The 45,092-nt window shown below is 59.8% G+C and carries 45 protein-coding genes and 1 tRNA gene; 13 read left to right on the top strand and 33 right to left on the bottom strand.

The window, feature by feature from the left end; all coding sequences use genetic code 11:
- Positions 1-177: 4Fe-4S dicluster domain-containing protein (locus ACIQUB_RS30390; protein WP_402935115.1), on the top strand; the 177-nt coding region annotated here is incomplete at its 5' end.
- A gap of 10 nt (positions 178-187) precedes the next feature.
- Positions 188-721, top strand: a complete 534-nt coding sequence (locus ACIQUB_RS30385; protein ID WP_162737467.1) for a GNAT family N-acetyltransferase — start codon at positions 188-190, stop codon at positions 719-721.
- On the opposite strand, the gene ACIQUB_RS30380 is transcribed toward ACIQUB_RS30385, so the two are convergent.
- Positions 712-1,077, bottom strand: coding sequence for a type II toxin-antitoxin system VapC family toxin (locus ACIQUB_RS30380; protein ID WP_113237387.1), 366 nt, complete (start codon positions 1,075-1,077; stop codon positions 712-714). The two genes, ACIQUB_RS30385 and ACIQUB_RS30380, sit on opposite strands and share 10 nt — an antisense overlap.
- Positions 1,074-1,310 carry a type II toxin-antitoxin system VapB family antitoxin gene (locus tag ACIQUB_RS30375; RefSeq protein WP_113237386.1) on the bottom strand — a complete coding sequence of 79 codons (237 nt, stop codon included), beginning with the start codon at positions 1,308-1,310 and terminating at the stop codon, positions 1,074-1,076. Before ACIQUB_RS30375 ends, ACIQUB_RS30380 begins: the two co-directional genes overlap by 4 nt.
- 173 nt (positions 1,311-1,483) lie before the next feature.
- On the opposite strand from ACIQUB_RS30375, the gene ACIQUB_RS30370 reads away from it, so the two are divergent.
- Positions 1,484-2,104, top strand: a complete 621-nt coding sequence (locus ACIQUB_RS30370; RefSeq protein ID WP_113237385.1) for a L,D-transpeptidase — start codon at positions 1,484-1,486, stop codon at positions 2,102-2,104.
- A gap of 42 nt (positions 2,105-2,146) precedes the next feature.
- Here ACIQUB_RS30370 and mgtE read toward each other — a convergent pair whose 3' ends face one another.
- Together mgtE and ACIQUB_RS30360 are read right to left on the bottom strand one after the other, a co-directional pair.
- Positions 2,147-3,523: a magnesium transporter gene (gene mgtE, locus ACIQUB_RS30365; RefSeq protein ID WP_113199243.1), complete on the bottom strand. Its 1,377-nt coding sequence runs from the start codon at positions 3,521-3,523 to the stop codon at positions 2,147-2,149.
- 320 nt (positions 3,524-3,843) lie between these two features.
- Positions 3,844-4,857: a zinc-binding alcohol dehydrogenase family protein gene (locus ACIQUB_RS30360; RefSeq protein WP_113237384.1), complete on the bottom strand. Its 1,014-nt coding sequence runs from the start codon at positions 4,855-4,857 to the stop codon at positions 3,844-3,846.
- Between the two features lie 103 nt (positions 4,858-4,960).
- Between ACIQUB_RS30360 and ACIQUB_RS30355 the strand changes: the two genes are divergently transcribed.
- Positions 4,961-5,368 (top strand): helix-turn-helix domain-containing protein, encoded by a 408-nt coding sequence (locus ACIQUB_RS30355; RefSeq protein WP_113237383.1) that lies wholly within the window; start codon positions 4,961-4,963, stop codon positions 5,366-5,368.
- Here the strand turns inward: ACIQUB_RS30355 and ACIQUB_RS30350 are convergent.
- Entirely contained in the window at positions 5,339-6,556 is a 1,218-nt protein-coding gene (locus tag ACIQUB_RS30350; RefSeq protein ID WP_113237382.1) for an MFS transporter, read from the bottom strand. The genes ACIQUB_RS30355 and ACIQUB_RS30350 overlap by 30 nt on opposite strands.
- A gap of 298 nt (positions 6,557-6,854) precedes the next feature.
- Between ACIQUB_RS30350 and ACIQUB_RS30345 the strand changes: the two genes are divergently transcribed.
- A complete protein-coding gene (locus ACIQUB_RS30345) occupies positions 6,855-7,799 on the top strand; it encodes a diacylglycerol kinase family protein (protein ID WP_113237381.1) in 945 nt (314 codons plus the stop codon).
- Here the strand turns inward: ACIQUB_RS30345 and ACIQUB_RS30340 are convergent.
- Complete coding sequence (locus ACIQUB_RS30340; protein WP_113237423.1) at positions 7,796-9,148, bottom strand: glutamine synthetase family protein; 1,353 nt, start codon at positions 9,146-9,148, stop codon at positions 7,796-7,798. The genes ACIQUB_RS30345 and ACIQUB_RS30340 overlap by 4 nt on opposite strands.
- Before the next feature lie 83 nt (positions 9,149-9,231).
- On the opposite strand from ACIQUB_RS30340, the gene ACIQUB_RS30335 reads away from it, so the two are divergent.
- Positions 9,232-10,599, top strand: coding sequence for an aspartate aminotransferase family protein (locus ACIQUB_RS30335; RefSeq protein ID WP_113237380.1), 1,368 nt, complete (start codon positions 9,232-9,234; stop codon positions 10,597-10,599).
- Between the two features lie 7 nt (positions 10,600-10,606).
- Here ACIQUB_RS30335 and ACIQUB_RS30330 read toward each other — a convergent pair whose 3' ends face one another.
- Positions 10,607-12,103, bottom strand: coding sequence for a glycosyltransferase family 39 protein (locus ACIQUB_RS30330; protein ID WP_113237379.1), 1,497 nt, complete (start codon positions 12,101-12,103; stop codon positions 10,607-10,609).
- The gene (locus tag ACIQUB_RS30325; RefSeq protein WP_402935409.1) at positions 12,096-13,112 is read right to left on the bottom strand and encodes a glycosyltransferase family 2 protein; all 1,017 of its coding nucleotides are present in this window, start codon (positions 13,110-13,112) and stop codon (positions 12,096-12,098) included. The genes ACIQUB_RS30330 and ACIQUB_RS30325 overlap by 8 nt, the downstream gene beginning before the upstream one ends.
- Positions 13,113-13,181: 69 nt before the next feature.
- Between ACIQUB_RS30325 and ACIQUB_RS30320 the strand changes: the two genes are divergently transcribed.
- Entirely contained in the window at positions 13,182-14,144 is a 963-nt protein-coding gene (locus ACIQUB_RS30320; RefSeq protein WP_113237377.1) for a lysylphosphatidylglycerol synthase transmembrane domain-containing protein, read from the top strand.
- Positions 14,145-14,159: 15 nt separating this feature from the next.
- On the opposite strand, the gene amn is transcribed toward ACIQUB_RS30320, so the two are convergent.
- From amn to ACIQUB_RS30305, 3 genes are all read right to left on the bottom strand, one after another.
- A complete protein-coding gene (gene amn / locus ACIQUB_RS30315) occupies positions 14,160-15,662 on the bottom strand; it encodes an AMP nucleosidase (protein WP_113237376.1) in 1,503 nt (500 codons plus the stop codon).
- 118 nt (positions 15,663-15,780) lie between these two features.
- Entirely contained in the window at positions 15,781-15,990 is a 210-nt protein-coding gene (locus ACIQUB_RS30310; protein WP_247750131.1) for a hypothetical protein, read from the bottom strand.
- A 170-nt stretch (positions 15,991-16,160) separates the two neighbouring features.
- Positions 16,161-16,499 carry a DUF2147 domain-containing protein gene (locus ACIQUB_RS30305; RefSeq protein WP_047513524.1) on the bottom strand — a complete coding sequence of 113 codons (339 nt, stop codon included), beginning with the start codon at positions 16,497-16,499 and terminating at the stop codon, positions 16,161-16,163.
- 437 nt (positions 16,500-16,936) lie between these two features.
- On the opposite strand from ACIQUB_RS30305, the gene ACIQUB_RS30300 reads away from it, so the two are divergent.
- Entirely contained in the window at positions 16,937-17,203 is a 267-nt protein-coding gene (locus ACIQUB_RS30300) for a sel1 repeat family protein (protein WP_018898836.1), read from the top strand.
- Between the two features lie 134 nt (positions 17,204-17,337).
- Here ACIQUB_RS30300 and ACIQUB_RS30295 read toward each other — a convergent pair whose 3' ends face one another.
- The 3 genes from ACIQUB_RS30295 to ACIQUB_RS30285 all read right to left on the bottom strand — a co-directional run bounded on the left by ACIQUB_RS30295 (position 17,338) and on the right by ACIQUB_RS30285 (position 19,448).
- The gene (locus tag ACIQUB_RS30295) at positions 17,338-18,450 is read right to left on the bottom strand and encodes a pyridoxal phosphate-dependent aminotransferase (RefSeq protein ID WP_402935398.1); all 1,113 of its coding nucleotides are present in this window, start codon (positions 18,448-18,450) and stop codon (positions 17,338-17,340) included.
- Positions 18,451-18,541: 91 nt separating this feature from the next.
- Entirely contained in the window at positions 18,542-18,937 is a 396-nt protein-coding gene (locus tag ACIQUB_RS30290) for a hypothetical protein (protein ID WP_018898834.1), read from the bottom strand.
- A gap of 109 nt (positions 18,938-19,046) precedes the next feature.
- Positions 19,047-19,448 carry a DUF2177 family protein gene (locus tag ACIQUB_RS30285; protein ID WP_018898833.1) on the bottom strand — a complete coding sequence of 134 codons (402 nt, stop codon included), beginning with the start codon at positions 19,446-19,448 and terminating at the stop codon, positions 19,047-19,049.
- 181 nt (positions 19,449-19,629) lie between these two features.
- On the opposite strand from ACIQUB_RS30285, the gene ACIQUB_RS30280 reads away from it, so the two are divergent.
- A complete protein-coding gene (locus ACIQUB_RS30280; RefSeq protein WP_112980838.1) occupies positions 19,630-20,073 on the top strand; it encodes a host attachment family protein in 444 nt (147 codons plus the stop codon).
- A 59-nt stretch (positions 20,074-20,132) separates the two neighbouring features.
- On the opposite strand, the gene ACIQUB_RS30275 is transcribed toward ACIQUB_RS30280, so the two are convergent.
- Positions 20,133-20,465, bottom strand: a complete 333-nt coding sequence (locus tag ACIQUB_RS30275; protein WP_113237422.1) for a hypothetical protein — start codon at positions 20,463-20,465, stop codon at positions 20,133-20,135.
- 346 nt (positions 20,466-20,811) lie between these two features.
- Here ACIQUB_RS30275 and ACIQUB_RS30270 point away from each other — a divergent pair, with 346 nt between their 5' ends.
- Positions 20,812-21,243: a glyoxalase superfamily protein gene (locus ACIQUB_RS30270; protein ID WP_113237374.1), complete on the top strand. Its 432-nt coding sequence runs from the start codon at positions 20,812-20,814 to the stop codon at positions 21,241-21,243.
- Between the two features lie 66 nt (positions 21,244-21,309).
- Here the strand turns inward: ACIQUB_RS30270 and iolB are convergent, their stop codons facing one another.
- The 5 genes from iolB to ACIQUB_RS30245 all read right to left on the bottom strand — a co-directional run bounded on the left by iolB (position 21,310) and on the right by ACIQUB_RS30245 (position 28,249).
- Complete coding sequence (gene iolB, locus ACIQUB_RS30265) at positions 21,310-22,107, bottom strand: 5-deoxy-glucuronate isomerase (protein WP_111561063.1); 798 nt, start codon at positions 22,105-22,107, stop codon at positions 21,310-21,312.
- A 209-nt stretch (positions 22,108-22,316) separates the two neighbouring features.
- A complete protein-coding gene (iolE, locus tag ACIQUB_RS30260) occupies positions 22,317-23,234 on the bottom strand; it encodes a myo-inosose-2 dehydratase (RefSeq protein WP_047513507.1) in 918 nt (305 codons plus the stop codon).
- Positions 23,235-23,403: 169 nt separating this feature from the next.
- Positions 23,404-25,254, bottom strand: a complete 1,851-nt coding sequence (gene iolD, locus ACIQUB_RS30255; RefSeq protein WP_113237372.1) for a 3D-(3,5/4)-trihydroxycyclohexane-1,2-dione acylhydrolase (decyclizing) — start codon at positions 25,252-25,254, stop codon at positions 23,404-23,406.
- An 86-nt stretch (positions 25,255-25,340) separates the two neighbouring features.
- Positions 25,341-27,278, bottom strand: coding sequence for a 5-dehydro-2-deoxygluconokinase (gene iolC, locus ACIQUB_RS30250; RefSeq protein WP_113237371.1), 1,938 nt, complete (start codon positions 27,276-27,278; stop codon positions 25,341-25,343).
- A gap of 95 nt (positions 27,279-27,373) precedes the next feature.
- Positions 27,374-28,249: a MurR/RpiR family transcriptional regulator gene (locus ACIQUB_RS30245; protein WP_113237370.1), complete on the bottom strand. Its 876-nt coding sequence runs from the start codon at positions 28,247-28,249 to the stop codon at positions 27,374-27,376.
- A 199-nt stretch (positions 28,250-28,448) separates the two neighbouring features.
- Here ACIQUB_RS30245 and ACIQUB_RS30240 point away from each other — a divergent pair, with 199 nt between their 5' ends.
- From ACIQUB_RS30240 to ACIQUB_RS30230, 3 genes are all read left to right on the top strand, one after another.
- Entirely contained in the window at positions 28,449-29,564 is a 1,116-nt protein-coding gene (locus ACIQUB_RS30240) for a Gfo/Idh/MocA family protein (protein ID WP_113237369.1), read from the top strand.
- Between the two features lie 78 nt (positions 29,565-29,642).
- Positions 29,643-30,860, top strand: a complete 1,218-nt coding sequence (locus ACIQUB_RS30235) for an FAD-dependent oxidoreductase (protein WP_113237368.1) — start codon at positions 29,643-29,645, stop codon at positions 30,858-30,860.
- Positions 30,861-30,941: 81 nt separating this feature from the next.
- Positions 30,942-31,031: transfer RNA gene (locus ACIQUB_RS30230), tRNA-Ser, on the top strand.
- 801 nt (positions 31,032-31,832) lie between these two features.
- On the opposite strand, the gene ACIQUB_RS30225 is transcribed toward ACIQUB_RS30230, so the two are convergent.
- From ACIQUB_RS30225 to ACIQUB_RS30165, 13 genes are all read right to left on the bottom strand, one after another.
- Complete coding sequence (locus ACIQUB_RS30225) at positions 31,833-33,164, bottom strand: helicase RepA family protein (protein ID WP_402935390.1); 1,332 nt, start codon at positions 33,162-33,164, stop codon at positions 31,833-31,835.
- A 222-nt stretch (positions 33,165-33,386) separates the two neighbouring features.
- The gene (locus ACIQUB_RS30220; RefSeq protein ID WP_402935388.1) at positions 33,387-34,145 is read right to left on the bottom strand and encodes a hypothetical protein; all 759 of its coding nucleotides are present in this window, start codon (positions 34,143-34,145) and stop codon (positions 33,387-33,389) included.
- A complete protein-coding gene (locus ACIQUB_RS30215; RefSeq protein WP_402935385.1) occupies positions 34,145-34,318 on the bottom strand; it encodes a helix-turn-helix domain-containing protein in 174 nt (57 codons plus the stop codon). The genes ACIQUB_RS30220 and ACIQUB_RS30215 overlap by 1 nt, the downstream gene beginning before the upstream one ends.
- Before the next feature lie 175 nt (positions 34,319-34,493).
- Complete coding sequence (locus tag ACIQUB_RS30210) at positions 34,494-34,775, bottom strand: helix-turn-helix transcriptional regulator (RefSeq protein WP_402935382.1); 282 nt, start codon at positions 34,773-34,775, stop codon at positions 34,494-34,496.
- A gap of 348 nt (positions 34,776-35,123) precedes the next feature.
- Entirely contained in the window at positions 35,124-37,586 is a 2,463-nt protein-coding gene (locus ACIQUB_RS30205) for an SIR2 family protein (protein ID WP_402935379.1), read from the bottom strand.
- Positions 37,587-37,629: 43 nt separating this feature from the next.
- Positions 37,630-37,923, bottom strand: a complete 294-nt coding sequence (locus ACIQUB_RS30200) for a hypothetical protein (RefSeq protein ID WP_402935376.1) — start codon at positions 37,921-37,923, stop codon at positions 37,630-37,632.
- Between the two features lie 92 nt (positions 37,924-38,015).
- Positions 38,016-38,195: a hypothetical protein gene (locus tag ACIQUB_RS30195; RefSeq protein ID WP_402935374.1), complete on the bottom strand. Its 180-nt coding sequence runs from the start codon at positions 38,193-38,195 to the stop codon at positions 38,016-38,018.
- A gap of 48 nt (positions 38,196-38,243) precedes the next feature.
- A complete protein-coding gene (locus ACIQUB_RS30190; RefSeq protein WP_402935371.1) occupies positions 38,244-38,810 on the bottom strand; it encodes a hypothetical protein in 567 nt (188 codons plus the stop codon).
- 56 nt (positions 38,811-38,866) lie between these two features.
- Complete coding sequence (locus ACIQUB_RS30185) at positions 38,867-39,160, bottom strand: hypothetical protein (RefSeq protein ID WP_402935369.1); 294 nt, start codon at positions 39,158-39,160, stop codon at positions 38,867-38,869.
- Between the two features lie 38 nt (positions 39,161-39,198).
- Complete coding sequence (locus ACIQUB_RS30180) at positions 39,199-39,924, bottom strand: terminase small subunit (protein ID WP_402935366.1); 726 nt, start codon at positions 39,922-39,924, stop codon at positions 39,199-39,201.
- Positions 39,914-40,435: a helix-turn-helix domain-containing protein gene (locus ACIQUB_RS30175; RefSeq protein ID WP_402935363.1), complete on the bottom strand. Its 522-nt coding sequence runs from the start codon at positions 40,433-40,435 to the stop codon at positions 39,914-39,916. Before ACIQUB_RS30175 ends, ACIQUB_RS30180 begins: the two co-directional genes overlap by 11 nt.
- A 297-nt stretch (positions 40,436-40,732) precedes the next feature.
- Complete coding sequence (locus ACIQUB_RS30170) at positions 40,733-42,778, bottom strand: hypothetical protein (RefSeq protein ID WP_402935361.1); 2,046 nt, start codon at positions 42,776-42,778, stop codon at positions 40,733-40,735.
- 166 nt (positions 42,779-42,944) lie between these two features.
- Positions 42,945-44,243, bottom strand: a complete 1,299-nt coding sequence (locus tag ACIQUB_RS30165) for a tyrosine-type recombinase/integrase (RefSeq protein WP_402935358.1) — start codon at positions 44,241-44,243, stop codon at positions 42,945-42,947.
- Positions 44,244-45,092 lie beyond the last annotated feature (849 nt).

Genomic DNA, 45,092 nt, shown 5'->3' with positions numbered 1-45,092 from the left:
ACGCGCTACTGTCCTGCCGGTGTTTACGAGTGGGTCGAGAAGGACGGGCAGGAGACCTACGTCATCAACGCCCAGAACTGCGTCCACTGCAAGACTTGCGACATCAAGGATCCCAACCAGAACATCAACTGGGTGCCGCCGCAGGGCGGTGAGGGGCCGGTCTATCCGAACATGTAAGGCATAAGCCATGAGCGCTACCCTTGCGACCAGGCCGGCGCACATGGGAGAACTGCCGCGCCTGACCGAGATCGAACTCGACGCCTTCGCGACATTGGCGGAGGCGTTGGGCATCTCCGACGCCGCGCATGCCTTGCCGCACGCTATCCTGCAAAAGGCACTCGAAGCCGGCCTGCTGATCGTGGCTGCAGACGGCGACGATCACCCAGTCGGTTTCCTCGCGGCGGAAGAAATCCACGACACCCTCTATGTGACCGAACTCGATGTCAGCAGGGACTGGCAACGAAGGGGCGTCGGCCGACGCCTGATGTCCCAGGCTGTCGAAATGGCAAGGACACGCCGGCTTTCCGCGCTGACATTGACGACGGACCGCCACGTCCCGTTCAACGCACCTTTCTACCAATCCATTGGCTTCCAAACAGTAGACGGCGCGAACATGCCGCGATTTCTGCGGGCGAAGATCGATGACGAGATCAGCAACGGCATGGACCCGAAACGGCGCGTGGCCATGGTGCTGCCGCTTGGGCGACCGACTCAGGGCTGAAAGCCGACTCCTAGCGCGGTCGCGATTCGAGCAAGACGTTTGTCGCGGGTAAAGAGACGGGAGCCTGCGGACAGCATCACGGATGCCAGAAGATGCGCATCGACATAGCCAATTCCGCTTCCCATCAAGGCGTGCCGACTTATGAGCGCCAGCACTTCGTCGTTCTTGGCGACGCTGGCTTGCGGCAACTCGCCTAGCGCTTGGATCGTCGCGTCGTAACGCGGCATGAACCCAAGCGCGATTTCTCCGGTAACAAACGGATGGACAAGTACCTGATTACGCTTGAGCAGGAATTCGACCTGTTCGTCGTTTTTCCGCAGATGGTCGATCCAGATCGATGTGTCGAGCAGGATCACTCCGACAAATCCATGTCGACGTTCCCACCCCAGGTGCCGTCCTCATTCCAGCGACGGCGCGGGGGCGCTTTCAAATCTGGCGCGCTGCCACCGAGCATGATCAAGCGACGTGCTGCCTCCTGCTGGATCAGGCGCGTGAGAGCCTCTTTCAACAAAGCGGAGCGTTCGTTGATACCAGTCACCTCTTGTGCGCGCTCAATCAAATCGTCGTCCAGCGTCACTGTCGTTCGCATTTAAGCCTCCGCATCAAATCGTGCATCTAATGATGCGCCTTTCCGCAACAGATGTCGAGAAGCACCTCACAACCTCTTAACGAATGCGTTACCGCCGGCACACGCTTAGCAGTTCATTAACCATAATCTCCGTAACTTCGGTCTCATCAACCGAACGTTAAGGATCTGCTTCGATGTCGCTTTCCCGCCGTGGTTTCGTTCTGGGCGTCTCCGCGCTTCTCGCCGGCTGCGCTTCAAGCGGTCCTGATCATCGTGCCAACTACGCGGCCATTCCGGCCGAGAAGTTTCCGCTGCCGGCCATGCCGATCGACAAGATTGATCCGGAGCTTCGTCGCCAGCAGGTCAGCTACGCCTCGAGCTATAGCCCCGGCACCATCGTCGTCGATACGCCCGCCCGCCGCCTCTACTACATCCTCGGTGACAATCAGGCGATGCGCTATGGCGTTGGCGTCGGTCGGGAAGGGCTGGCCTTCGCGGGTGGCGCATATGTCGGGCGCAAGGCCGAATGGCCGAGCTGGACGCCGACCGAAAACATGCAGCGCCGCGAAGAGCGCTACCGCAAGCTCGCCGGCGGCATGCCGGGTGGCCCGAACAACCCGCTCGGCGCTCGCGCCATCTATCTCTACCGCGGCGGCAACGATACGCATTTCCGCATCCACGGCACCAACCAGCCGCAGTCGATCGGTCTTGCCATGTCGAGCGGCTGCATCCGCATGCTCAACCACGACGTCATCGATCTCTACGAACGCGTAGCACCCGGAGCGCAGGTCGTCGTCATCCAGGCAACGGCCTAAGTTACAATGAGAAACGGGGCCTGAGCGGCCCCGTTTTCCTATTTAAAGCAATGTGCCGCTGAGGATCAGCAGCGCCACCGAGAAGTAGATCACCAGCCCGGTCACGTCGACCAGCGTGGCGACGAAGGGTGCTGAGGCGCTCGCCGGATCGAGCCGCAGCTTCTGCAGCACGAAGGGCAGCATCGAGCCGGCCACCGAGCCGAACGTCACGATCCCGATCAACGCCGCGAAGATCGTGAAGCCGACGAGGATCCAGTGCTCGCCATAGTCATAGAGCCCGATATTCTGCCACAGGATGATGCGGGCAAAGCCGACGGCGCCGAGGATCGAGCCGAGCACGATCCCTGTTGGTAGTTCGCGCAGCAGAACCCGCCACCAGTCCGACAGCTTCAGCTCGCCCAACGCCAGCGCCCGGATGATGAGCGAGGTCGCCTGCGAACCAGAATTACCGCCGGAGCTCATGATCAACGGCACGAACAGCGTCAGCACGATCGCCTTTTCCAGCTCGCCCTCGAAATGCTGCATGGCGCTCGCCGTCAGCATCTCGCCAAGGAAGAGGGCGCAGAGCCAGCCCGCGCGCTTCTTCAGCATGCCGGCGAAGCTGATCGCCATGTAGGGCTTTCCAAGCGCCTCCATGCCGCCAAACTTCTGCGCGTCTTCCGTCTGGTCGGCGATCATCGTGTCGATCACGTCGTCGACGGTGACGATGCCCAGCATATGGCCGTTCTCGCCGATAACGGGCAGCGCCAGCAGATTATGCTTGCGGATCAGCCGCGCCACGTCCTCCTGCGTCATCAGCGGATCGGCCCGGACGATGCCGCCCTGCTGGGCGACGCTCAGCACCGAGGCCTGCGGCTCTCCGTTGATGAGGCGGCGCAGCGTGACGACGCTCGTCAGCGCCTGTGTCTCCACGTCGAGAACATAGATCGCATAGACGGTCTCGCGCGAACGCTCGACCTTGCGGACATGCTCCAATGTCTTCTCGACTGTCCATGTCGCCGGCACGCTGACGAATTCCGTCGTCATGATGCTGCCGGCCGTGCGCGGCGGATAGCCCATGAGGTGCTGCACGGCGAGACAGGTCGCGCGGTCGAGCTTGGAAAACAGGTGTGCCCGTGCCCCGTCATCCATTTCCTGAAACAGGTCGGCGACGCGGTCGTTGGCGGTGGCGTTCAAAAGCCGTGCGGCTTGCTCGACCGGCATTTCGGTCAGCATCGCGGCGGCATGGTGCAGCTCCGGACGTCCGAGTATGCGGACGGCCTTCTGCTGCGGCAGCGTGGCGAGGATGGCCGCTGCTTCTGGAATTTCGAGCGCGTTCAGACGCTCGACGCGTTCAGCCGTGGTGATGGCACCGAGGCTGTCGCTGGCAAAGAAACGGGCGGCATGGCCTGCCCGCAGAGGGAAGCGATTGATGTTCATATAGCTCGCCTTTCCGTCGATCCGCCGCAGCGTCCGACGGGCGAGCCCGATCGATATCGGTCAGCGCACGAAGGCCGCGTACGGCAAAGGCAATCGACTACTACTGTCGCTTGGCATCGTGAGATGGCTCCATTGATATCCGCTCGGAACGGGCGTTCCGTGCGTGATGCTGTAGGTGGTCCCAAACGCTGAAAAAGTCAAGCGGGGTAGGTGGTTGCGGCGAGAAAGCCGCGCAGGTCGCGCGGCTTTCTTCGTGGGCGTGATGAATGAGTCGCTTCTTTATGCCGAAATGCTCATCCAACAGGACAAGCGGGCAGCCATCAGAAGCCCGCGAGCACGAGCTTTCCCTTGGTCTTCCCGCTCTCGATCATCGCATGCGCCGTCTTCAGGTTGGCCGCATTGATCACGCCGAGCGTCTCGTTCAGCGTCGTGCGGATGGTGCCGGCATCGACCAGGCCGGCGATCTTGTTCAGGAGCTTGTGCTGTTCGATCATGTCTGCGGTGTTAAAGAGCGGGCGCGTGAACATCAGCTCCCAATGGATCGAGATGGCCTTGCGCTTGAAAGGCACGATGTCGAGCGTCTTCGGATCATCGATGAGCGCAAAGCGACCCTGCGGCGCGATGGCCTCGACGATATCCTGCAGGTGGTCGCTGGTGTTCGTCGTGGAAAACACGAAGGCCGGAGCGCCAATGCCAAGCTCAGCCACCTGCGCAGCGATCGGCTTCGAATGGTCGATCACATGATGGGCGCCGAGTTCCTTCACCCAGGCCTGCGTTTCCGGCCGCGAGGCGGTCGCGATCACGGTGAGGTCGGTCAAGGCACGGGCGATCTGGATGGCGATCGAGCCGACGCCACCGGCGCCGCCGATGATGAGGATGGCGTTGGCGGCACCCGGTACCGCATCCTGCACCTTCAGGCGGTCGAACAGCGCCTCATAGGCGGTGATCGAGGTCAGCGGCAGGGCAGCGGCGGCCGCGAAATCGAGGCTTGCGGGCTTGCGGCCGACGATGCGCTCATCGACCAGATGGAATTCAGCGTTGGAGCCGGGGCGGTTGATCGCGCCCGCATATGCCACCTCGTCACCGACCTTGAAAAGCGTCACATCAGGACCGACCGCCTTGACGATACCGGCCGCGTCCCAGCCGAGCACCTTGAACTCGCCCTCTGCTGGCGCCACGCCGGCGCGGATCTTGGTGTCGACGGGATTGACCGAGACGGCTTTGATCTCGACCAGGAGATCATGGCCGGTAGCCTCGGGCATCGGCAGGTCGACATCGATCAGCGACGTCTCGGCGGAAATGGGCTGCGGGGCGGTATAGGCGACGGCGCGCATGAAAAACTCCTGTGTTTGTTGCACGGGTGCTAGATGCGTCTTACGTTGGGAGTGCGCAAGAATGCACAAATTCTGTACGTAGTACCCGAAAGGATACCGTCAAATGTCGTTGCCGAGAGACAAGCTGACCGAGAATTTCCCCGGATGCCCGGTCGAGGCGACGTTGAGTTTTCTGGATGGCAAGTGGAAGGGCGTGATCCTCTTTCACCTGATGGAAGGCACGCTGCGCTTCAACGAGCTGCGCCGCAAGCTTCCATCGGTCACGCAGCGGATGCTGACCAAGCAGCTTCGGGAACTGGAGGAATGCGGTCTGGTGTCGCGCACGGTATTTCCCGTCGTGCCGCCGCGCGTGGATTACGCGCTGACACCGCTCGGCAGGACATTGAAGCCTGTCATCGCGGCCTTGGCCGCTTGGGGCGAGGAAAACATATCCTGCCGCCCCAGCGGCCGCCACCTCAGGGATGTGGCGGCCTGTGAAGGGTCAGCCGCGGCTGCGGCGATCGAGGCGTAGCGAAGCCGCGAAGACGACGATGCCGAGCGCAGACAGGATCGCGCCGACATAACCCGTCGAAGCCGAGCCATAGCCCCAGGCGATGACGAGGCCGCCGAGCCACGCGCCGAGCGCGTTGGCGATGTTGAAGGCGGAGTGGTTGGAGGCGGCCGCCAGCGTCTGCGCGTCTGCGGCGACATCCATCAGGCGGGTCTGCAGCGCCGGACCGGCGGCAAAGCCGCAACCGATCAGGAAGACGCAGAGGCCGAGCATGAAGGGGCTGGAGGCGGTCAGCGAAAACAGCGTCAGCACGATGATGTTGAAGACCAGCGAGCCTCCGATCGTGCCCATGATCGACTTGTCGGCGAGCCAGGAGCCGACGACATTCCCCGCGTTCATGCCGACACCGAACAGCACCATCATCACGGCGACCATGCCGGGCTGCAGCATGGCGACGCCGGTGGTCGTGTCGGCGATATAGCTGAACATCGCGAACATGCCGCCGTAGCCGACGGCCGCGATGGCGAGCGTCAGCAGCACCTGCGGCCGCTTGAAGGCGCCGAGTTCGCGCATGAAGCTCGCACCCTCGGACACTTCATCACGCGGCACGTAGTACCAGATCAGCGCCATGGTCACGAGGCCGATCACGCCGACGGCGGTGAACGCGACGCGCCAGTCGAGCGACTGGCCGAAGAAGGTGGCGAGCGGGGTGCCGAGCAACGTGGCGATCGTCAGGCCCAGCATGACGCGGCCAACGGCGCGGGCGCGCTTGTGCACCGGCACCATCGATGCGGCGACGATCGCGGCCACGCCGAAATAGGCGCCGTGCGGCAGGCCGGTGATAAAGCGCAGCACGGTGAAGCTCTCGAACGAGGGAGCCATGGCGCTCAGGATATTGCCGACGGCGAAGATCCCCATCAGCAGCAGAAGAAGCGAGCGGCGGGCCATCTTGGCGGCTAGCACGGCAATCACGGGAGCGCCGATGACGACGCCCAGCGCATAGGCGCTGATGACATAACCTGCCTGCGGGATGGTAACGGAAAACGTGCCGGCGACATTGGGAAGCAGGCCCATGATCGCGAACTCGCCGGTGCCGATCCCGAAGCCGCCACATGCAAGCGCCAGCTGCACGAGCGCTACCGCCATGGGCGAGGGCGCCTCGGAGACGGGGATGTCGGCGATGGAATCGTTTACGGCGACCTGGCTCAAGCGCGAGCTCCTTCGGCATGCAATGGCTTGGAACAGTCGCGCAATGAATGTCACTGCCGGACGGACAAGCGGAAAATGAGGGAGATGGAGCGCCTGCTCCAACACGGTATTAATTTACGATTTGTCGGGAGGCGTCATGTGCGTTTTATGCAGCGCAGCATCCCGCCAGGCGCATACGTGAGCGGCGTAACGGTTCCACCCGCGCGCTGCGGTGTCATTTGGCAGGCCATCTGCTTGAATTTGCACGCTGAGCAACCATGTCTAACCAGCGCATGAGCGGATGGACAACAGGAACTCGATGAAGCTTATAGGTTTTTTCAACCGCGATGGCGGCACCTTTCGCACGACCGACATGGAGGCGTACGAGAAGCATGCGGAACGGGTGTTCCGCGAAGCCGGCCATGATTTCGAGGCGGTGGTCTTTCCCGGCAAGGAGATTGTTCCGGCGATGGAACGTGCCGCACGCCGTGACGATATCGAAGGAATCGTCGCCGGCGGTGGCGACGGCACCATTTCGGCCGCATCCTCCATCGCTTGGAAGAACGGAGTAGCGCTGGGCGTCATCCCGGCCGGAACGATGAACCTGTTTGCGCGATCGTTGCGCATTCCGCTCGATATCTGGCAGGCGCTGGATGTTCTGGCATCGGGCGAGGTCGATCATGTCGATATCGCCAGCGCCAACGACCGCCCTTTCATTCACCAGTTCTCGGCCGGGCTGCATGCACGCATGGTCCGCTATCGCAATTCCTACAGCTATCGGTCCCGGCTCGGAAAAATGCGCGCCAGCACCCGCGCGGCCTTCGGTGTTGTGCTCAACCCGCCAGAATTCGAGGTCGAGTTCGAGGCGATCGGCATCAAGGAGCGCCGCAAGGTGTCGGCCGTGTCGGTATCGAACAACCCCTTCGGCGAAAACGCGCTGCTTTACGCCGATACGCTGACATCGGGCGAGCTCGGCTTCTACACCGCCAAGCCCTTGAAGCCATGGGGCGTAGCGCGGCTCGCCATCGATCTCCTGCGCGGCAAGGTGAGGGAGAACGCCGACGTGATGATCATGCACCCGGCCGAAGTGCATCTGCACTTCCCGAAGGTGCACTCCAAGGCCAATTGCGTCATGGACGGCGAACTCCTGCCGCTCGCCCGCGACGTGGCGCTGAAGCTGCACCCCGGCGAACTCAAGGTTCTTGTCCGGCAGGGGCTCGCCGCTCAGGTCGATGAGGCCGAACGCCGGGAGCCGACGTCCTAAAGCCGCGGCAGATAGGTGCGGCAGTCGAAGTCGGACACGGTCCGGAGATGCGTGATTGCCTCCTTCCGCTTCGTGTCGCCATAAAGCTTCTGGTAGGCCTCGCCGAAGACATCCGCGATGAACGGCGACGCCCTGAAGGTCTCGACTGCCGTCAGGAAGTCATGCGTCAGCTTGGTCGTATTCTCTGGCATATGCGACGGCGTTGTCTCCTCGCCGGGATCAAGCTCGTTGTCGAGCCCAAGCAGCATGCCGCCCAGGATGGCCGCGAGCAGCAGATAGGGGTTGGCGTCGGCACCGGCAACGCGGTGTTCGATGCGGGCGGCCGGGCCGTTCTTGTCGGGGATGCGGATCGCCGTGCCGCGATGCCCGTAGCCCCAGGTGAGATCGACCGGTGCGAAGGAACCCGGCTGGAAGCGGCGGTAGGAATTGGCGAACGGCGCGAACACCAGCTGCGCATCGCGCATGCTTTGCAGCATCCCGGCGCAGATCGATTTCAGCTTCGTCGCCTCGCCACCCTTGGCATCGAGGATGTTGCGGCCCTCGCTGTCGATGATGCTGGCATGCACATGCAGGCCGGAGCCGGCGTGATCCGAATAGGGCTTGGCCATGCAGGTGGACTTCAGCCCGTGCTTGCGCGCTGCCTGTTCCACGATCCGCTTCAGGTAAATGCAGTCGTCAGCGGCAGCCAGCGCGTCGGCGCGGTGCAGCAGATTGATCTCGAACTGGCCAGGGCCGAATTCCGCCGTCGTCGCATCCGCTGGCAGCCCCTGCGCCTTCGCATAAGCGCGCACTGTCTGGAGATAGTCGTCGAGCGCATCGACTGCATTCATGTCGTAGAGCTGGAAGCCGTTCGGATCGCCCTTGTAGGTCAGGCTTGCCGGCGGCATCGGCCGGCCGCTCTCGCGCCAGTTGGGCGCCACCACGTAGAACTCGAGCTCCGTGGCGACAACTGGCGTCAGCCCTCGCTCGGCATAGCGGTCGAGTACCGATTGCAGGATGGCGCGCGGGTCCATGAAGCTCGGCGTGCCGTCGAACTCATGCATGGTGGCGAGCACCTGTACGGAGCCCTCGGGCGCCCAAGGCATCGGCGTCAGGCTGCGCTTGTCGGGAATGCACTGGCCATCGGGATCGCCGACGGAGAGCGACAGCCCAGTGATATCATCATTGTCGTCGCCCCAGATATCCAGCGACTGCGTGGAGGAGGGAAGGCGGACCTCGCCGGCCCACACCTTCTTCTGCGCGTCCAGCGGGATCTGCTTGCCGCGCAGGTCGCCATTCATGCCAACCAGCAGGATTTCGATGCGCGGATCGCCATCCGCAGCTTTGCCGTGCATGTTGTCGCTCGCCATGATCTTGAAAATCCCCTCGGACAAGGCCAAGGTCGTAACTCATTGGGAAGAGGCTTTCAATATCCGAGGGTGTTTAGCAAATCATGTCTGATACTTACGCGCGCTCCAATCTCGCCGCCATCGATGCCGCTCATCATCTGCATCCGTTCTCCGATATGAAGAAGCTGAATGCGGACGGCACCCGCATCATCCAGCGCGGCGAGGGCGTGCACGTCTGGGACAATCACGGCCGCAAATATCTCGATGGTTTTGCCGGCCTCTGGTGCGTCAATGTCGGCTATGGCCGCAACGAGATCACCGAGGCGGTGGCGCGGCAGATGAACGAGCTGCCCTACTACAACACCTTCTTCGGCACCACGACGACGCCGACGACATTGCTTGCCGAAAAGGTCACGGCCCATGCCGGCCCGCGTTTCAACCACGTCTTTTTCACCGGTTCCGGTTCCGAGGCCAACGACACATGGTTTCGGATGGCCCGTGTCTACTGGAGCGCCGTAGGCCAGCCGTCTAAGAAGATCGTCATCTCCCGCAAGAATGGCTATCACGGCTCGACCGTCGCCGGCGCCAGCCTCGGCGGCATGAAATACATGCACGAGCAGGGCCACCTGCCGATCGAGGGCATCGTCCATATCGGCCAGCCCTATTGGTATGGCGAGGGCGGCGATCTCTCTCCGGCCGAATTCGGCCTCAAGGTTGCGCGTGAACTCGAAACGAAGATCGATGAGCTCGGCGAGGATAACGTCGCCGCCTTCGTGGCCGAGCCGGTGCAGGGTGCGGGCGGCGTGATCATCCCGCCGGAAACCTACTGGCCCGAGATCGCCCGCATCTGCAAGGCGCGCAACATCCTGCTCGTTGCCGACGAGGTGATCTGCGGCTTCGGCCGTCTCGGCGAATGGTTCGGTCACCAATATTTCGGCGTCGAGCCGGATTTGGCACCGATCGCCAAGGGCCTCTCGTCAGGTTATCTGCCGATCGGCGGCGTGCTGGTCAGCGACCGCGTCGCCGATGTCCTGATCAACGAGGTCGGCGATTTCAACCACGGCTTCACTTACTCCGGCCACCCCGTCTGCGCCGCCGCCGCTTTGGAGAACCTCAGGATCATCGAGGATGAAAAGCTGGTGGAGCGCGTCCGCGACGATATCGGCCCGTACTTTGCCAAGGTCTGGGGCGCGCTCGGCGATCACGACCTCGTCGGTCAGGTCCAGAGCGTCGGCCTGATGGCCGCGCTGCAGCTTGCCGCCGACAAGACAACCCGCACCCGCTACGAAAAGCCCGATGCCGTCGGCACGCTTGTCCGCAATCACGCGCTCGCCCACGGCCTCATCCTGCGCGCCACCGGCGACCGCATGCTGGCATCGCCGCCGCTCGTCATCAGCCACGAGGAAGTCGACGAGATGGGACGTATAACCAAGCTTGCGCTGGATGCGGCGTGGAAAGAGCTGAAGGCTTGAGGCCGGCTTACTTCGGATAGATCCAGACGTAGCTGAACCCGACCTGATCCTCCGGCCGCCCCCGGTGATAGGGGACGGAGGTGCTCTTCACGTCTACCGCGCTATATTGTTCGCCGAGGTTCTGGGTGATCCATTCAGCCAGCAGCGGCGGCAGTGCCTCTCCGCTATCCTTGGTGATCCACACAAGCAGGATCGGCCGCTCGGCCGTCCACTCGTAGCCGATCTTCATATTGTCGAAGAACCGCGACATCAGTGGCACATCCGGCCATTGCAAGTGAAGATTGCCAGCCGGCAGCCAGCTGTCGGTCACGATGAGACCCGGCGTCTTGCTCTCCTCAGCAGCAATGTGTTTGGCAAAGCCGCTATAGGGCACGTTGTAGGCCTCGTACCGACCAAACAAGGTGGGCAGGTTCGGCCTGGCGAGCAACGCCGCCGGGATGACGATCATCAGAACCAGCGGCACGACGATGAAGCGGCGGAAGTGACTGTCCGCGCGATGGCCGGCGGCCTGCATCTTCAGGCAGAAATAGATCGGCATGAGGAACAGGAACGGCAACAGCCATCGGTCGCGCAGCGAGGTCATGCCGATCGTGACGACCAGAACCAGCACCAGAAGCGCGATCGTAACGAACAGTGCTCCGAAGAACCGCGTCCATTCGGAGGATGCGCGAAGGCTATTCCAGAAGGAGCGGCCGAAGACGATCGCGTAGACGATGACCGTCGGCGCCATGATGACCAAGACAAGCCGCAGAAACTTGAATGGCCCCTGCACCAACTTCGCGAACGCCGTGTCTGGTGCTTCCTGCTTCATGATCCCGAGTGTGCGCCCGGAGGCGATGTCGAGATTGTGCAGCAGCCAGAGCCCGTGCGGTAGAAAGATCAGCACAGCAAGCACGATCGACAGCAGGAAACGCCGATCCATGATCCGCGCGCGTCCTTGCGGGTGCAGCCATACGGCGGGCATTGCGGCCACTGCGACGAGCGTGAAATTGTATTTCGACAGCATCCCCAATCCAAGCGCCAGCCCCATGAAGGCATAGGAGCCGAGCGACGGCGCCTTCAGCGTCTTGATCACGCCATAGAGAAACAGGTTGATCGTCAGAAGCTGGATGACGGTATGCGTAAGGTCGCGCTGCGCTTCCCAGAAGAGCTGCGGAATGGTCAGCAGCGAAAGCGTCGCGATGACAGCGTAAAGCTTGTCCTCGAGCACCTCGCGGGCAAGCTTGTAGTAGGTCAGGTAGACGAGAAAGAGCACCAGGTTCTTGGTCGCGGAGACAGTTGCCAGCGACAGGCCGAAGAACCAGACGACGATCGACTGCAGCCAGTTATAGAGCGGCGGCTGCGAATCATAGCCGAGCGTCAGCCACTGCGAGACGAACGCCTGTTGCGACTCGTCAAATCTCAGGCCGTGCGGCTGCAGGAGACGAACAATAAACTGGATGCAGAAATACCCGGCGATCAGCCAGACGACGGCATCCGGCTTACGCGCCAGGAGCTTATGCATTCTCGTTTCCGTCGAAGATGCGCTGCACGATGTAGTTCGGCGAGACGTCGTCGCGGTAATAGGTCCGCGCGATCATTTCGGCGAGGATGCCCGTGGTGATCAGCTGCACCGACGACAAGAGAAGCACGATGCCGACCATCAGCATCGGTCGGGTGCCGATATCATTGCCCATGATGAACTTGTCGAAGAACAGATAGATCAGGATCAGCGCCGACAAGCCGCCGATGCCGAGACCGAGCGAGCCGAAGAAATGACCCGGGCGTGCCTTGTAGCGCATGAAGAACATCACCGAGAGCAGGTCGAGAATCACGCGGAACGTGCGCGAGATTCCATATTTCGACTGGCCGTGCGCGCGGGCATGGTGGGTGACCACCATCTCGCCGATGCGCGAGCTCGGAACGACGCCCGCGACCCAGGCCGGAATGAAGCGGTGCATCTCACCCATCAGCTTCACCTGCTTGATGACCGAGGTGCGGTAGATCTTCAGGCTGCAGCCATAGTCGTGCAGCTTGACGCCGGTGATGCGGCCGATCAGGTAATTCGCGCACCACGAAGGGATCTTGCGCAGAAAAAGCCCGTCCTGGCGGTTCTTGCGCCAGCCGACCAGCAGGTCGAGTTCGCGCCGCTCGAGTTCGGCGACCATCTGCGGGATGTCGTTCGGATCGTTCTGAAGGTCGCCATCCATGGTGGCGATCAGGCGGCCGATGGCCGTGTCGATGCCCGCCTGCATGGCGGCGGTCTGGCCGAAATTGCGCTGCAGCGCCACGATGCGAAGCGAGAGGCCGTCGCGGCCGATATGCTTGCGGGCATTGACGAGCGTGGCGTCGGTGCTGCCATCATCGACCAGGATGAGCTCCCAGCGGTCGGGGTAGCGCGTCATCGCCGAGCAGATGCGATCGACCAGCGGGCCAACGCTTTCTTCTTCGTTGAAGACGGGGACGACCAGCGATAGTTCGACGGGAGCAGCGGCGCCGATCGCGCCTGAAAGTGTTTCTGCCGTTGTCTGCAACACGTATTTCTCCTAAAACGCCGCCCAGTGGTGCCGCTCTTCTGTCGGCCGAAGGCAGGAAGCTAGTACATGAAGTCTCCGGTGGTTGCCAGCCGACAATCCTGGTTCGCACGCAATCGAATGCTGCTGCTCACGGTTTTCATCATCGCGGCCTATGCCGGCTTTATCGAGTGGTTCTGGGGCTGGTCTACCATTCTGCAGCAATGGGCCGAGGTCGGCGTGCTGACGATCGTTGCTGCGCTAGCGCTTTTGACCAGCACCTATTTCCTGCGCACCTGGCGCATCTACGATTACTTCCCGCGCGAAACCAGCGGCCGCTTCCCGGCGCTCTTTCGTGTCACGCAAGTTCATAATCTCTTGAACATCATGCTGCCGTTTCGAACCGGCGAAACCAGCTTCCCATTGCTGATGCGCACCGAATTCGGCATCCCGCTGGCGCGGGGAACGGCGGCGCTGCTCGTCATGCGTCTTCTCGACCTTCATGCGCTGTTCGCGGCCGCAGGGATCGGCTTCGCAATCGCCTCGTCGCACAAACTGGTGGCGTGGCTTTTGTGGGCCGCCTTCCTGCTATTGCCGGTAGCGGCATTCGCGGCGCGCAAGCCGCTCGTGCGGCTGGCAGCGAGGCTCCTGCCGGCGAAACTGCAACACTTCATCGCCGAGATCGAAAATGGCCTGCCCGCAAACGCCTCGGCTTTCGCACGCGCTTGGGCGATGACGGTCATCAACTGGTTGGTGAAGGTGCTGGTGCTTGCCTGGGCGCTGCGGCTGATGGGCGTAGTGCCGGCCGCTGCAAGCTTCGGCGGCGCGCTTGGCGGTGAGCTGTCGTCCGTACTGCCGATGCACGCCCCTGGCGGTGTCGGCACCTATCCGGCGGGCATCACGGCAGGGGCCGTTGCCTTCGGCGCATCGAGCGACGCCACGGATATTGCGGCACTCGCTCGCGCGAGCATCAATGCCCATCTGCTGATCATCGTTTCCGCACTCACAGGAACGGCAATCTCCTTGCCGTTCGGTCGTCGTCGTATCTCGTGAGGCAGGCGAGGCGGCCTATTGGAAGGCCGTCTCGAAGAAGCTTCTGAGCTTGCGTGAATGCAGCGTTTCCGGCGGCATGGCCGCAAGCTTCTGCACGGCGCGGATGCCGATCTGCAGATGCTGGTTGACCTGCGTGCGATAGAAGGCCGTCGCCATCCCCGGCAGCTTGAGTTCGCCATGCAGCGGCTTGTCGGATACGCAAAGCAGCGTTCCGTAAGGCACCCTGAAGCGGAAGCCGTTGGCGGCGATGGTCGCCGATTCCATGTCGAGTGCGATGGCGCGGGCTTGGCTCAGCCGCTTCACCGGTCCGCGCTGGTCGCGCAGTTCCCAGTTGCGGTTGTCGATCGTGCCGACGGTGCCCGTGCGCATGATGCGCTTGAGCTCGAAGCCCTCGTAGCCGGTGATCTCGGCCACGGCCGCCTCCAGCGCCACCTGCACTTCGGCAAGCGCCGGGATCGGCACCCAGACCGGCAGGTCGTCGTCGAGAACGTGGTCTTCGCGCATATAGGCATGCGCCAGCACGTAATCGCCCAATCGCTGGCTGTTGCGCAGGCCGGCGCAATGGCCGAGCATCAGCCAGGCATGCGGGCGCAGCACCGCCACATGGTCGGTGATCGTCTTGGCGTTGGACGGGCCGACGCCGATATTGATCATGGTGATCCCGGCATGGCCCTTCTTCTTCAGGTGGTAGGCGGGCATCTGCGGCAGGCGCGACAGCGTCGCATCCGTCTCCGGCGTGCTGGAGCCGGCATGGGTGACGATGTTGCCGGGCTCGACGAAGCAGGTATAGCCATCGCCGCCGTCTGCCATCAGCTTGCGCGCCCAGGCGCAGAACTCGTCGATGTAGAACTGGTAGTTCGTGAACAGCACGAAATTCTGGAAGTGCTGCGCGCCGGTCGCCGTATAGTGCGACAGGCGGGCAAGAGAATAGTCGATGCGCTGCGCCGTGAAAGGCGCAAGCGGCGAGGGCTCGCCCGGCGGCGGGATATATTCGCCGTTGGCGATCTCGTCATCGGTGGTGTTGAGGTCAGGTGTGTCGAAGAGATCGCGCATCGGCACGTCGACGAAGGCCGACGCGGACGCCTCCACATGCGCCCCTTCGCCAAAGGCGAAATGCAGTGGGATCGGCGTGGTCGATTCGGACACGACGACGGGCACATTGTGATTGCGCGTCAAGTGCCCGAGCTGTTCCTTCAGATAGTGCCGGAAGAGCGAGGGACGGGTGATCGTCGTCGTGTAGATGCCCGGTGCCGTGACATGGCCATAGGAGAGACGCGTGTCGATATGGCCGAAGCTTGTCGTCTCGATGCTCACCTGCGGATAAAACGCCCGGTAGCGCGAGGTGATCGGCGCGCCCTGCGCCAGTTCCTTGAAGTGCTCGATCAGGAAGGTCGTGTTGCGCTCGTAAAGCTCTGTCAGCGCTTCGACGGCCTTGATGGGATCGTCGAAACTTTGCGGCTTGAAGAGGCTCGGAGACGAGACGTCGAGGGCGGCAGAAGGAGAGATTCGGTTGCTCATGAGGCATTATAGTACGTCGTTCTTAACAAGCAAACGACGCGTGCATGACCAGCATGACAAGACCTGAATGATCAGGATGACCGGCAGCCGGGGTCGGCGGTTGCCGGTCGCGGTGGTGTCAGTTGACGCTGGTGCAGATCGGGTTGGTTCTGTCGACGCAGGTATAGTTCGCGCCGAAATGCGACTGCGCGCCGCCGCCGGCATTGCGGTTGACGGCCGCCGAGAACGAGACGGCGAAGATCGCCGCGAACAGCGTGATGATGGTGAAGCGTCTTGCCATGATAAGCACTTCCGTATCCTTGCCCATGTGCCATGTTCCGAATGTCATGTGTGCGCCGGGTGCTGCTTGCGACGCAGTGCACTTTAGAATGACACCGTTTTGCCATGGTCAGGCTGAACCGATGCTGAGATCGGAATTCATCCGCCGTTCATGAAACAAGCATGGGCGGGAAGGACGGAGGAGATGCGCCCGATGGGCCGGGCACATCGGATATCGTCTTACAGGCGTGTCCAGGTCTGCGACTTGCAGAGCACGGCCAGCACGCAGCCCTTCATCTTCAGCGAGTTGCCGGAAACCGTGCCCGAGCCGCTATAGGTCTTGTCGTTGCTGGGATCGGTGATCTCGCCATTATAGGTGCCGTCCTTGCCCGTCAGCGTGCCGATCTTGCGCCCCGCATATTTGCCCGTCTTCAGCGTAATGCAGTAGCTGCCGCCGCAGGATGCGATCACGGCGGTATCGCCCGCCACCGTCTTCCAATTGCCTGCGATCGGCTCCTCGGCATGCGCAAGCGTTGCGGAGAGCGCCAATGCGCTCGCCAGAATGAGACTGCGGATCATCTTATTCCTCCCTGATGTCCTGAGGTTGCGGACGATAGCTTACGCGAACGTAAAGGTAAATATTCGCGGGTTCCGGCATGGTCGAAGGGGCCTGTTCGCGAAGACGAATTTCCGTGTGTTTTCATTTCGCTGCTGATTTCGTGGTGAATGAAGGGTTGATTTTCAAATCTGAATTTTTCCTTAAACAAATGCCGGAACCCTTAATGAGCAGGCGATCCGATGTTTAACAAAAACCCAATTTTACCAAGCGTTTGCACTTTGTTTGTCTCAAATTAATCATGCATTTTAGGCGTTTTTTGAAGGGCTTGCTGCATATTGGACCCATCAAACGAGCGGGGCAAACCCGCCGAACCGAAGAGACCGAACGCCGCGTTAGACGGCAAGGCTCCGAGGTAAAACAGGGTAAGTCGATAACAGGCTAAACAGGGATAAAACCGATGGCACGCTTTGAAATGCACAATGCTGAAACGGCCACCATGGGTGGCGAAAACAACGCCGATGTCTTCTGCGAAATGGGTCTGATGTACGCGACAGGTCGCGGATGCTCCGTTGACCTCGTTGCGGCCCACAAATGGCTGAACATCGCCGCCATCAAGGGCCACGATCGCGCCGCCGAGCTGCGCGCCGATCTTGCGGCCACGATGGACAAGATGCAGCTTGTCGAGGCGCTGCGCGCGGCTCGCGAATGGATGACGGTGCACTAAGCGACTGTCAGTGCCGACAATTCAATAAAAACAATAACCTCGAAGAGGGGATGGCGAGGCGCCATGCGGAGCCTGCGCCGACATATCGAACCGCGACCGGCAGGAACAAGGCCGGCGCGGTTCTTGTCGTTTGATCAGCCGATCGACTTCAGAACCTGAGGCAGTGCTGCCTCGAACAGATCCATATCGGCGGCCGGGCCGACGCTGACGCGAATGCAGCGGTTAAGCGGCGCCACCCCAGGCATACGGATGAACACGCCATGCTGCATAAGCCCGTCGACGATCGCCCGCGCATAGGTGCCGTCGCGGCCTGCGTCGACGGCGACGAAGTTGGTGGCCGAAGGCAGCGCCCGCAGGCCATTGGCATCGGCGATACCGGCAATCCGCTCGCGCGCGGCGTGGATCTTGGCAATCACCTCCGAGAGATAGGCCTGATCCTTGAGCGCGGCGATTGCGCCGGCGACAGCCATCCGGTTCATGCCGAAGTGGTTGCGGATCTTGTCGAAGGCGAGCGCAGTGCCCGGTGTCGAGATCGCATAGCCTACGCGCGCGCCGGCAAGGCCGTAGGCTTTGGAGAAGGTGCGCGTCCTGATCACGTTTGGCAAATCGATCAGCGATGCGATCGACGGCAGGGCGCTGGCCGGACCCGTTTCGCTATAGGCCTCGTCGAGGATCAGCAGCGTGGTCTCGGGGATAGCGCGGGCAAAGGCCACCACGCGGTCGGCATCCCACCAGCTACCCATCGGATTATCAGGATTGGCGAAGTAGACCAGCGGCGGATTTTCGCGCTTCACCGCATCCAGCAATCCGTCGAGATCTTCGCGATCGCTCACATAGGGAACGGTGACCAGCCGGCCGCCGAAGCCCGCCACATGAAAGTTGAACGTCGGATAGCCGCCGAGCGACGTGACGACGGGTGCGCCGGGTTCGATCACCATGCGCACGATCTGCCCGAGCAACTCGTCGATACCGCCGCCGATGGCGATATTGGCAGCGCTCGTGCCGAGATGGGCTGCAAGTGCTTCCTTCAGGTCGTGGTTCTCGGGGTCGCTGTATTTCCAGATATCAGCGCCCGCCTCGCGCATTGCCGTCAGCACTGATGGGGCGGGGCCGAAGCCGTTTTCGTTGGCGCCGATGCGCGCCTTGACGGCGAGGCCGCGTTGACGCTCGATGGCCTCAGGGCCGACAAAGGGAACGGTGGAGGGCAGGGCGCTGACAAGCGGTGTGAAGCGCGAGAAGGCAGACATTGAAGGGCATTTCCCAAGGCTATGAAAATCGCGCCAACAATAGGCGCTGATGGTGCCATGGCAAGGACGATTATTCCCCTGGGAAGCCTATTTACATGCTGATCGTGCGGCTTGCGCTGATCGCTTCCATATTGCCGATCATGAAGTCGGCACGCACGACGCGGCGCAATACCTCGGGTTCGATCGTGTTGATGAAGCGCACATGCAGGCGCTCATTGCGCCGTGATACCTCGGCGCAGCCAATGCGGTAGGCGAGCCCGAGAATGTTGAGATAGTAGTGCTTGGGAAGACCGGTCGCCGAAGCGACAAGAAGCGTGGCGCCGCCGCGGGAGATATCGATGATCTCGGCGCTGCGCATCGAGACACCCGTCAGACAGGGCCGCACGGCGACGATGCGGGCCGGACGCCGCACGTTGAACTGCTCCCACCGGGTCTCGTAAATCTCCGATTTCACCGTCGTGAGGTGCGTGTTGTTGAGCATCGACATCGCAGGCACACTCCTAAAATCAGGAAAATCCTAGTCTTTCCAATGGAGCGTCACATGAATGCTTTGCGCAATCATCAATGAAGTCACTACAATTTTAGTGAATGAGAATTTAACTGAAGGCTCGGACGGCAAAAAATCCACCGGCGGCCGTCATGGCAGTGATAAAGCCGCCCCAGGCGAGATCGACGATGCTCATCAGCGGCGGCCAGTTCTTCAGCGTGGCGAGGTTCGTCACGTCGTAGGTCCCGTAGGCGGCAAGCCCCAGGATCAGGCCGTAAATGACGGCGGTCCACAGGGACCCCGACGCGATCGCCGGAAGCACGGCAAGCACCACAACGGCGACGGCGAAGAAAAGATAGAAGATCGCGGCGATGCCGAAATTCGGTGACGGCAGCATCAGATCGCCGAGTTGATCGCGATAGAATGTCCGGGCGACGAGGCCGAGCCATATGGCATCCAACACGAGCAGGGTACCAAATGAACCGGCATAGGCGACGAGAGCTGTTTTCATGATCCTGTCCTGACGTTTGCCTCTCTGTACGTGCTCTACACGGATTGGATTGCCTATCGCGCGAATTCCACAAATCGTTGAACTCTTTACGACCCCGGGCGTTTGCTTCTTGTTCACGAGCACAGATTTGTGCTCCCGAGTGCGAATTTCGCGCTCAAGATACAAGATCAAGGAGACTGATATGGCTGACATCAGAGTGCCGCGAAATTCCTGGGTTGTGGTATGCGACGGAGGCAAGGCTCTGATTATGCAGAATGACGGCGACGTTAGCGGCGTCGATCTCAAGGTCAGGGAAACCCTGGCGCAACCGAACGAACCCGATCGCGAAATCGGCACCGACAAGCCTGGCCGGGCCCATAGCGCGGATGGTCGGGGCAGCGCAGTCGAGGAACTCGATTGGCATGATCAGGCCGAGGCCGAATTCCTCAAGCAGATCGCGTTCAAGCTGGATGACCTGATCATCGAGCAGGATGCGACCAACATCGTGCTGGTGGCGCCGCCCCGCGCGCTCGGAACGCTTCGTTCCAACCTCAGCGTCGAGGCGCAGGCGATCATCTCGGCCGAAATTCCCAAGGATTACACGAACCTGCCGATCGACCAGATCGAACGGCGACTGGCGGCCTGACGATATCAGGCGAAGCCGGAGCGGGCGCGAGCCCGCTCTTTTTCCATGGGTGACTGGTCCTAGTTTTCGAAGCTCAGGCGCAGTACGTGGTGCAGGAATTCCGGATTGATCAGCATGTTGAAGCTGATCGTCGCAAGGTCGCCCTCGCGCTTCACCAGCGTCGCACCGATCTCGTCCTGGATGCCGAGAATTTCGAGGAAGAAATGGTTTGGCATTTCGATCGACGCATTCACTTCGAGCGTCGCGCCGGCGAGCGTGATGCTGCGGATCAGGCAACGGAGTTGGGCAGCGGTGCTGAGGTGATGGCCGACGAAAATGATCTTGCCGGGGCGATCGAGCGCGAATTCCCGGTAAGCCTGCTCCGGTTCGGGATGTGCAGTATCGAGGTGCATCTGAAAGGCCATGGTCGCCTCCGCTGGTTGTCTGGTTTCAATCTAGGGCAAGTGTGCTGAATAGTTCTGAAAAAGATCTTTAAAACTAGATGCTTATGTAGATTGCGGCGCTCAAAAGTCCCATTTTTAGGCAATATTCGTCAGTTCTGCCGGAAATTTGCGCAGGTTGACAGATGCGCGTCCCTGCCTCATACCGAAAACCGGTTCGAGACGCCTGCCGCTCGCGGATGAAAATCCATGGTGAAGATCTCCTGCAATGAACGGTCACAGCCCTTGTGCATGCTGACTGGTGGCAATGCGAGCTCCCAACTGCTTCGAACAGCATGCCTTTTTGAAAGGCTGAACCATGAACTATCCTTCGATCGACGATCTGAAGGCCCAGGCAAAGCGATTACGTGGCGCTATGGAATCCAGCGGCACACCGATCTCGCATAGCGCGGCTCTCGAGCTGATCGCCAGCCAGCACGGCGTTCGCGACTGGAACACGCTGTCGGCGCTGGCAAGCAGACCCAACACGCCGCCGCTTGCCGCACTCACCGTCGGCGGGCGGGTCAGCGGCCGCTACCTCAATCAGCCGTTCACTGGCAGGATCCTGGCGCTTGGCGAACAATCCGGCGGCCTGCACAAGCTGACGCTTCACTTCGACGAACCCGTCGATGTCGTCACCTTCGAGAGCTTCTCGGCCTTCCGCCAGAGGGTCAACGCGCAGGTCGACGAAAACGGCGTTTCCCCGCGCAAGACCTCGAACGGCCTGCCGCAGCTCGTGCTCGACATCTGAGGCCCCGTGGCTGAAACGAAAAAGCCGCGCTGTCGAGGCGCGGCTTTTATCGTCATGCTTCCGGTTTCAGGCCTTGAGCAGCCATTCATGCTCCGGCGCGTTGTAGAACTTCCAGACGCGCTTCGGGCCGGCCATCACGTTGAGATAGTAGAGATCGTAGCCGTGTGTGGCAGCGCAGGGGTGATATCCCTTAGGCACCAGCGTCACGTCGCCATCTTCGAGCACCATCGCCTCGTCGAGCGACCGATCGTCTGTATAGACGCGCTGGAACCCGAAACCCTGCGGCGGGTTCAGGCGGTGATAATAGGTCTCCTCGAGGAAGCTCTCGTTCGGCAGGTTGTCCTGGTCGTGCTTGTGCGGCGGGTAGGAAGAGGTATGCCCGCCCGGCGTGATCACCTCGACGACGAGCAGCGAATAGGCCGACGCGTCATCCTCGGGCATGATGTTGTTGACGTAGCGCACATTGGTACCCTTGCCGCGCGTCAGCGCCGGATGCGTGCCCGGCGGGATCGCCTTCGCCTCATAGGCGCCGCCGCCCGGCGCCGAGCAGACCGCCAGCTCCAGATCGGTCTCGGCCGTCACCGACCATGCCGATTCCATCGGGATATAAAGCGCATGCGGTGCCCCATCGAACGGGCTCATCCGTTCGCCGAGCGTGCCGAAATCCCGCGTGCCGGCGCTGGCCTTGCCCTTGCCGCTCACCCAAACGAGGCACACTTCGCGCTCGCCGGTTTCGCCGGACACGGTCTCGCCAGCTTTCAGCCGATGCATGTCGAAGCCGACATAGGTCCAGCCGGCGCTCTCGGGCGTCACATGGGTGACGCGGCCGTGTGTGCCTGTTGGTTTGACTTTGAGGTTTGGCATTTGTTTCTCCTCGTGAACATTCGTGGATGTGGCGCCCCCCTCTGTCCTGCCGGACATCTCCCCCACAAGGGGGGAGATCGACATGCGGTGAGGTTTACGCCAAACAATGAAGGTAGAGCGAGCGGCTGCGCCCAGCCAATCTCCCCACCTGTGGGGGAGATGCCCGGCAGGGCAGAGGGGGGTATCTCACCCACCTTTCTCGCGTACGACTACCCCTTCGGAAACCCTTCCGTCTCCACCGTATACCCAGCAGCCGTCATCACCCGCATCAGTTCGGCGTGACCGATCTCCGCCATTTTCTGCGGCGGCGCCTTGCGCGGGTCCTGCTCGGCCTCGACGACGAACCAGCCCTCATAGCCGTAATCGGCAAACCGCTTCACGATCGCCCCGAAATCGAGCGACCCGTCGCCCGGCACCGTGAAGGCGCCGAGCGCCACCGCGTCAAGGAAGGACTGCCTGCTGCGATCGAGACCGTCGACCACCGACTTGCGGATGTCCTTGACGTGGACATGGTTGATGCGGGCGTGGTGGTTGTCGATCGCGCGCAGCACGTCGCCGCCGGCAAAGGCGAGGTGGCCGGCATCGAGCAGCAGCGGAATGCCGGCGCCCGAGTTGCGCATGAAGGCGTCGAGTTCCGGCTCGGTCTCGACCACCGCCGCCATGTGGTGGTGGTAGGAAAGCGGCATGCCCTGTTCCGCGCACCATTCGCCGAACTGCGTGACCTTGCGGGCATAGGCCTTCATCTCGTCATCGGAGAGCTTCGGCTTGGTGGCGAGCGGCTTGGAGCGGTCGCCCTGGATCGAGCGGCCGACCTCGCCGTAGACGATGCAGGGCGCGTCGACCGCTTTGAAGAGCTCGATCATCGGCTGGATGCGATCCTTGTTGGCCGCGAGCTCCTCATCGACCAGCGTGCCGGAGAACCATCCCCCGCACAGCGTCACGTCGGCAGCCTTCAGGATCGGCAGCATCTCGCGAGGATTATTGGGGAACCGGCGTCCCTGTTCCATCCCGGTAAAGCCGGCGCCGCGCGACTGGCGCAGGCATTCCTCGAGCGATACGTCGTCGCTGAGCTCAGGAAGATCGTCGTTCCACCACGCGATGGGCGACATGCCAAGTTTGGCTTTCATTGTTGTTTCTCCTCAAATGTTTGTGCCCGGAGCCCCCTCATCCCCGGTGCAACAAGTTGCACCTGACCTGCCACAAGTGGCAGGTTGCTCGCTCCGATCTTCCCTTCTCCCCAGCGGGGAGAAGGTGCCCGAAGGGCGGATGAGGGGCCACTTGCTCTAACGCTTCAACTCACCCAATCCGCTGCGCTTCGCGCGCCTTCACGTAATTGGCGCGCGCCTTGTTGACCTCCTCGCGCGAACTGACCTCCGGCACAGCCACATCCCACCAGTGCCCACCGGCCTCCGTCGTGATCAGCGGATCCGTGTCGATCACGAACACCGAAGTCCGGTTGTTCTTCTTCGAATGGATAATCGCCTGTTCAAGCTCCGCGATCGAAGACACCTTGACCGCAATCGCCCCCATGCTTTCGGCATGTGCACGGAAGTCGATGTCAGGCATGACCTCGTAATAGGAGTCCTTCAGCAGATTGTTGAAGTTGGCGCCGCCGGTTTCCATCTGCAGACGGTTGATGCAGCCGTAGCCCCGGTTGTCGAGGACGACGATGTTGAGCTTCAGGCCCAGCATCACCGAGGTCGCGAGCTCCGAATTCAGCATCATGTAGGACCCGTCGCCGACCATGACGACGACATCCTTGTCGGGATGCGCCATCTTGGCGCCGAGGCCGCCGGCGATCTCGTAGCCCATGCAGGAGAAGCCGTATTCCATATGGTAGCTGCCCGGCGCCGTGGCCGGCCACAGCTTGTGGAGTTCGCCAGGCAGGCCGCCGGCCGCGCAAAGCGCGATCGCGTTCTCTCCGCCGATGGTGCGGGTGACCGCGCCGATCACCTGGGCGTCGGAGGGCAGCGCAGCGTTTGTGGTTGCCATCGCCTTGGCGGCGGCTTCCATCCAGATCTTCTTTTCCTTCTCGGCCTTCGCCGCCAGCGCTACCGGAGCCTTCCAGCCTGAGAGACCGGCGGAGATCGCCTTCAACCCTTCGCGCGCATCCGCCACCAGGGGAAGCCCGTCATGCTTGACGGCGTCATAGGCGGCGATGTTGAGGCCGAGGAAGGAGAGCTTCTCATTCTTGAAAAGCGCCCACGAACCGGTGGTGAAATCCTGGCAGCGCGTGCCGACGGCAATCAGCAGATCGGCTTCCTCGGCGATCGCGTTGGCTGCCGATGTGCCGGTGACCCCGACCGAGCCGAGCGCCAGCGGATGCCGCTCGTCGATCGCCGACTTGCCTGCCTGCGTAACGACGACGGGAATGCCATGCGCATCCGCGAATTCCGTGAGTTCCTTCGTCGCCTGCGAATAGAGCACGCCGCCGCCGGCGATGATGACGGGCTTTTCGGATTTCTTGATCAGCGCGATGGCGTTCGCCAGTTCGTCCGCATCCGGGCGAGGGCGCCGCGTGGTCCAGATGCGCTCCTCGAAGAAGCTCTCCGGATAGTCGAAGGCTTCCGCCTGAACATCCTGGCAAAGCGACAGCGTCACCGGGCCGCAATCATAAGGATCGGTCAGCACCTGCATGGCGCGCTTCAGCGCCGAAATGATCTGTTCCGGCCGGGTAATGCGGTCGAAATAGCGCGAGACGGGACGGAAGGCGTCGTTGGCCGAAACCGTGCCGTCGCCAAAATCCTCGATCTGCTGCAGCACCGGATCCGGCGCGCGGTTGGCGAAAACGTCGCCGGGCAGGAAGAGCACGGGGATGCGGTTGACATGCGCCACGCCCGCCGCCGTTACCATGTTGAGCGCGCCGGGGCCGATCGATGTCGTGCAGGCCATGAAGCGCTGGCGGAAGCTCGCCTTGGCATAGGCGATTGCGGCATGCGCCATGCCCTGCTCGTTATGCGCGCGATAGGTCGTCAGCTCGCCGCGCACCTGATAGAGCGCTTCACCGATACCCGCGACGTTGCCATGGCCGAAGATCGCCCAGACGCCGCCAAAGATCGGCACCGTCTTGCCGTCGATGATTGTCATCTGCTTCTTCAGAAAGTGGGTGACGGCCTGCGCCATCGTCAATCGTACAGTCTTGCCCATAAGGCTCCTCCCGCAATTCTCGTATCCGTTTTCCCCTCCCCAACGCCTCGCCTAATGCACCGGGCTGGGGAGGGGTCTATTCGTAATTAAGAAGCTAGCCCGCGCGTTTTCAACCACGCCTCGGTCAGTTCACGGAAGCGTCCGGCCATGTCGGCGACCGCCTGCTCGTCGTTGATCTTGCCCGACAGCCAGGCCCGCGCCGCATCCGAAAAGATCGTGCGTCCCACGGCAAAGCCCTTGACCGAAGGTGCTGCCAGCGTCGCCTCGAAGCCTTTCACCAGCTCGTCCGCCGGCGCCTCCAGCCCGAGCAGCACGATGCCTCGGCACCAGGGGTCGTTCTTCGCGATGACGGCATCGATCTTCTTCCACGCCGCGCTCGATGCCTGCGGTTCCAGCTTCCACCAATCCGGCTTGATGCCGAGCGCATAGAGCTCTTCCATTGCCGTCGAGATGGTGTCGTCGGTGAGCGGCCCGTTCTTGCTGGCGATAATCTCGACCAAAAGCTCGCGGCCAACCTTACGCGCCGCCTCGAATAGCGTCCGCAGCTTCTCCTGCTGTTCGCTCTTCAGCTCTGCGGGATCGTCGGGATGATAGAAGCACAGGCACTTGATGCAATGATCGAGCGGCCATTCGACCAGTTGCGAGCCGATATCCTGGCTGAACTCGAAGCGCAGCGGCTTCGAGCCGGGCAGTTCGACGGGACGCCCGATCCAAGCGAAGTTCTTGGTCGCCGCGTCGAAGAAGGCATCGCGCCCGAAGCGCTCGTCGATCAGCATTCCATAGCCGCTGCGGCCATCGGCGACGCGCGCCGCGGCCTCGACCGCGAGCCGCTTGAAGGCGACGATCTGCTTGTAATCGACGCCGAGCTCGTCGCAGACGCTTGTCAGCTGCGAACGGTGATCGATGGCGAGCGCCATGAGCAGCGGGATGTCGCCCTTGCGGTTCGAGGCCCAGTGAATGTGGTTGATCGCCTCATCCTTGCGCAGCGCCCGATGCTTGCTGCCGTTCTTCAGGAAGAAATCGAGTTCCGCCCAGGTCGGATACTCAGGGGAGCAGAGCAGGCGGGAGACCGCGAACGCGCCGCAGGCATTCGCCCAGGTGGCGCAGGTCTTCAGCGACTCGTCCCTCAGCCATCCCCGCAGGAACCCGGACATGAAAGCATCGCCGGCGCCGAGCACGTTGAACACCTCGATCGGGAAACCTTCGCCGACGATGCCAGCTTCGAGATCGTCCGAGATCGGCCCGTCATAGACGATGCAACCCATGGCGCCGCGCTTTAGGACGATGGTCGCAGGCGACAGCCGGCGGATCTCCCTCAGCGCGCCGAGCACGTCGTCAGCACCGGATGCAATCAGGATTTCCTCTTCCGTACCGACGATCAGGTCGCAATCCGGCAACGTCTCCTTCATCTTCGACGATACGCGGTCCGACTTCACATAGCGTTCGAAGCCTTCCGCATGGCCGGCAAGGCCCCAGAGGTTCGGGCGATAATCGATGTCGAAGATCACCTTGCGGCCGTTGGCCTTGGCGATACGGATCGCCTTGCGCTGCGCCGCTTCCGTGTTCGGCCGCGAGAAATGCGTTCCCGAGACCAGTACGGCGCGTGACGACTTGATATAGGCTTCGTCGATATCTCCTTCTTCGAGCGCCATGTCGGCGCAGTCGGAGCGATAAAAGATCATCGGCGAGACGCCTTCGGCTTCGACCGCCAGAAGCACCAGCGCCGTCAGGCGCTCCTTGTCGGTGACGATGCCGTCGGTCGCCACACCTTCGCGTGCCGATTGCTCGCGAATGAAACGGCCCATCTGCTCGTCGCCGACGCGGGTGATCAGGCCCGACTTCAGGCCAAGGCGCGCCGTGCCGATCGCGATATTCGCCGGGCAGCCGCCGACAGACTTGGCGAAGGACGCGATGTTTTCGAGTTTGGAACCGATCTGCTGGCCATAGAGATCGACCGAAGAGCGGCCGATGGTGATCACATCAAGCGGCAGCCCCGGATTCGCGCCCGGTTGAGTTAGTGCCATCATGTCCTCCCGATCATTTTCAGTCCGGCGTGGATGTCCGCCGGTGATATTAATCAATGAAACATCGGTTCCGTTTGAATGTCAATTCAGAATGTTTATTCCATTTTTGCTTTTTTGGATTTTGGCTGCCCCAGTTTTCGCCGCCGCTCGGCGATGGCCACCGGCAGCGCCATGGTCAGCGCCATCGAGGCGGAAAGCGAACGGAAGCCGGCAAAGTCGGCCTCCGCCACTTCGAACCAGCAGGCGGCGCTGGTGGCGAGCGGTGAGAACGCCGAGTCGGTGATAACGATGACCGGTACGCCGCGCTCCTTCAGCATCTCCGCCTGGCCGAGGCTTTCAGCAGCGTAGGGCGAAAAACTCGCCGCGATCGCCGCGTCCTTCGGCGTGGCGAACTGGACGGTTTCCGGATCGACTCCGTTCGGAGAAGCGACGATCTGGTGGCGGATATTGAGCTTGGAGAAGGCGTAACTCATATGCGCTGTCAGCGGATAGGAGCGGCGTTTGGCGATCAGATAGATGGTATCGGCCGCCGCCAGAATATCGACGGCCTTGCTGAACGTGTCCGACTGAACGGTCGCGGCCAGCCGGTTGATCGATTGGCCGGCCGCCGAAATGAAGCCGGACAGCAGATTGGCGTCCTCGTCCTCGCCGCCCGATTGCTCCAGCGTCACCAGCCGCTCTTCGTAGGTCAGCGTCCGGTCGCGCAGTCGCTCGCGAAAAATGCTCTGCAGGTCGGAAAAGCCCTCATATCCCAGGTGATGCGCAAGCCGCACCAGCGTCGATGGCTGAACCTCGGAAGCAGACGCGATGCTTGCCGTCGTGCCGAAGGCGATCTCATCGGGATTGGCCAACGCGAAGGCCGCCACCTGCGCCAGGCGCTTCGGCATGGTTGCCTTGCGCTCGATGATCGTGCTGCGCAGGCTCTCGAAATCCCTTGGAACGCGAGAGGGGGCCTTGGGGTCGTTGTCCATGTGCTGATCCGAAAATGAAACGTATATTCCAGTTTCCCGACCATAGATGATTTCCATTCACCGGCATATTTGTTTTTTATGCGGGGAATATCGAGCCATTTCCATTGGTTGGTGGCTTTCATCTGCTTCTGGGGTCGTTCGCCGGTCTTGTCAAAATGGTCCAAGCATTCCAAAATCATGATCGGAGCGGGAGGATATCATGAAGTCACTGGGCGTCGGCTTGATCGGCACGGGCTATATGGGCAAGTGCCACGCACTTGCATGGAATGCGGTCAAGACCGTCTTCGGCGATGTCGAGCGTCCGCGCCTCGTGCATCTGGCCGAGGCGAACAAAGATCTCGCCGATGCGCGCGCCTCGGAATTCGGCTTTGAAAAGGCGACGGCGGACTGGCGCCAGCTGATCGCCGATCCCGATGTCGATGTCGTATCGGTCACCACGCCGAACCAGTTTCACCCCGAGATGGCGATTGCGGCGCTTGAAGCGGGCAAGCACGTCTGGTGTGAAAAGCCGATGGCGCCGGCCTTTGCGGATGCTCAGCGCATGCTGGATGCCGCCAGGCGCGCCGGCAAGGTGGCCGTGCTCGGCTATAACTATATCCAGAACCCGATCATTCGCCACATCAAGGCGCTGATCGGCGAAGGCGCCATTGGCCAGGTCAATCACATCCGCGTCGAGATGGACGAGGACTTCATGGCCGATCCGGACGCGCTGTTCTATTGGAAGAGCGAATTGTCGGCCGGCTACGGCGCGCTCGACGATTTCGCGGTGCACCCCCTGTCCTTGCTCTGGTACCTCTTCGGTCATGTCGAGGCAGTGGTGACCGACATGGTCAAGCCCTATGCCGATCGCCCCACAAAGGACGGTGGTCGGCGTCCGGTCGAGAATCACGATGCGGCCAATGTGCTGATGCGTCTTGGCGGCGGCATCTCCGTCGTGTTGATGGCCAACCGCGCCGCCTGGGGCCGAAAGGGACGCATAGCCTTGCAGATATTCGGCTCGAAAGGCGCGATCACCTTCGACCAGGAGCGCATGAACGAATTCGAGCTCTATCAGGCCGATGGCCGCGGCAGCGAGCAGGGCTTCCGCAAGATCCTGGCCGCGCCCGCCCACCATCCCTATGACCGCTTCATTCCCGCGCCGAGCCATGGCCTTGGCTTCAACGATCTGAAGATTATCGAATGCCGCGAACTCATTCGTGCGATTTCCGGTGAGCCGTCGGTGATCGTCACATTCGAAGACGGTCTTAGGATAGAAAAGTCTGTTCACGCCATGGCAGAGTCCTATCACCAGCGCCGCTGGATCGAGATCGCCTGACGGCGCTCCGCTCCGGTTGACGACGCAAGGGGCAGGGGATAGGCCTTTGCTCAATACAGTGAATGCGGGAGTGATATCGTGACGGACAGATTGGTGATTATCGGCGCGGGTCAGGCAGGCTTTGCAATGGCGGCCAAGCTTCGTGCGCTCAAGGATACCAGGCCCATCACCATTCTTGGCGCCGAGGACGTGCTGCCTTACCAGCGCCCGCCGCTCACCAAGAAGTATTTGCTCGGCGAAATGAGCTTCGACCGCCTGCTGTTTCGCCCCGAGCAGTGGTTCACCGACAACGACGTCGAGATTCGCCTCTCCACATGGGTCGAGCAGATCAAGCGCGACAAGAAGCAGGTCGTCCTGCAGGACGGCTCCACCATCGACTACGGCACGCTGGCGCTGACAACGGGGTCTACACCGCGTGGCCTGCCGGCGGCTATTGGTGGCGATCTCGAAGGCGTCTATGTCGCTCGCGACAAGCGCGATGCCGATCTTCTGGCCGCCGAAATGCGCCCCGGTCGCCGCGTCCTTATTATAGGCGGTGGTTACATCGGCCTCGAGGCCGCTGCCGTTGCGCGCCATTTGGGCCTTGAAGTCACCGTCATCGAAATGGCCGACCGCATTCTCCAGCGCGTCGCCGCCAAGGAGACGGCGGATATCATGCGCGTGATCCACGAAGAGCATGACGTGCAGATTCGCGAAAAGACCGGCCTCAAGCATCTGATCGGCCGCGACGGCAAGCTCGTCGGCGCCGAACTCTCCGATGGCTCGATCATCGATATCGACTTCGCCATCGTCGGTATCGGCGTGACGCCGAACGACCAGCTCGCCAAGGAATCGGGCCTCGAAGTTGCGAACGGCATCGTCGTCGATGAATTCGCGCGCACCTCCGACCCGTCGATCTTCGCGGCCGGCGATTGCGCGGCACTGCCCTGGCAGGGCGGGCGCATCCGTCTCGAATCGGTGCAGAACGCCGTCGACCAGGCCGATGCGGCGGCAGCCATCATCGCTGGCGGCAACGCGCCCTATGAGCCGAAGCCCTGGTTCTGGTCCGATCAATATGATGTGAAACTGCAGATCGCCGGCTTCAATCTCGGCTATGACGAAACGCTTCTGCGCCCCGGCGCACGCGAAGGCGCGCATTCGATCTGGTACTTCAAATCAGGCAAGTTCATTGCCGTCGATGCGATCAACGATGCCAAGGCCTATGTCAGCGGCAAGAAGATGCTGGAACTCGGCATAAACCCCGACAAGTCGATCCTCGCCGATGGGTCTGCCGATCTTAAGCAGTTGCTGGCTTAGAAATAAGCCGGCTTTTCTTCAGGGGCAAAGCCGAAAAAGCGCTTGCGTCCCCCAGCGAATGACTCTATCAGGCTCTCGACCGGAGAGGTGGCCGAGTGGTCGAAGGCGCTCCCCTGCTAAGGGAGTATACCCGAGAGGGTATCGTGGGTTCGAATCCCATCTTCTCCGCCATTACTTTTGCCGTGAATGCCCTGTAAATCCTAGAATGCGCATTTGTGCTAATGTTGATTTTGGCACTGCGACCCTAGCGCGGACCCTTGACGTTCAACGGTCTAGGATGAACCGAGGCGAACCAATACGAATTGTTGTGGATTATTTTTCGTCGAGCCGTTCGTCCCCTGGTGTCAGGTCGCGACCCAACAGCGCGAATCACCCTTGGCCCGTGCGTTCGTTCCGTTCCGAGTGATGAGCGCTCCACAGATCGAACGAACTTCCTCGCAAGAAACCGCCGAGGATCGCCACAGAGCGCCCTCAGTACCATCAGGCCGCAATTACCCGTCGCGCCACGTCAGCGCCAGCTAGTGCGGTCGAGAGGCAGGAGACGATAAAGCCCCTCGCATTCCTGCCGGGTATCATCACCATCAGCCTCGAACCCGGCTTATCGGTTTCAGCATCCCCGGCAGACGGCGAATGGTTCTTTCGTATGTGGCAATGCGCTAATGTTGAGCCCGTATTGAGAATACCGCATGAATGTTAGTGATTGTTCGGAAACGAGGAGCCGGGGAGATGAAAACAGAGCATCAGATTAGCCCCTCATAATCTCCACCTTTTCTCCACTCTCCACCTTGGGAAACAAGGTGGCAAACATCCTCCACCTCTCCACCTATCTAAAGCCCTTATATCTCAGGGCGTGCGCCACACCCCCGCACCCCCTTAAAGGTGGGGTGCGAAGGTGCGGAACGTGTGGCCTTTTCTCCACTTGTTTTCCACCTTTCTCCACCTTGAAAAGCAGGGTGGAGAAATCCAGCCACATCAATCCCGAGGGTTTGTGGCACGCTTCCCAACATGGACGTAATCGCGGTCTTTGCTCTTCCCGTCAGGCCCTCGCACGACGATCAACGAGCCTTCCTCAATCCACTTTTTCACCGCCGCCTTAACTCTGGCCTTGTCGCGGTCTTTCTGCATATCGAGCTTGAGGACGCGGGCAATCGTATGGCCGACATAGGATGTCGCTTGAGCATCCAACCGGCATTGCTCAACGCCGTTGTGTGTCTGGTATTCAACAGCGTCTTGCACCTTGGTCAGATCATCGGCAGACAGGCCCGCCGCCATGTCAGGCATCACCCACGGCTTGGCGACAGCAACCCAATCGCCAGGCTCATTGTTCGGCCCGTGGTTGCCGAGCGGTTCCGATACCAGCTTGAACCACTTCGCAGCCTCAGGGGGGGCAAAGTTGCCCTTGGCATCATCAATGCGGACGTAGGAGCGGCGCTCATTTTCTGCAATCCCGAGCTTGCCAGCAGTCTCAGCATTCATCGCATTGAGGACGCGAGCAGCGCGGACAGCGCCTGCCAGAGCCGACCCGCCGCGAGCGCTATCAATGTCGGCGTCAATGCCATTCAGCTTGCGGGAATGATGCACGATTTCAATGGCGCAATTCGTTCGATCGGCAACCAGCGCAAACGCCTTAATCGCCGCGTCCATCGCGCCGTTGTCATTCTCTGGTAAGCCGTGGATAGACACGAAAGGATCGATAATCAGCACGTCAATGCGCTGCGAATTGATTGTCTCAATAAGGGCGTCAATCACGGGAACGGCGATCTGTTGCTTATCGTTGCTGATCTTTATCGGCATGTCGCGACCGGACGTGAGGAATAGCCGTCCTTCGATTTCTGCCGGGGAAATGTCGTAATGTAGCATGACCGCGAGAACGCGGCGCTTAAGCTCGATTGCGTCGTCTTCCCCGTTCCAGATGCAGACGAGCAAATGCTGCTCCCGAGGCTTCGACCCGAGCAGCGCGCGGCCCGTCACCATGGACAGAGCGTCGGTAATCGTCAGCGTGGACTTGCCGACGCCACCGGGAGCCAGCGTGGCCGAAACGTACTTGCGCAACAGGTGATGGCCATAGAGCCATGGGCGGCGCTCCAAACCCGCAGGGTCTTCATATGTGAAGCCCGAGAACTTAAAGGAAGGATTTCCACCGGCAGGAGCCGGAGTCCCAGACTTGAGCTTCTGCCGCTCAGTTGCGAAGTCTGAAACGTTGTCGTGCGGAAAAGTATAGCTGGCATCATTTGATGCTGCATCAGCTGCGACAGCAAGGTAAGCCCAATAAGCTTCGTGTTCAGCGTCCGAAAAATCCAACATTTCATTTCCATTCTACGGCCGCGATGCTTGCGTTCCCCGTTCCGCAACGCTATCAAGACCGTGCATAATTCATTTCCACTTTAGCCCGCCGCATGGTTCGTTCCCTTGCGGCGGGTTTTTCTTGCTCTCATCATCGGACCTCGAAGGCCAATTGCCGTTAACTGTAAGATTTCCTCACAGATGACGGCCTTTGAGTAAGCGGTTCTGATTTATCAATGCGCATCAGTCAGGCAACCACACGACACCTACCGTCGCGCCGACCGCATCCACAGCGCTCTTTACCTCTTTCTTGCTATGCCGCACGCCGAGAGAGCGCAGCCACAGAGAGACGCCAGCCAAATCGGCATCATTCACCGGGCGAGGCTTCCAATCGCTGCCAGCGGTCGCGGGTGGCCGAATGCGTAGGGTTTGGCCGGTCGCCACGTCGAAGGCCAGCACGCGCTTGCTGCCGATTGCCCGGTTGATCGCCTTGAACACATCAGAGGACGGCAGCGCTACATTCAGAAAGGAGCAGGACAGCAGCCCGTGGCGTTGCAGCGCCGCGCGCCGCCGCAGTTCGCCGCCGAGGCCGTAGCGCTGGACGATCCAGAGGCATAAGCGCCGCGCTTCCCCGTCTTCGTGCGGCTTGCTGCCGTCGTTGTAGAGCATCACTGCCCGCTTGACTTTGATCTGTTTCCAGTCGAGCGCGAACACGCGCACCGTGCCGAGCGTGGTAATTGAGGCAATGCCGCGATATTCCCGATCAAACAGGATCGTGTTGCCTTCGTCGTCGGTCCCGAAGCCGTAGGGCAGGACGCGCCACCCATAAACGCGCATGTCTTCATGCTCCCAACTCAGCGGGCTTGTTCGGGCTTTCCCCGGCAGGAGAGCAAGCAGTAGGGCGTCCCGCTCTTCTTTGCTGCCGAATGCGCGGCAGAGTTTGAAATCTTCCGGGATTGCCGCCCCGTCCCGCCAGTCTTTGAACGTGTAACGAGTTCGCATCACGCAGCCACCAGACCAGAAACATAGGCTTCCAGATCAGCCACGCGGAAGCGCAGAGAGCCGCCCATTTTGACCGGCGAAAGCTCGCCTTCCTTGATCATCCGAAACAGCTTTGTCTTGCCGACGCTCAGGACTTCCATTGTCTCTTTCGTGTCGAGGAGAAGCTTGCTCATGATCATTTCCTTTCAGTTCAGTGTGACCCCGTTGACGCTCTTTTGAACCGTTTCGGATCACGAAGGCAATCACTAAATTTAGTATTTATCCGGTTAAATCAATATGTTGCGGAAGTCGCAACATATGAGCAAGCCGTTAGATGCAAGGTGAAGACCGAAGCCCTTGCCCCTTCCGTCATGCCGGGGAACGCGTCGACGCCGGCCGCGCAAACATCGCTGCCCATCTGGCTGCATCGGCTTCAATGCCGGTCAGCGGCACCGGAGAGGGAGGAGCGGGAGGAGCCAAGGGCGTCAAGCCACCGTCAGCGAACGCGTCGAGATCAGAGAGCCGCCACATGACCCGGCGACCGACCTTGAGGGGGGCGGGGAACCGGCCAGCCTTCACCCAGCGGGCAATGGTCCGTTCGTTGACGGGCACTAGATCAAGCACTGTGCGCAGATTCAGGAGTTTGGACATAGAAAAGCCTTTCAGGTTGTCATTCCTGAAAGGCTATAAGTCTTGATGGTTGTGGCGCTGTCAGGCGCGTGCTGACACTAGCGGACTTGAGGCGTCAAGGCCGTCGCGAGGTGACGACGGCATATATGTCATCAAACCACGATTGCACGGCACCCGCTGCGTGGCGGTATCTCGCCGTCTGAGTTAGCCAGTAGTCGCAGATCGGAATCCGATTACCCCACTTTAACGCCGCCTGCGGCGTTCTCGTCTGGCCCGCTACTACTCTACCTCTACTATCCCCGAATTTCGACTAGCCGCCTGTCCTTTAAACTCGAATGCTAAACTGCTTGGAATAAGTAGCGGACGGGGTCAATCAGTTTGAACAAAGTCGTTATCATTCCCTCGCAAGGGATTGGCAACATACCCGCCATTCAAGATCATAAGAGCCTGCTCAGTTGCATTCACCGCGTCGTTTAGCAGACCTTCTTGGTCCTTGCCTCGCCTAGACTTTAGGTGACTTAACAGAAGCTCCACACGCCTGACAGCCTCGGCTCGATCGGAAGTTGAGAACGTGGGATTGGCCCGATGGCAAAACTCCGCCAAGTACTTGCAGACTCGGGCGGTGTAATTTGCTTGGTTTTCAGTCTTGAATTCGCTGATGAGCGTCGAGGTGGCTTTGAGAAAGACGGCGAAGTAATCTCTGAGATCGCGCGGGTCACGCGCCCGGCTCTCTAAGTAGTAACGGGCAGTATGATTGTCTAAATGCCGGTAATTGTACCTCGGAGTTCTATCAGCACGACTGCGTGCATTCTCCAAGTACGTCTTAGCAAAATCGTAGTTGCCGATCGACATCATTGCGATTGCGTACTGCAACCAGAAATGGGGATTCCTGAGATAGAAGGAATTGCTTCTCAGCCTCTCGTAATACCGTTTCAACAACACCGGTTTGTCGCTCGCGCCCAACCAAGGCTCGATGAACCCGAATCGCATGAATTGCAGCAAGATCGGCCACGCCTCGTCATCGGCATAAGTCTTACCTTTCTGCTGGTCTGCGACACGTATTAGGACGTCAACAATCTCATTGCCCTTGAAAATCTTTTTGAGGCAAAATTCTCCCACCACAGATGAACGTGCTTCGATTTTATCACCATCATGAAGGTCAAAAAAATCACGAAAGAGTTCAGAATACTTTTCGACTATTGGATATGTAGAAATGGACAGCAAATCATCCGTCGTCTCTACATCTGCCCGCGCATCAGCGACAATCAGCAGGAAATAAAGAACCAGGATGTCCCTTGCGTCCTTGTCGTCCAACTTCTGTATCTGTTCACGGAAAACCCGACCGACATCATTTTCTTCAAAAAGCTTGAGCACGAGGGATCGAACATCGTTCCCCCAGGTGTCAATCAGGTCAGGCAGGCGCTGTTCTTTGCCCGAATACTTGCCAAAAAAACCTAGTTTTTGTAGCGCGTCAGCGAGTTGATTCCGCTCTGAGCTCCGCAGAGTATCGACTGAGTAACGCCGGTACTCGGACCCCATGAGTGTCCTCATTTCGCTCCCTCGGAGGTCGAATGCCGAAGTTCGAGCGGTCGACACGACCACGACCGATTTACCGGCATTTTCACAAATCATCTGAAGTTGCTCAGTGTGACCAAAGCCGTTCTCAACGATGATGCATGCTCGTCCCATCGCTGCAATTGCCGCTATCTCCGTTGACATGCGTTCAGTTCTTCGAACAAACTTAAATACCCTATATCCCTCTCCTCGGAGACGAGCAGCAAACAAGAAGGTCGCGACGGTCTTTCCGTTGCCAATTTTTCCGACGACCAAGTGGCGCGCCGCGCCTCGCTTAACCTCCTCCAACATGGCTTCACAGCCTTCTCGATCACAGGCAAGCGCCCTTCTCGCGTTGCTTTCCAGAAAGACCACATCCTCTAAGCCAGCACCGATCGTCAAAAACTTGCGTGCTGCCTCAGCGTCAAATTCGCGTATTGCTGTAGGCGGAGTGATCTCCTCAAACGATGTAAAGTAGATATCCTCTAAGGGAGTAAGGGTCGGCGTGACCTCAAGAATAGTTTCAGCAGCCCGTTCAAAGCCGCTATGGATCACAGTCCCATAAGGACGCAACTTGGTGTCTTTGACGACATCTTTTGAGGGTGCTTCAATAAAATATGTCTTGCTTGATAGCTCGGGGTTTGCCCTAAGAAGCTTCGCAACATCTGCATCGAACAATGAGTAGCCCACGAAGACGACGCATTTGGCTTGCGAAATATCCCGGTGGAAACGCTGCAACCAACCGCTTTCTCTGATCCTCTCATCCCAGTAGGTTGAAGCCGTCAGCCGTATTTTGCCACTTAGATTACCTGCATTGGTGATGGAAATCGCCCCGTTTAGGTGAATTACGCTGTTTCGAGGTATTTGTTTGTTTGCGTCGTGATCCAAGTCCATCGTGATGGGTTGAATCTGCAGGGACGTAAGACATTTTTCTGCTGCGTCATCAAAGTTAGTGGTGTAAATTCGCCACCATGGTAGGCCGATGAAATCGGCCATGCGAGGGCCGGTCTCAGTAACAACGAAATGATCGGCAAGCGTTTCGTAAAGCGCGGGCTGACCTTTCACGATCCCGAAATGCTCGGATAGATCTTCTAGGCTGTAGGAGGATCCATCAATCTCAAGCTTCTTCGACAGAATATCACGCAACCCTGATGCCGTGGGTAGGCCATCTGGAGACCCTTTGCTGCGGCAACTTCTTGAAAAGCCCGATCCAAGGAAGAGCACTGCGCTTTTAGTGGAAATATCGGCTGCAATCTGTGTGAGATAATCGTCGTACATTTTTTCTCCCAATTTTTCCCTTAATTCAAGGCATTAAGTCCAATTAGTCAACTGCTGATTGCTGACTTCTGAAACTAGAAGCAGCGGTTTGATTTCTAGATTTCAACAGCCTGCAGGAGTGATTGGGGTATGCACCATCATTCGAATAGCCATTGTCGGGATTATAGAGAAGTTCGTTTTTCCGCTGAACCCACTGGTTGGCGGCGTTGGTCGCGTGTGCTTCGCTCGTCATGCGGGTGATGGCGGCTTGCGTATCGGAGACTTGCTCAAGACCAGCGCCAACTTGCGTGAGGCCACGGCCGACAGCCGCGCCGAAGTCGTCAGCGGGCGCGCGCATCGTGTTGTCCTGCGTAACTTCCGGCTGCAACGCAACGCGGTTCTGACTTTCGAGGTAGTAGGAACGGTGGGCAGTCGCTTGCTTTCTGTCTGTTATGCATCCTGCGCAGCGGCGAGGCGGGCGCGGTATTCTTCCAGCCGCTCAGTCAGCGCGGCATGCTCAGGGCTTTCCCCGGTATAGACAGAAAGAGCGTTCTTGATGGAGGCGATTGCACCATGCAGGGCAATGCGTTCCGACTTGGCAGCGTTGGCGGCGGTAGTTTCGATTTTCATGTTTGGAACCTCTAATATAATCTCGAGCCGGGGAGGGGATGGACGCCGTTAAGCGACCGTCTCTTCGATTATGTCGCCCCAACCAGAGCGGGCGAGGCTTCCAATCGGCTCACGGCGACGGCCTTGCGGCGTGCTCCAATCCGCAAAGTTAGCACCGGATTGGCGAACGAGGCCGCGACGATGACGGCTGGCAGCTTGCGACAGGCCGCCATTCTTGACGTTGTGGTTTGCGTCCAGTTCCAGCCGCTCAAGCTCAAACATGAGCGTGCGAAACTCATCAATCATCACGTCAACGCGGTCGGCAATCTCGACAATGCGCGAGGCCTGCTTGCAAGCAGCGGCAGCGGAAACGCCTTTTGCGGCTTCCTTTTCCTTGGCGCGTTCGGCGGACTCATGGGCGACGGCACCGGAAAAGGCGCGTTCGAACATGACCTTATCGGCCTTGGCGCGCTCAATCTCGGTGCGGATGGCAGACATTCGGGCAACGGCATCGGTGTCGCCGGATACGACGGCAAGCGCGAGGCCTTCCGCCTCAAGCTCAAGCTCGATAACGCGAGCGTCAACGGCGGTAATCTGGCCTCTGATATTGTCGGAGGATGCAATCTTTTTGGTCATGGTAGGGGCTTTCATGTGGAGCAGGAGGAACCGCCCATGTCGAGCGGCCCGATTGATCAAAGGTATGGCGTCCAAGCCTCAGTGACGAAGCCTTTAAAATCTTCGACCACAGCAGCGGGCGGCGTTACGTCGGCAGGGACGGCGGCCAGCACGGTCGCTATGTGCGCAATGCGCTGCGTTCCCGAGTAGCCGTTGATCGTCTTGTTGCCGTCGCGACCGGAGACAGCCCACGCGGCTTTCTCAGCGTCTCGCAGGTTCTGGATTGCCGCGCGCATTTCAGTGATTGCCGTCTGTGCGGCGCTTGCTGCTGCGATTACGTTGGCGGCAGCGGCGGGGAGGGTATCTGCCATGAGGCAAGGTCTTTCTACGGCACTCAGCCGTGGTTGGGTTATTTGAAGTCAGAGAGCGGCAGGACAGGCCGATAGACAGGAGCGACCGGCACCGGCTCAGGATCGAGCACAGGCGCGGCAACGGCGGCTTCGAGGGCGTCACCAAGGAGTGAGAGGGCGGCGTCAGCAGGCGAGGCCGTATAGCCCGGCAGGATCGCGGGCGAGGAAACCGGCAGCACTACGCTATCGGCGTCGATGACCTTGGCGCGGTCAGCAGCACGGGCAAGGCGATCAGCCAGCCCGTCGAGACCTTTGACCAGCACCGTATCTTGGAAGGCGTTCACCTTGATATGACGGCCCAGCATTTCTAGGCGGCGCGTCCGGTCAGCGAACCTAACCCTGGTCACGACGGTATCAGCCGTGCCGTCTTCGTTCGTCTTCGTCTCAGTTTCGACGCCAACGACGAGACCTTGACGCCAGATCAGAGGCCATTCCTCAACTGGCAACAGCGCGCCGTTGTCGTCGTACAGGTCAGCAATGTCGGCTTCTACTTCGTCTTGCAGGCGCACCAGTACAGCATCGCTATCCATATCGACGCGGGCCAATCGTGCAACCTTGGCGGCGTCAAGCTCAGCTTTCACATCGTCCCGAGAGAGCAACGCAGCGGCTTGGACACGGGCGGATTTCTTCGAGTATCCGGAGCGGATAGCGGCGTTCTGGCCGTGAAAATCCTTGAGGTATTCAGCCACGAAAAGCTGAATTTTTGGAGGGAGATCAGATGACATTTTTGTAAGTCCGTCCGAAGAGGGTGGAGCGCACGGCTTCTTTGTTTGAAACGCCGAGTTCCATCGTGATTTCTGAGGGAGTGAAGCCCTCAGCGGCGAAAAGGCGCACAAGTTGCACCCGACAATCGGTCAGACTCATGACCTTGCGAGCGCCGCCTTTGCCGTTGCGGTCGCGGAAATACCCCTGCCGATAACCGGCGCTGCGAATGCCCCATCCGATAAGCTTGAGCTTCTTGCGCAGGTGGCAGACAGCAACTTTGAAGGCGCGGTAAAGGTCTTTCGGATCGTCGGAAAACGGCTCAATCATGCCGTTATACATGCCCGAATAGATGCGCTCGACATCGACCGGATGACCCTTCCCATTCCAGACGGCGAGCAGAATGTTGCTTTCCAGCGGCGTTGCGCCGATGTGATCCGCGACGATTTCAAATGAAGGCGAGCCAACCGACTGCGCACAGCACGGGCAAGAAAGGGAGAAAGAGGCGGGTGGAGTGGTGTCGATCTGGCTCATGAGGCCTTTATCGGGCCTGATGGTTGTTGCCATGACATGCTATGACGGCTTGTGACGAACAAAGTCGAGAATGTGCATAATTGTTCACATGGTCAGGAGCCGACAGAGAAGGGAGTCAGAGCGCGAGGGCAGGCAGGAGCCGCAATCACCCGGCCGACACGTCAGCGGCCACCAGCGACGACGAGAGGCGGAAGACGATTCAGCCCTTCCGCATAAGACGTAGATGGCAGTTGCCAGTGACTGCAGTCGGCCCTAAGCGGACGCTGGCAGGGCGAAAAAGCGCTGGGCCGTTTCAACTTAGCCTCGTTTCCGTCTTGCTAGGAACGACCGCAGCAGCCGGTCAAACATCTGCTTATTTTTGGGGTAGGCTTTGAATAGGTGTTGGAGCTCGCGCTGGTAGTAGGAGAGGGTTTCCCCTAGTTCCTTACTCGCGTAGTCAGTCAACTGACCTTTTCGCCGGTTGCTGAGAATGTCCATCATACCAAGGATGCGACGTGCAATGTATTCAGGTGCATCAGCCGTGGTGGGCCGAAGTTGCGAGGTGTAGACTCCTGTCACGACATAAGGCTTCCGCACTGAACCCTGATAGGTCTCTCGTTGTGCGGACCATATCGCATGAGCGAGTGGCTTGTCGTAGTGCTTAGTAATCGACCGGACAATCACTTCCTCGGCTTCCCACGGCAGAACCTCAACAAGCGTCCCAATGTAGGTAGAGGCTCCCGCATACATGAAACGGCTTGCGAGCTGATGCCAGGAAACACAGGCGTTGTTGACGATGATCGGATTACCATATCCTGCTATCGTCTGTACCATTGCAATGTAGTTGAAATCGGACATCGCAAGCGCGGCAGAGCCGTAGACGCGGTCAATCTGTTCCTTCTTTATCGGCTCTAACTCTCGTCCGCCTGTGGTCAGATCAACCCAGTCCTTGATAGCCGAACCGACTTCAACCTTGTAGTCTTTATCAGGGTCGGTCCACGATACTCCATCAATGCTATGAAACACGTTCATCACCGTGACCTTGAACAAATCAGGGTCATCGGTCGCGGCAATGCCTGGGGCGCTATCAACGACAAGTTCCCGTTCCCTGCCGGAACTGTCGGAGAATTGATAGGTGTCACGTACTCCGCTAACGTCGCCGCAATGGGTAGCGATCAGAAGGAAGTCATAAGGATACCAGTCTATCATTGTGCTGATTGCACGGACGGACGCACCATCGCCTTCATACGTACGTACAAGGCTGCCGCGATTGAAAAGGGCTTCACGGACCTTGGCAACCTCAGGAGCATCAGTTCGCTTGGGGTCAACTACTGCAGCGACAACCGTACCGATTGTGCGATCTGTCTGCCGCGCAAAGCCGTTGACGATCGCTACACCTAAACGGGGATAAACGAAAAGGTGCGTGGATGGTATGTCTGGGAAAGCAAAACCAAACGGAAGTTTACCAGTGATGTACGTCACAGAAGCGCCCGATCCGGCTTTTGGAATAGGTGCGTCGCCAACTAACAGCCGTAGAGTTTCAGCCAGATCGCGCAAAATCTCCTGTTGTGAGACTGTCTGCGAGGCATCCGACGACGAATAAAATCGTGCAAGGATGCTGTCTTCTTCGATTTTGCTCACTTCCGGAATAACGCAGATGCCGGCTCCAAGAGACCACGCATAGTTGGCCGCTATCACTTGAGCCATTGGGTCGCCATCTTCGACCACGACCAAATGTGAATTCAAGCCCCGTTCATATGTTTGAGTTTGTCCTGTATTAGAGAAAATAAGGTGCTTTTTTTCCCGCATTGCCTTCAACAGACCAACGCCAATGTTGTCGCGGCCCCAGGCAAGCTCGCCGTTATTATGGAGCAGGGATATTGTGGCTATTGCTTCTTCATTTGAGACATCGATGATTTCACTGCCATTGTAATAGGGACGCAACGCCTTTTTGGCATCGATTTCTACCCCAGCAAAAAAGTGTCGTTTTGCTCCGACCCGTGCAAGGGTGTTGTTGCAAGTGACCACCTCAGCCTGCACGTCTGGCCGAGCCATTCGAGGGGCTTCCAATACAGTCAGGTATTCTCTCTGCTTCGCCAGTCGAGAGCATAGCATTGCAGTTAGAAACGCATCGTCGCCGACGATTGCCACATCACTAAAACGAGGAGATAAAATCGGTTTCGACATCGCTTGGTAATTAAAGACCCGATGATTTGTTGCCGGCAGTGGAAATGGCCAGAAACTACTTTGGTCACGCGCAGCATTTAATCGCATGACCGTGATTAGACACAGGTTAACGCTCTTTGCGACTCCGTCAATGTCCGCAATGGCGCGAAGGTGCCAACCGCTGGCTTGATGGAGCATGCTGCCGAACTCCGCCAATCTGCCGCGATCATTTTGACAGCGGCGCCGATCGCGAGGCCGATGGCAGCGCATCCCCGGCAAGAGGCTAATGGCAAACCCGCCAGCGCCAAACAAAAGGCCCCGCCAATGAAGGCGAGGCCGAGCAGTCAGAATAGAGTGGCAGGCGTCAGGCGCGGCGTGCGGCCATCGAGACGACGTTATTGGCCGTCTCGTCACAGTAAGAGGCCCAATCCCGCATCATCGGGCGGCGCTTTTCGATAGCTTGCTCACGGCGATACGCTTGTTCGACCTTGTTGCCGACTTGGTGCGCAAGCGCCTCCTCGCATAGTTCGCGGGGATAGTTTGTCTGATTGCCCGCCCAATCGCGGAACGCCGAGCGCATCCCGTGCACGGTGATATCGCCGCAATCTCCCGCCTTTTCCATCCGGCGAATTTGCATGTCCATCGACATTATAGAGAGCGACTTTCCCTTCTTCGTGCCAGGGAACACGTAATCGCCAGCGGCGGCATATTTCGGATGCATCTTCCGCAGGACAGCAACGGCGGCGTCGGAAAGCGGCACAGTGTGCTCAACGCCCATCTTCATTCGTTCAGCCGGGACCGTCCACGTTGCGGCGTCGAAATCGATCTCGGACCAGACAGCGCCGAACGCCTCAGCAGATCGAGCAGCCGTCAGAATGGTGAACTCTAAGCACCGGGCAGCAACGCCGACGCGCGACCGCAGCGCCGTCATAAACGGAGCGATTGAGCGGTATGCGATAGCGTTGTGGTGCTTGACGGCCTTCTTGCCACCAGCCAGGCGGCCTTTCACCAAATCCCATTCAGCGGGGTTGTCGCCCGTCCGCAGCTTGCGGGCTTTCGCCTCAGTCAGAGCGCGAGCGATCCGGCCTAGTATCCGTTCCGCCGTCTCCCGGCGCTTCTCCCAATGCGGTTTGACGGCTGCAATCACGTCGTCGTCGGTGACATTATCTATGCGGACCTTGCGCAGCCCCACGATGTAGGTGTCCGACATGGTGTTTTCCCATTGCTGAATATGCTTCGGGTTCTTGAGGCCGGGAGCGATCGTCTCGGCAATCCAGCCGTCAACAAATGCGCCGAACGTCGGGATGGCGGGGGCAGCGGCGGCAGCGGCGGCAAAGGCCATAGCGGCGGCGCGCTCAGCCTTAGGGTCTTTGCCTTCCGTCAGCCAGTCGCGGCACTTCTCGGCCAGCCTACGGGCTTGCTCTAGCGTCACATGCTGGATGGAAGCGCCTTTCGGCGCATTTACCGGCACGAAGGAGCCTAGCCCAAGCTCGACAGTTCTAGACGGCTTCCCGTCCGGCTGCTTCTGCCGATAGACGAACATCCAAGAGCGCGACCCCGTATCCTTTACATTGAGGTACAGCCCGCCGCCGTCACCGTGCCGCCCTGCCTCTGTGATGGAATTGAGCGCGTTTCCTTTGATCTTATTGAGTGTGACGGCCATTCGGCTTGCTCCTGCTTGTACGACGCCCTAGCGGCGACCCATGCAGCGACCCATGCAACATTCGCGACCCACTGTAAATGCAGGGCGAACCAGAATGAACGGCAGCGGCCGTAGGCCAGCATTATCAGGGATTCTCGGCCTCTGGCGAAATCTGGAATGGACCAACACGAACGGCAGTATGGTGGACATCTTCTCCGCCATCATCCCACTGTCCGATCCGGACACACGGGTGCCGCTCCCTAGGTGAGCGGATTTTCCAAACAGGTGCCTCAGTGATATTTGCATCGAACATATGTGTTCATGCGAGCACGTCTTTGCGCGCGGCGGACCTTGTCATCATCGTCATGACACGACGATGACAGCGCCGCGCAGAATCGCTTCGAGAATCATCCGACGCTCCGCAGGCGATTCCACCCAGCCGTCTTCGCCGATCTGTCACGCGGCTTATCTGTTCGCCTGCTAAAATCCCTGGCTATCCCGCCGAATCCGGCCAGAAAACGGTACCAATGTGGCACATCGCCGGGTTCCGTCGTGCTGTCGGTTGGCACTAAACCCCCGCAAAATCAGGGCTTTCTTAACGAAGTATAAAGAAACGGAATGGCCGCATGTCGTATTTGTGACCTTTCAGCAACAGCGCATGGGGAAGGCTGTCGTAAATCCCCCAATCGTACAAGTTGGTGATTGCGTGACAGGCCGGGTCTTGTATTTTCAACTTCGGAAGCGAGGGCGGTTGATCGTCCGACTTCTTGAAACACGGTGACGGGGCAGGGAACGCTGCCAAAACGGCGAAAACCCGGATCCGATTGAAACTTTGAATTGGAGGTCAATATGAACATCAAGAGCCTACTT

The sequence above is a fragment of the Rhizobium sp. NPDC090275 genome (genome assembly GCF_044772225.1).
Taxonomy (GTDB): domain Bacteria; phylum Pseudomonadota; class Alphaproteobacteria; order Rhizobiales; family Rhizobiaceae; genus Rhizobium.
This window is presented reverse-complemented; position numbering and strand designations above follow the sequence as displayed.

Coding starts and splice junctions, on each gene's coding strand:
- ACIQUB_RS30185 (WP_402935369.1), bottom strand. CDS start 39,160: ATGGCAGATACCCTCCCCGCCGCTGCCGCCAACGTAATCGCAGCAGCA.
- ACIQUB_RS30340 (WP_113237423.1), bottom strand. CDS start 9,148: ATGGCGAGCGACAACATGCACGGCAAAGCTGCGGATGGCGATCCGCGC.
- ACIQUB_RS30245 (WP_113237370.1), bottom strand. CDS start 28,249: ATGGACAACGACCCCAAGGCCCCCTCTCGCGTTCCAAGGGATTTCGAG.
- ACIQUB_RS30385 (WP_162737467.1), top strand. CDS start 188: ATGAGCGCTACCCTTGCGACCAGGCCGGCGCACATGGGAGAACTGCCG.
- ACIQUB_RS30375 (WP_113237386.1), bottom strand. CDS start 1,310: ATGCGAACGACAGTGACGCTGGACGACGATTTGATTGAGCGCGCACAA.
- ACIQUB_RS30355 (WP_113237383.1), top strand. CDS start 4,961: ATGTCGTTGCCGAGAGACAAGCTGACCGAGAATTTCCCCGGATGCCCG.
- ACIQUB_RS30370 (WP_113237385.1), top strand. CDS start 1,484: ATGTCGCTTTCCCGCCGTGGTTTCGTTCTGGGCGTCTCCGCGCTTCTC.
- mgtE (WP_113199243.1), bottom strand. CDS start 3,523: ATGAACATCAATCGCTTCCCTCTGCGGGCAGGCCATGCCGCCCGTTTC.
- ACIQUB_RS30295 (WP_402935398.1), bottom strand. CDS start 18,450: ATGTCTGCCTTCTCGCGCTTCACACCGCTTGTCAGCGCCCTGCCCTCC.
- ACIQUB_RS30285 (WP_018898833.1), bottom strand. CDS start 19,448: ATGAAAACAGCTCTCGTCGCCTATGCCGGTTCATTTGGTACCCTGCTC.
- iolD (WP_113237372.1), bottom strand. CDS start 25,254: ATGGGCAAGACTGTACGATTGACGATGGCGCAGGCCGTCACCCACTTT.
- ACIQUB_RS30270 (WP_113237374.1), top strand. CDS start 20,812: ATGAACTATCCTTCGATCGACGATCTGAAGGCCCAGGCAAAGCGATTA.
- ACIQUB_RS30275 (WP_113237422.1), bottom strand. CDS start 20,465: ATGCACCTCGATACTGCACATCCCGAACCGGAGCAGGCTTACCGGGAA.
- ACIQUB_RS30180 (WP_402935366.1), bottom strand. CDS start 39,924: ATGTCATCTGATCTCCCTCCAAAAATTCAGCTTTTCGTGGCTGAATAC.
- ACIQUB_RS30205 (WP_402935379.1), bottom strand. CDS start 37,586: ATGTACGACGATTATCTCACACAGATTGCAGCCGATATTTCCACTAAA.
- ACIQUB_RS30210 (WP_402935382.1), bottom strand. CDS start 34,775: ATGTCCAAACTCCTGAATCTGCGCACAGTGCTTGATCTAGTGCCCGTC.
- ACIQUB_RS30320 (WP_113237377.1), top strand. CDS start 13,182: ATGAAGTCTCCGGTGGTTGCCAGCCGACAATCCTGGTTCGCACGCAAT.
- ACIQUB_RS30215 (WP_402935385.1), bottom strand. CDS start 34,318: ATGAGCAAGCTTCTCCTCGACACGAAAGAGACAATGGAAGTCCTGAGC.
- ACIQUB_RS30360 (WP_113237384.1), bottom strand. CDS start 4,857: ATGCGCGCCGTCGCCTATACCGCCCCGCAGCCCATTTCCGCCGAGACG.
- ACIQUB_RS30190 (WP_402935371.1), bottom strand. CDS start 38,810: ATGACCAAAAAGATTGCATCCTCCGACAATATCAGAGGCCAGATTACC.
- ACIQUB_RS30175 (WP_402935363.1), bottom strand. CDS start 40,435: ATGAGCCAGATCGACACCACTCCACCCGCCTCTTTCTCCCTTTCTTGC.
- iolE (WP_047513507.1), bottom strand. CDS start 23,234: ATGAAAGCCAAACTTGGCATGTCGCCCATCGCGTGGTGGAACGACGAT.
- ACIQUB_RS30195 (WP_402935374.1), bottom strand. CDS start 38,195: ATGAAAATCGAAACTACCGCCGCCAACGCTGCCAAGTCGGAACGCATT.
- ACIQUB_RS30170 (WP_402935361.1), bottom strand. CDS start 42,778: ATGCTCCATCAAGCCAGCGGTTGGCACCTTCGCGCCATTGCGGACATT.
- ACIQUB_RS30345 (WP_113237381.1), top strand. CDS start 6,855: ATGAAGCTTATAGGTTTTTTCAACCGCGATGGCGGCACCTTTCGCACG.
- ACIQUB_RS30200 (WP_402935376.1), bottom strand. CDS start 37,923: ATGCGCGCGCCCGCTGACGACTTCGGCGCGGCTGTCGGCCGTGGCCTC.
- ACIQUB_RS30165 (WP_402935358.1), bottom strand. CDS start 44,243: ATGGCCGTCACACTCAATAAGATCAAAGGAAACGCGCTCAATTCCATC.
- ACIQUB_RS30330 (WP_113237379.1), bottom strand. CDS start 12,103: ATGCATAAGCTCCTGGCGCGTAAGCCGGATGCCGTCGTCTGGCTGATC.
- ACIQUB_RS30310 (WP_247750131.1), bottom strand. CDS start 15,990: ATGACATTCGGAACATGGCACATGGGCAAGGATACGGAAGTGCTTATC.
- ACIQUB_RS30220 (WP_402935388.1), bottom strand. CDS start 34,145: ATGCGAACTCGTTACACGTTCAAAGACTGGCGGGACGGGGCGGCAATC.
- ACIQUB_RS30225 (WP_402935390.1), bottom strand. CDS start 33,164: ATGTTGGATTTTTCGGACGCTGAACACGAAGCTTATTGGGCTTACCTT.
- ACIQUB_RS30305 (WP_047513524.1), bottom strand. CDS start 16,499: ATGATCCGCAGTCTCATTCTGGCGAGCGCATTGGCGCTCTCCGCAACG.
- ACIQUB_RS30280 (WP_112980838.1), top strand. CDS start 19,630: ATGGCTGACATCAGAGTGCCGCGAAATTCCTGGGTTGTGGTATGCGAC.
- ACIQUB_RS30300 (WP_018898836.1), top strand. CDS start 16,937: ATGGCACGCTTTGAAATGCACAATGCTGAAACGGCCACCATGGGTGGC.
- ACIQUB_RS30290 (WP_018898834.1), bottom strand. CDS start 18,937: ATGTCGATGCTCAACAACACGCACCTCACGACGGTGAAATCGGAGATT.
- iolC (WP_113237371.1), bottom strand. CDS start 27,278: ATGGCACTAACTCAACCGGGCGCGAATCCGGGGCTGCCGCTTGATGTG.
- ACIQUB_RS30335 (WP_113237380.1), top strand. CDS start 9,232: ATGTCTGATACTTACGCGCGCTCCAATCTCGCCGCCATCGATGCCGCT.
- iolB (WP_111561063.1), bottom strand. CDS start 22,107: ATGCCAAACCTCAAAGTCAAACCAACAGGCACACACGGCCGCGTCACC.
- amn (WP_113237376.1), bottom strand. CDS start 15,662: ATGAGCAACCGAATCTCTCCTTCTGCCGCCCTCGACGTCTCGTCTCCG.
- ACIQUB_RS30240 (WP_113237369.1), top strand. CDS start 28,449: ATGAAGTCACTGGGCGTCGGCTTGATCGGCACGGGCTATATGGGCAAG.